The 53934-nt window shown below is 59.0% G+C and carries 63 protein-coding genes and 1 pseudogene; 47 read left to right on the top strand and 17 right to left on the bottom strand.

Going from position 1 to position 53934, the window contains the following annotated elements:
• The 28 genes and pseudogenes from tuf to rplQ form a co-directional block, all read left to right on the top strand.
• Positions 1 to 216: pseudogene (gene tuf / locus FB593_RS00005) on the top strand (elongation factor Tu); the annotation flags it as partial.
• 313 nt (positions 217 to 529) lie between these two features.
• Complete coding sequence (gene rpsJ, locus FB593_RS00010) at positions 530 to 838, top strand: 30S ribosomal protein S10 (protein WP_003507767.1); 309 nt, start codon at positions 530 to 532, stop codon at positions 836 to 838.
• Positions 839 to 1004: 166 nt separating this feature from the next.
• Positions 1005 to 1646: a 50S ribosomal protein L3 gene (gene rplC, locus FB593_RS00015; RefSeq protein ID WP_003516149.1), complete on the top strand. Its 642-nt coding sequence runs from the start codon at positions 1005 to 1007 to the stop codon at positions 1644 to 1646.
• Positions 1647 to 1658: 12 nt separating this feature from the next.
• A complete protein-coding gene (gene rplD / locus FB593_RS00020) occupies positions 1659 to 2279 on the top strand; it encodes a 50S ribosomal protein L4 (protein WP_003516147.1) in 621 nt (206 codons plus the stop codon).
• Positions 2276 to 2569: a 50S ribosomal protein L23 gene (locus FB593_RS00025; protein WP_003495178.1), complete on the top strand. Its 294-nt coding sequence runs from the start codon at positions 2276 to 2278 to the stop codon at positions 2567 to 2569. The genes rplD and FB593_RS00025 overlap by 4 nt, the downstream gene beginning before the upstream one ends.
• Before the next feature lie 43 nt (positions 2570 to 2612).
• Positions 2613 to 3449 carry a 50S ribosomal protein L2 gene (rplB, locus tag FB593_RS00030; RefSeq protein ID WP_003516146.1) on the top strand — a complete coding sequence of 279 codons (837 nt, stop codon included), beginning with the start codon at positions 2613 to 2615 and terminating at the stop codon, positions 3447 to 3449.
• 15 nt (positions 3450 to 3464) lie between these two features.
• Positions 3465 to 3743 carry a 30S ribosomal protein S19 gene (gene rpsS, locus FB593_RS00035; RefSeq protein ID WP_003507772.1) on the top strand — a complete coding sequence of 93 codons (279 nt, stop codon included), beginning with the start codon at positions 3465 to 3467 and terminating at the stop codon, positions 3741 to 3743.
• 2 nt (positions 3744 to 3745) lie between these two features.
• Positions 3746 to 4135, top strand: coding sequence for a 50S ribosomal protein L22 (rplV, locus tag FB593_RS00040; RefSeq protein ID WP_003495184.1), 390 nt, complete (start codon positions 3746 to 3748; stop codon positions 4133 to 4135).
• Complete coding sequence (gene rpsC, locus FB593_RS00045) at positions 4135 to 4866, top strand: 30S ribosomal protein S3 (protein ID WP_003516138.1); 732 nt, start codon at positions 4135 to 4137, stop codon at positions 4864 to 4866. The genes rplV and rpsC overlap by 1 nt, the downstream gene beginning before the upstream one ends.
• Positions 4867 to 4904: 38 nt before the next feature.
• Complete coding sequence (gene rplP / locus FB593_RS00050) at positions 4905 to 5318, top strand: 50S ribosomal protein L16 (protein WP_003516136.1); 414 nt, start codon at positions 4905 to 4907, stop codon at positions 5316 to 5318.
• A 12-nt stretch (positions 5319 to 5330) separates the two neighbouring features.
• Entirely contained in the window at positions 5331 to 5531 is a 201-nt protein-coding gene (gene rpmC, locus FB593_RS00055) for a 50S ribosomal protein L29 (RefSeq protein ID WP_003495193.1), read from the top strand.
• Positions 5532 to 5542: 11 nt separating this feature from the next.
• Entirely contained in the window at positions 5543 to 5779 is a 237-nt protein-coding gene (rpsQ, locus tag FB593_RS00060; RefSeq protein ID WP_003495195.1) for a 30S ribosomal protein S17, read from the top strand.
• 234 nt (positions 5780 to 6013) lie between these two features.
• Entirely contained in the window at positions 6014 to 6382 is a 369-nt protein-coding gene (rplN, locus tag FB593_RS00065) for a 50S ribosomal protein L14 (protein ID WP_003495199.1), read from the top strand.
• 12 nt (positions 6383 to 6394) lie between these two features.
• Positions 6395 to 6703, top strand: coding sequence for a 50S ribosomal protein L24 (gene rplX / locus FB593_RS00070; protein ID WP_003516133.1), 309 nt, complete (start codon positions 6395 to 6397; stop codon positions 6701 to 6703).
• On the top strand, positions 6696 to 7250 hold the full coding sequence (gene rplE, locus FB593_RS00075; RefSeq protein ID WP_003495201.1) for a 50S ribosomal protein L5: 555 nt from the start codon (positions 6696 to 6698) through the stop codon (positions 7248 to 7250). Before rplX ends, rplE begins: the two co-directional genes overlap by 8 nt.
• Positions 7251 to 7283: 33 nt before the next feature.
• Complete coding sequence (gene rpsN, locus FB593_RS00080) at positions 7284 to 7589, top strand: 30S ribosomal protein S14 (RefSeq protein ID WP_003495202.1); 306 nt, start codon at positions 7284 to 7286, stop codon at positions 7587 to 7589.
• 12 nt (positions 7590 to 7601) lie between these two features.
• Entirely contained in the window at positions 7602 to 8000 is a 399-nt protein-coding gene (gene rpsH / locus FB593_RS00085; protein ID WP_003516131.1) for a 30S ribosomal protein S8, read from the top strand.
• Between the two features lie 43 nt (positions 8001 to 8043).
• Positions 8044 to 8577, top strand: a complete 534-nt coding sequence (gene rplF / locus FB593_RS00090) for a 50S ribosomal protein L6 (protein ID WP_003516129.1) — start codon at positions 8044 to 8046, stop codon at positions 8575 to 8577.
• Positions 8578 to 8589: 12 nt separating this feature from the next.
• On the top strand, positions 8590 to 8952 hold the full coding sequence (rplR, locus tag FB593_RS00095) for a 50S ribosomal protein L18 (protein WP_003516127.1): 363 nt from the start codon (positions 8590 to 8592) through the stop codon (positions 8950 to 8952).
• A gap of 218 nt (positions 8953 to 9170) precedes the next feature.
• Positions 9171 to 9740: a 30S ribosomal protein S5 gene (gene rpsE, locus FB593_RS00100; RefSeq protein WP_003516126.1), complete on the top strand. Its 570-nt coding sequence runs from the start codon at positions 9171 to 9173 to the stop codon at positions 9738 to 9740.
• Between the two features lie 11 nt (positions 9741 to 9751).
• Positions 9752 to 9958, top strand: coding sequence for a 50S ribosomal protein L30 (rpmD, locus tag FB593_RS00105; protein WP_003495212.1), 207 nt, complete (start codon positions 9752 to 9754; stop codon positions 9956 to 9958).
• A 16-nt stretch (positions 9959 to 9974) separates the two neighbouring features.
• Positions 9975 to 10454 (top strand): 50S ribosomal protein L15, encoded by a 480-nt coding sequence (rplO, locus tag FB593_RS00110; protein WP_003516125.1) that lies wholly within the window; start codon positions 9975 to 9977, stop codon positions 10452 to 10454.
• Between the two features lie 333 nt (positions 10455 to 10787).
• The gene (gene secY, locus FB593_RS00115) at positions 10788 to 12128 is read left to right on the top strand and encodes a preprotein translocase subunit SecY (protein ID WP_003516124.1); all 1341 of its coding nucleotides are present in this window, start codon (positions 10788 to 10790) and stop codon (positions 12126 to 12128) included.
• Positions 12125 to 12715 (top strand): adenylate kinase, encoded by a 591-nt coding sequence (locus tag FB593_RS00120; RefSeq protein ID WP_003516123.1) that lies wholly within the window; start codon positions 12125 to 12127, stop codon positions 12713 to 12715. The genes secY and FB593_RS00120 overlap by 4 nt, the downstream gene beginning before the upstream one ends.
• 307 nt (positions 12716 to 13022) lie before the next feature.
• Entirely contained in the window at positions 13023 to 13391 is a 369-nt protein-coding gene (gene rpsM / locus FB593_RS00125; protein ID WP_003516122.1) for a 30S ribosomal protein S13, read from the top strand.
• A gap of 138 nt (positions 13392 to 13529) precedes the next feature.
• The gene (gene rpsK / locus FB593_RS00130; RefSeq protein WP_003495225.1) at positions 13530 to 13919 is read left to right on the top strand and encodes a 30S ribosomal protein S11; all 390 of its coding nucleotides are present in this window, start codon (positions 13530 to 13532) and stop codon (positions 13917 to 13919) included.
• Positions 13920 to 14114: 195 nt separating this feature from the next.
• Complete coding sequence (locus tag FB593_RS00135; RefSeq protein WP_003516121.1) at positions 14115 to 15125, top strand: DNA-directed RNA polymerase subunit alpha; 1011 nt, start codon at positions 14115 to 14117, stop codon at positions 15123 to 15125.
• 118 nt (positions 15126 to 15243) lie between these two features.
• Positions 15244 to 15669, top strand: a complete 426-nt coding sequence (rplQ, locus tag FB593_RS00140) for a 50S ribosomal protein L17 (protein ID WP_003495230.1) — start codon at positions 15244 to 15246, stop codon at positions 15667 to 15669.
• Between the two features lie 79 nt (positions 15670 to 15748).
• On the opposite strand, the gene FB593_RS00145 is transcribed toward rplQ, so the two are convergent.
• On the bottom strand, positions 15749 to 16072 hold the full coding sequence (locus tag FB593_RS00145; RefSeq protein ID WP_003516119.1) for a hypothetical protein: 324 nt from the start codon (positions 16070 to 16072) through the stop codon (positions 15749 to 15751).
• Between the two features lie 219 nt (positions 16073 to 16291).
• A complete protein-coding gene (locus FB593_RS00150) occupies positions 16292 to 17164 on the bottom strand; it encodes a DUF817 domain-containing protein (protein WP_025593944.1) in 873 nt (290 codons plus the stop codon).
• Between the two features lie 57 nt (positions 17165 to 17221).
• Here FB593_RS00150 and FB593_RS00155 point away from each other — a divergent pair, with 57 nt between their 5' ends.
• Positions 17222 to 17650, top strand: a complete 429-nt coding sequence (locus tag FB593_RS00155; protein ID WP_112292263.1) for a DUF2809 domain-containing protein — start codon at positions 17222 to 17224, stop codon at positions 17648 to 17650.
• Here the strand turns inward: FB593_RS00155 and msrQ are convergent.
• Both msrQ and msrP read right to left on the bottom strand, forming a co-directional pair.
• The gene (gene msrQ, locus FB593_RS00160; protein WP_080798280.1) at positions 17604 to 18251 is read right to left on the bottom strand and encodes a protein-methionine-sulfoxide reductase heme-binding subunit MsrQ; all 648 of its coding nucleotides are present in this window, start codon (positions 18249 to 18251) and stop codon (positions 17604 to 17606) included. The genes FB593_RS00155 and msrQ overlap by 47 nt on opposite strands.
• 2 nt (positions 18252 to 18253) lie before the next feature.
• Complete coding sequence (gene msrP, locus FB593_RS00165; protein ID WP_112292262.1) at positions 18254 to 19195, bottom strand: protein-methionine-sulfoxide reductase catalytic subunit MsrP; 942 nt, start codon at positions 19193 to 19195, stop codon at positions 18254 to 18256.
• A 312-nt stretch (positions 19196 to 19507) separates the two neighbouring features.
• Between msrP and ilvD the strand changes: the two genes are divergently transcribed.
• Both ilvD and FB593_RS00175 read left to right on the top strand, forming a co-directional pair.
• On the top strand, positions 19508 to 21343 hold the full coding sequence (gene ilvD / locus FB593_RS00170) for a dihydroxy-acid dehydratase (protein ID WP_112292282.1): 1836 nt from the start codon (positions 19508 to 19510) through the stop codon (positions 21341 to 21343).
• Between the two features lie 264 nt (positions 21344 to 21607).
• On the top strand, positions 21608 to 22609 hold the full coding sequence (locus tag FB593_RS00175) for a serine hydrolase domain-containing protein (RefSeq protein ID WP_112292261.1): 1002 nt from the start codon (positions 21608 to 21610) through the stop codon (positions 22607 to 22609).
• Between the two features lie 3 nt (positions 22610 to 22612).
• Here the strand turns inward: FB593_RS00175 and FB593_RS00180 are convergent, their stop codons facing one another.
• Positions 22613 to 22966 carry a lysozyme inhibitor LprI family protein gene (locus tag FB593_RS00180; RefSeq protein ID WP_019567060.1) on the bottom strand — a complete coding sequence of 118 codons (354 nt, stop codon included), beginning with the start codon at positions 22964 to 22966 and terminating at the stop codon, positions 22613 to 22615.
• A gap of 174 nt (positions 22967 to 23140) precedes the next feature.
• Between FB593_RS00180 and FB593_RS00185 the strand changes: the two genes are divergently transcribed.
• The gene (locus FB593_RS00185; RefSeq protein ID WP_065702398.1) at positions 23141 to 24547 is read left to right on the top strand and encodes a DegQ family serine endoprotease; all 1407 of its coding nucleotides are present in this window, start codon (positions 23141 to 23143) and stop codon (positions 24545 to 24547) included.
• Positions 24544 to 25860, top strand: a complete 1317-nt coding sequence (locus FB593_RS00190; protein ID WP_145166235.1) for a replication-associated recombination protein A — start codon at positions 24544 to 24546, stop codon at positions 25858 to 25860. The genes FB593_RS00185 and FB593_RS00190 overlap by 4 nt, the downstream gene beginning before the upstream one ends.
• An 81-nt stretch (positions 25861 to 25941) precedes the next feature.
• On the opposite strand, the gene FB593_RS00195 is transcribed toward FB593_RS00190, so the two are convergent.
• A complete protein-coding gene (locus tag FB593_RS00195; RefSeq protein ID WP_013636426.1) occupies positions 25942 to 26256 on the bottom strand; it encodes a DUF1883 domain-containing protein in 315 nt (104 codons plus the stop codon).
• Positions 26257 to 26507: 251 nt separating this feature from the next.
• Here FB593_RS00195 and FB593_RS00200 point away from each other — a divergent pair, with 251 nt between their 5' ends.
• The 5 genes from FB593_RS00200 (at position 26508) to FB593_RS00225 (ending at position 32907) form a co-directional block, all read left to right on the top strand.
• The gene (locus FB593_RS00200) at positions 26508 to 28322 is read left to right on the top strand and encodes a methyl-accepting chemotaxis protein (RefSeq protein ID WP_112391618.1); all 1815 of its coding nucleotides are present in this window, start codon (positions 26508 to 26510) and stop codon (positions 28320 to 28322) included.
• 304 nt (positions 28323 to 28626) lie between these two features.
• The gene (locus FB593_RS00205; RefSeq protein WP_112292258.1) at positions 28627 to 29895 is read left to right on the top strand and encodes an extensin family protein; all 1269 of its coding nucleotides are present in this window, start codon (positions 28627 to 28629) and stop codon (positions 29893 to 29895) included.
• A gap of 401 nt (positions 29896 to 30296) precedes the next feature.
• The gene (locus FB593_RS00215; protein WP_013636424.1) at positions 30297 to 31118 is read left to right on the top strand and encodes a sulfite exporter TauE/SafE family protein; all 822 of its coding nucleotides are present in this window, start codon (positions 30297 to 30299) and stop codon (positions 31116 to 31118) included.
• A gap of 104 nt (positions 31119 to 31222) precedes the next feature.
• Complete coding sequence (locus tag FB593_RS00220) at positions 31223 to 32149, top strand: ABC transporter ATP-binding protein (RefSeq protein WP_019567066.1); 927 nt, start codon at positions 31223 to 31225, stop codon at positions 32147 to 32149.
• Positions 32146 to 32907, top strand: coding sequence for an ABC transporter permease (locus tag FB593_RS00225; RefSeq protein ID WP_145166236.1), 762 nt, complete (start codon positions 32146 to 32148; stop codon positions 32905 to 32907). Before FB593_RS00220 ends, FB593_RS00225 begins: the two co-directional genes overlap by 4 nt.
• Positions 32908 to 33022: 115 nt before the next feature.
• On the opposite strand, the gene FB593_RS00230 is transcribed toward FB593_RS00225, so the two are convergent.
• Genes FB593_RS00230 through FB593_RS00240 form a run of 3 tightly spaced genes read right to left on the bottom strand, consistent with a single transcriptional unit; the run spans position 33023 to position 34726 of the window.
• On the bottom strand, positions 33023 to 33730 hold the full coding sequence (locus FB593_RS00230) for a TIGR02281 family clan AA aspartic protease (RefSeq protein ID WP_003516092.1): 708 nt from the start codon (positions 33728 to 33730) through the stop codon (positions 33023 to 33025).
• Positions 33727 to 33921, bottom strand: a complete 195-nt coding sequence (locus tag FB593_RS00235; RefSeq protein ID WP_003516090.1) for a DUF1289 domain-containing protein — start codon at positions 33919 to 33921, stop codon at positions 33727 to 33729. The genes FB593_RS00230 and FB593_RS00235 overlap by 4 nt, the downstream gene beginning before the upstream one ends.
• Positions 33922 to 33940: 19 nt before the next feature.
• Complete coding sequence (locus FB593_RS00240; RefSeq protein ID WP_112154598.1) at positions 33941 to 34726, bottom strand: adenosylcobinamide-GDP ribazoletransferase; 786 nt, start codon at positions 34724 to 34726, stop codon at positions 33941 to 33943.
• A gap of 131 nt (positions 34727 to 34857) precedes the next feature.
• On the opposite strand from FB593_RS00240, the gene cobT reads away from it, so the two are divergent.
• A complete protein-coding gene (cobT, locus tag FB593_RS00245) occupies positions 34858 to 35892 on the top strand; it encodes a nicotinate-nucleotide--dimethylbenzimidazole phosphoribosyltransferase (protein ID WP_003516086.1) in 1035 nt (344 codons plus the stop codon).
• Between the two features lie 8 nt (positions 35893 to 35900).
• Positions 35901 to 36305, top strand: a complete 405-nt coding sequence (locus tag FB593_RS00250; RefSeq protein WP_013636420.1) for a diacylglycerol kinase — start codon at positions 35901 to 35903, stop codon at positions 36303 to 36305.
• A gap of 16 nt (positions 36306 to 36321) precedes the next feature.
• On the opposite strand, the gene pdhS2 is transcribed toward FB593_RS00250, so the two are convergent.
• Positions 36322 to 37857, bottom strand: a complete 1536-nt coding sequence (gene pdhS2, locus FB593_RS00255) for a two-component system sensor histidine kinase PdhS2 (RefSeq protein WP_065660789.1) — start codon at positions 37855 to 37857, stop codon at positions 36322 to 36324.
• A 108-nt stretch (positions 37858 to 37965) separates the two neighbouring features.
• Here pdhS2 and FB593_RS00260 point away from each other — a divergent pair, with 108 nt between their 5' ends.
• The 4 genes from FB593_RS00260 to FB593_RS00275 all read left to right on the top strand — a co-directional run bounded on the left by FB593_RS00260 (position 37966) and on the right by FB593_RS00275 (position 41012).
• Positions 37966 to 38559 (top strand): thermonuclease family protein, encoded by a 594-nt coding sequence (locus FB593_RS00260; protein ID WP_145166237.1) that lies wholly within the window; start codon positions 37966 to 37968, stop codon positions 38557 to 38559.
• Positions 38552 to 39196, top strand: coding sequence for a uracil-DNA glycosylase family protein (locus FB593_RS00265; protein WP_186447871.1), 645 nt, complete (start codon positions 38552 to 38554; stop codon positions 39194 to 39196). Before FB593_RS00260 ends, FB593_RS00265 begins: the two co-directional genes overlap by 8 nt.
• 70 nt (positions 39197 to 39266) lie before the next feature.
• Entirely contained in the window at positions 39267 to 39755 is a 489-nt protein-coding gene (locus tag FB593_RS00270; protein ID WP_003507846.1) for an Lrp/AsnC family transcriptional regulator, read from the top strand.
• Between the two features lie 291 nt (positions 39756 to 40046).
• The gene (locus tag FB593_RS00275; protein WP_003516074.1) at positions 40047 to 41012 is read left to right on the top strand and encodes an aliphatic sulfonate ABC transporter substrate-binding protein; all 966 of its coding nucleotides are present in this window, start codon (positions 40047 to 40049) and stop codon (positions 41010 to 41012) included.
• Positions 41013 to 41107: 95 nt separating this feature from the next.
• Here FB593_RS00275 and FB593_RS00280 read toward each other — a convergent pair whose 3' ends face one another.
• The 5 genes from FB593_RS00280 to FB593_RS00300 form a co-directional block, all read right to left on the bottom strand.
• A complete protein-coding gene (locus FB593_RS00280; RefSeq protein ID WP_025593927.1) occupies positions 41108 to 41932 on the bottom strand; it encodes a class I SAM-dependent DNA methyltransferase in 825 nt (274 codons plus the stop codon).
• 84 nt (positions 41933 to 42016) lie between these two features.
• A complete protein-coding gene (locus FB593_RS00285; RefSeq protein WP_003516070.1) occupies positions 42017 to 42283 on the bottom strand; it encodes an usg protein in 267 nt (88 codons plus the stop codon).
• 168 nt (positions 42284 to 42451) lie between these two features.
• Complete coding sequence (locus FB593_RS00290) at positions 42452 to 43282, bottom strand: ABC transporter permease (RefSeq protein WP_025593926.1); 831 nt, start codon at positions 43280 to 43282, stop codon at positions 42452 to 42454.
• A complete protein-coding gene (locus FB593_RS00295; protein WP_003516067.1) occupies positions 43279 to 44082 on the bottom strand; it encodes an ABC transporter permease in 804 nt (267 codons plus the stop codon). The genes FB593_RS00290 and FB593_RS00295 overlap by 4 nt, the downstream gene beginning before the upstream one ends.
• A 113-nt stretch (positions 44083 to 44195) precedes the next feature.
• Positions 44196 to 44969, bottom strand: coding sequence for an ABC transporter substrate-binding protein (locus tag FB593_RS00300; RefSeq protein ID WP_065687228.1), 774 nt, complete (start codon positions 44967 to 44969; stop codon positions 44196 to 44198).
• Between the two features lie 341 nt (positions 44970 to 45310).
• Between FB593_RS00300 and FB593_RS00310 the strand changes: the two genes are divergently transcribed.
• A complete protein-coding gene (locus FB593_RS00310) occupies positions 45311 to 47539 on the top strand; it encodes an OmpA family protein (RefSeq protein WP_112154600.1) in 2229 nt (742 codons plus the stop codon).
• A 202-nt stretch (positions 47540 to 47741) separates the two neighbouring features.
• On the opposite strand, the gene FB593_RS00315 is transcribed toward FB593_RS00310, so the two are convergent.
• Both FB593_RS00315 and FB593_RS00320 read right to left on the bottom strand, forming a co-directional pair.
• Positions 47742 to 48665 (bottom strand): pseudouridine-5'-phosphate glycosidase, encoded by a 924-nt coding sequence (locus FB593_RS00315; RefSeq protein ID WP_003516064.1) that lies wholly within the window; start codon positions 48663 to 48665, stop codon positions 47742 to 47744.
• 31 nt (positions 48666 to 48696) lie between these two features.
• Positions 48697 to 49638 (bottom strand): carbohydrate kinase family protein, encoded by a 942-nt coding sequence (locus FB593_RS00320; protein ID WP_145166238.1) that lies wholly within the window; start codon positions 49636 to 49638, stop codon positions 48697 to 48699.
• Between the two features lie 246 nt (positions 49639 to 49884).
• Between FB593_RS00320 and recA the strand changes: the two genes are divergently transcribed.
• Both recA and alaS read left to right on the top strand, forming a co-directional pair.
• A complete protein-coding gene (gene recA, locus FB593_RS00325; protein WP_003516062.1) occupies positions 49885 to 50976 on the top strand; it encodes a recombinase RecA in 1092 nt (363 codons plus the stop codon).
• Between the two features lie 231 nt (positions 50977 to 51207).
• The gene (gene alaS / locus FB593_RS00330) at positions 51208 to 53871 is read left to right on the top strand and encodes an alanine--tRNA ligase (RefSeq protein ID WP_003516058.1); all 2664 of its coding nucleotides are present in this window, start codon (positions 51208 to 51210) and stop codon (positions 53869 to 53871) included.
• Positions 53872 to 53934 lie beyond the last annotated feature (63 nt).

Genomic DNA, 53934 nt, shown 5'->3' on the forward strand with positions numbered 1-53934 from the left:
TTCACGAACTACCGTCCGCAGTTCTACTTCCGTACGACTGACGTTACCGGTATCGTTTCGCTTCCAGAAGGCACGGAAATGGTTATGCCTGGCGATAACGTCACTGTTGAAGTCGAGCTGATCGTTCCGATCGCGATGGAAGAAAAGCTGCGCTTCGCTATCCGCGAAGGCGGCCGTACCGTCGGCGCCGGCATCGTCGCTTCTATCGTCGAGTAATTTCACGACGTTGAAATTCAGACCGGCGGCGGTGTTACCCACACCGCCGCCGGGCTTTTAGTAAAAAAGCCTGGCGGCGTTGCATTTTTAGTGCTTGAAAAATTCGGTGAAAGCGCGTAAACGCGCATTCACACTCACCCGCTGGATTCGCAAGCAATTGCGGAGCGCGGTGTTTTAGCAATACAGACTACTGAAATGATTGGGGTGCGACGCGCATCCCTCTCGATTTTTGAAAATCTGCGGCGCCACGATCAATAGAAGTTCATGTGTTTCCGCGTGCGGAAACGAATAACAAAGAACAAGGACAAGACGAATGAACGGCCAGAATATCCGTATCCGCCTCAAGGCGTTCGATCACCGGATCCTCGATGCCTCTACCCGTGAAATCGTGTCGACCGCAAAGCGCACCGGCGCCAGCGTTCGCGGCCCGGTTCCGCTCCCCACCCGCATCGAAAAGTTTACCGTCAACCGCTCTCCTCACGTTGATAAGAAGAGCCGTGAACAGTTCGAAATGCGGACGCACAAGCGTCTTCTCGATATCGTTGACCCCACCCCGCAGACCGTCGATGCTCTGATGAAGCTCGACCTGGCTGCCGGCGTTGACGTGGAAATCAAGCTCTAAGACTGGCCTGACCTCATCCAAGTGAGGGCCATATAACAAGGAAGGTACGTGGAGAAATCCAACGGCTTCCAATCCGGAGACCGGAAACATCGTGAGATGTCGAAGGGCACTCCTTAACAAAGGCCAAAAAGGGTTTTCCCTTCAAGGCTCGCAAGAGGATGAACCAATGCGTTCAGGTGTGATTGCACAGAAAGTGGGTATGACCCGCGTCTACAACGACGCTGGTGAACATATTCCAGTAACAGTATTGCGGATGGATAACGTACAAGTCGTTTCCCAGCGCACGGAAGACAAGAATGGCTACACCGCAGTTCAGCTCGGTGCCGGCCAGTCCAAGGTCAAAAACACGACGAAGGCGCTTCGCGGTCATTTTGCCGCTGCCAATGTCGAACCGAAAGCAAAGCTCGTCGAGTTCCGGGTTTCCCCCGAGAACCTGATCGATATCGGTGCAACACTGACCGCAACTCATTTTCAGGCCGGCCAGCTGGTCGACGTAACGGGAACCACGATCGGTAAGGGTTTTGCCGGTGCTATGAAGCGTCACAACTTCGGTGGTGGTCGCGCTTCGCACGGTAACTCCGTATCGCACCGTGCGCACGGTTCGACTGGTAACAACCAGGATCCGGGCCGCGTGTGGAAGGGCAAGCGCATGGCTGGTCATATGGGCCAGACGCGCGTTACGACCCAGAACCTCGAAGTCGTTTCGACCGATGAAGACCGTGGCCTGATCCTCGTTAAGGGTGCAGTTCCCGGTTCCAAGGGCGCCTGGATCATCGTCCGCGACGCCGTCAAGTCGGCCGCGAAGTAAGGGAGCCTTATCATGGAATTGAACGTCAAGACCCTCGAGGGAAAAGACGCCGGCAAGGTTTCTCTGTCGGACGAGATTTTCGGCCTCGATCCCCGTCAGGATATCCTGGCCCGTATGGTTCGCTGGCAGCTTGCAAAGAAGCAGCAGGGAACGCACAAGACCAAGACCCGTGCGGAAGTTTCCCGTACTGGTGCGAAGATGTACAAGCAGAAGGGTACGGGCCGCGCTCGTCACCATTCGGCTCGCGCACCGCAGTTCCGCGGCGGCGGCAAGGCCCACGGCCCGGTCGTTCGCAGCCACGCACACGACCTTCCCAAGAAGGTTCGCGCGCTTGCTCTGCGTCACGCCCTGTCTGCAAAGCTGAAGGCTGAAGATCTGATCATCGTCGATCAGCTCGTCGCGTCCGAAGCAAAGACCAAGGCTCTGCTGGGCAGCTTCGCTTCGCTTGGCCTGACCAACGCTCTCGTTATCGGTGGCGCAGAACTTGATGGCAACTTCAAGCTCGCAGCTCAGAACATCCCGAATGTGGACGTTCTGCCGGTTCAGGGCATCAATGTTTACGACATCCTGCGTCGTGGTAAGCTCGTGCTTTCCAAGGCTGCTGTAGAGGCTCTGGAGGAGCGGTTCAAATGACGGATCTTCGCCACTACGATGTGATCGTATCTCCTTCGATCACGGAAAAGTCGACGCTGGTATCCGAACAGAACCAGGTCGTATTCAACGTCGCCAAAAGCGCTTCCAAGCCTGAAATCAAGGCTGCCGTGGAAGCTCTCTTCGGCGTCAAAGTCACGGCTGTGAACACGCTTATCCGCAAGGGTAAGACCCGTCGTTTCCGTGGGTTCGCCGGTAAGCTGAAAGACGTCAAGAAAGCCGTCGTTACGCTCGCCGAAGGTCAATCCATCGACGTGTCCACCGGACTCTAAAGGTTAGGCCCAAGCGGGCAAAGACCCAAAAGGGAACAAGAATATGGCATTGAAAAGTTTCAATCCGACCACGCCAAGCCAGCGTCAGCTGGTTATCGTGGACCGCGCTTCGCTCTACAAGGGCAAGCCGGTAAAGGCTCTCACCCAGGGCCTCAGCTCCAAGGGTGGCCGCAACAACCAGGGCCGGATCACCGTCCGGTTCCAGGGTGGTGGTCACAAGCGGACCTACCGTCTGGTGGACTTCAAGCGTCGCAAGTTCGACGTTGAAGGCACCGTTGAACGTTTGGAATACGACCCCAACCGCACCGCGTTCATCGCGCTGGTTACGTATACCGACGGCGAACAGGCTTACATTCTCGCGCCACAGCGTCTCGCTGCCGGTGACAAGGTGATCGCCTCCGACAAGGCAGTGGACGTGAAGCCCGGCAACACCATGCCGCTTCAGTACATTCCGGTCGGTTCGATCATCCACAACGTCGAGATGAAGCCAGGTAAAGGCGGTCAGATTGCCCGCTCCGCCGGTACGTACGTCCAGCTCGTCGGCCGCGATGCCGGTATGGCTATCCTGCGTCTCAACTCGGGCGAACAGCGTCTGGTGCACGGCTCCTGCCTCGCATCGATCGGCGCAGTTTCGAACTCCGATCACGGCAACACTAACGACGGCAAGGCCGGTCGTTCGCGTTGGCGTGGCAAGCGTCCGCACGTTCGCGGCGTCGTCATGAACCCGGTCGACCACCCGCACGGTGGTGGTGAAGGTCGCACGTCGGGTGGTCGTCACCCGGTTACTCCGTGGGGTAAACCCACGAAGGGCAAGCGCACCCGTTCGAACAAGTCGACCGACAAGTTCATCATGCGTTCGCGCCATCAGCGCAAGAAGTAAGAGGAGAAGTCTCAAGTGGCTCGTTCAGTTTGGAAAGGTCCGTTTGTTGACGGCTATCTTCTCACTAAGGCTGAGAAGGTGCGCGAAAGCGGACGCAATGAAGTAATCAAGATCTGGAGCCGTCGCTCCACGATCCTGCCGCAGTTCGTCGGATTGACGTTTGGCGTCTACAACGGCAGCAAGCATGTGCCCGTCTCTGTCAATGAAGACATGGTCGGACACAAGTTCGGTGAATTCTCTCCGACCCGTACCTATTACGGTCACGGCGCGGACAAGAAGGCAAAGAGGAAGTAATCATGGCGAAGGCTAAGACCGAACGCCGGCTGAAGGACAATGAGGCTCAGGCCATTGCCCGTACGCTCCGCGTCAGCCCCCAGAAACTGAACCTGGTTGCCGCTCTTATCCGTGGCAAGAAGGTTGATCGCGCTCTCGCCGAGCTCGAATTCTCCCGCAAGCGCATCGCAGGGACCGTCAAGAAGACGCTCGAATCTGCGATTGCCAATGCGGAAAACAACCATGACCTCGACGTCGACGCTCTCGTCGTCGCCGAGGCCTATGTTGGCAAGTCCATCACCATGAAGCGTTTCCACGCTCGTGGCCGTGGTCGTGCATCCCGCATTGAAAAGCCGTTCTCTCACCTCACGATCGTTGTTCGTGAAGTTGAGGAAAAAGGGGAGGCCGCATAATGGGTCAGAAAATCAATCCGATCGGCTTCCGCCTCGGCATCAACCGTACCTGGGATAGCCGCTGGTACGCTGACACCGCTGAATACGGCAAGCTGCTGCATGAAGACCTGAAGATCCGGGCTTACCTGATCAAGGAACTCAAGCAGGCCGGTATCGCCAAGGTGGTCATCGAGCGTCCGCACAAGAAGTGCCGCGTTACGATCCATTCTGCTCGTCCGGGTCTCATCATCGGCAAGAAGGGCGCGGACATCGAGAAGCTTCGTAAGAAGCTTTCCGAGATGACCAACTCCGAAACGCACCTCAACATCGTTGAAGTGCGCAAGCCGGAAATCGACGCGACTCTCGTCGCTCAGTCGATCGCCCAGCAGCTCGAGCGCCGCGTGGCTTTCCGCCGTGCGATGAAGCGTTCGGTTCAGTCCGCAATGCGTCTTGGCGCCGAAGGCATCAAGATCACCTGCGGTGGCCGTCTCGGTGGCGCCGAAATCGCTCGTACCGAATGGTACCGTGAAGGACGCGTTCCGCTGCACACGCTGCGTGCGGACATCGACTACGGCACAGCTGAAGCGGAAACCGCATTCGGCATCTGCGGCATCAAGGTCTGGATCTTCAAGGGCGAAATCCTTGAGCACGATCCGATGGCTTCTGAACGTCGTGGTCTCGAAGGCGATGCTCAGGGCCCTGCAAGCCGTGAGCGTGGCGATCGTCCCGATCGTCGTCGCGAAAACGCTTGATTGACGCTGGCGAAAGATAAGCTCGGAGAAGTAAGAAAATGTTGCAGCCAAAGCGTACTAAGTACCGCAAGCAGTTCAAGGGACGCATCAAGGGCGTCGCCAAGGGCGGCTTTGACCTGGCATTCGGTGAATTCGGCTTGAAGTCGCAGGAACCGAACCGCGTGAACGCACGCGAGATCGAAGCGGCCCGCCGCGCGATCACGCGTTACATGAAGCGCGCAGGTCGTGTGTGGATCCGCGTATTCCCTGACGTTCCGGTAACGGCAAAGCCGACCGAAGTTCGTATGGGTAAGGGCAAGGGTTCGGTCGAATACTGGGCATGCAAGGTCAAGCCCGGTCGTATGATGTTCGAGATCGACGGTGTGTCCGAGGAGATCGCCCGCGAGGCGCTTCGTCTCGGCGCTGCCAAGCTCTCGGTCAAGACGCGCTTCGTACAGCGCATCGCAGAGTAAGGAGCAAGGCACATGAAAGCCGATGAAGTTCGCGGCCTCAGCGCCGACCAGCTCAAGGACAAGCTCGCCGATCTGAAGAAGGAGCAGTTCAACCTGCGCTTCCAGAAGGCGACTGGCCAGCTGGAGAAGTCCTCGCGCATCAACGAAGTCCGCAAGGACATCGCCCGCGTTAAAACCATTGCCCGCCAGAAGGCGGCAGAAGCCAAGGCCTAAGGAAAAATAATATGCCGAAACGCATTCTGCAGGGCGTCGTAGTGTCCGACAAGAACGAGAAGACTGTTGTAGTCCGGGTTGAGCGCCGATTCGCTCACCCGCTGCTCCAGAAGACCGTTCGCCGTTCGAAGAAGTACAAGGCACACGACGAAAACAATCAGTATAAGGTCGGCGATGTCGTTTCCATCGAGGAATGCGCACCGATCTCCAAGGACAAGCGCTGGACGGTCGTTTCCGCCCAGGCTTAATTTCATCAGAATCGCGCCAGGTCTCTTGTACTTGGCGCGAAATACTGTATGAAGCACCGCAAGGACGCTCGTGAATCGAGCGTCTTTTGCTTTGATGCGCACGGAAGGTCCTTCGGGAAACCACCCTGTCACGACATTTCCGCGCAAAAAAAGAGACATTCATAAGCTGGGGCAGGGGGCTCACTCGGGAGAGTTTGCCCAACCGTTCCGGTAACAACAAGAAGGCGACCTGACATGATTCAGATGCAAACAAACCTCGACGTGGCGGATAATTCCGGCGCACGTCGTGTCATGTGCATCAAGGTGCTGGGCGGCTCGAAGCGCAAATATGCTTCTGTTGGCGACATTATTGTCGTTTCCATCAAGGAAGCTATTCCGCGCGGCCGCGTCAAGAAGGGCGATGTGATGAAGGCGGTTGTCGTTCGCACCGCCAAGGACATCCGTCGCGCTGACGGCAGCGTCATCCGTTTCGATAACAACGCAGCCGTTCTTATCGACAACAAGAAAGAGCCCATCGGCACCCGTATCTTCGGACCGGTTCCGCGCGAACTTCGCGCCAAGAACCACATGAAGATCATCTCGCTGGCTCCGGAAGTACTGTAAGGAGCGTATGCGATGCAGAAAATTCGTAAAGGCGACAACGTTGTCGTATTGACCGGTAAGGACAAGGGCCGTACCGGCGAAGTAATCCAGGTTTTGCCGAAGGAAGATCGGGCCGTTGTGCGTGGCGTTAACATGGTGAAGCGTCACCAGCGCCAGACCCAGGCTCAGGAAGCTGGCATCATCAACAAGGAAGCGTCCTTGCACATCTCCAACATTGCCATCGTCGATAAGGATGGCAAGCCGACCCGCGTTGGCTTTACTGTTGTAGACGGCAAGAAGGTCCGCGTGGCCAAGCGTTCGGGAGAAGTGATCGATGGCTGATAAGTACGAGCCGCGTCTCAAGACGGAGTACGTTTCCCGTATCCGTGGCGCCATGCAGGAGAAGTTCTCCTACGCCAACGTGATGATGATCCCGAAACTTGAAAAGATCGTGATCAACATGGGTGTTGGCGAGGCAACTGCCGACTCCAAGAAGCCAACCATTGCTGCCGGTGACCTGGCTGCGATTGCCGGCCAGAAGCCGGTTGTTACCCGCGCTCGCAACTCGATCGCTGGTTTCAAGGTTCGCGAAGGCATGCCGATCGGTGCGAAGGTTACCCTTCGTGGCGCCCGCATGTATGAATTCCTTGATCGCCTGGTCAACATCGCGCTGCCGCGCGTTCGCGACTTCCGGGGTCTGAACCCGAAGAGCTTTGACGGCCGTGGCAACTTCGCCATGGGCATCAAGGAACACATTGTGTTCCCTGAGATCAACTACGATAAGGTTGATCAGATGTGGGGCATGGACATCATCGTTTGCACGACGGCGACGTCGGACGACGAAGCACGGGCTCTGCTTACAGAGTTCAACTTCCCGTTCCGTCACTAACCGTAACGACGAGCGTAGAAAAGGAACTCCGATATGGCGAAAACAAGCGCAGTTGAAAAGAACAAGCGCCGCCGCAAGTCGGTCGCCCAGCAGGCCACCAAGCGGGCTGCACTGAAGGCGATCGTGATGAACCAGTCCCTTCCTATCGAAGACCGGTTCAAGGCCACTCTGAAGCTCGCTTCGCTGCCGCGTGACGGCTCGAAGACGCGTATCCGCAACCGCTGCGAAGTAACGGGCCGTCCGCGCGCGTTCTATCGCAAACTCAAGATGTCGCGTATCGCGCTTCGTGAGCTGGGCAATTCCGGCAAGGTGCCGGGCATTGTCAAGTCGAGCTGGTAAGGAGACGGGCACATGACCATGACTGATCCTTTGGGTGATATGCTCACCCGCATCCGCAATGGTGCTGCTCGCCGTAAGTCTTCGGTAAGCACGCCCGCTTCCAGCCTCCGCGCACGCGTTCTCGACGTGCTGCAGGCTGAAGGCTACATTCGCGGTTATTCCAAGGTCGATTTCGAAAACGGCAAGGCCGAATTCACGATCGAACTGAAGTACTACGAAGGCGCGTCCGTGATCCGTGAGATCGGCCGCGTTTCCAAGCCGGGCCGCCGAGTTTATGTCTCGGTTAAGTCCATTCCGCAGGTCGCGAACGGCCTCGGCATCACCATCCTTTCGACCCCGAAGGGCGTGATGGCCGATCACCAAGCTCGCGAACAGAACGTTGGTGGCGAGGTTCTTTGCTCGGTCTTCTAAGACCCGAGCACGGATCTCCATAACGAACAGACAGGATTGAACAATGTCTCGTATCGGTAAAAAGCCCGTTCAGGTTCCAGCAGGTGTTACGGCCAATGTCGACGGCCAGAAGGTCACTGCTAAGGGCCCGAAGGGTGAACTGTTTTTCGTCGCTAATGACGACATCCAGCTGAAACTCGAAGATAATGGCGTTTCCGTAACGCCGGCCAACAACACCAAGGAAGCTCGTTCCAAGTGGGGCATGTCCCGCACGATGATCGAGAACATCTTCAAGGGTGTTAAGGACGGCTACGAACGCAAGCTCGAAATCAACGGCGTCGGTTACCGTGCCGCCCTGCAGGGCAAGAACCTGCAGCTGGCTCTCGGTTTCAGCCACGATGTTGTTTACGAGCCTCCGGTCGGCATCACCATTGCCGTTCCGAAGCCGACGGAAATCATCGTTTCCGGCATCAACAAGCAGCAGGTTGGCCAGGTTGCCGCGGAAATCCGCGAATACCGTGGTCCCGAGCCCTACAAGGGCAAGGGCGTGAAGTACGCTGAAGAGCGTATCGTCCGCAAAGAAGGCAAGAAGAAGTAAGGATCACGCGAAATGGCTAGCAGGAAAGAAGCACTTGCACGTCGCGCGAGCCGTGTGCGCCGCCAGATCAAGGCGGTTGCCAATGGCCGCCCGCGCCTGTCGGTTCATCGCTCGTCGAAGAACATCTACGCTCAGATCATCGATGACGTTGCTGGCAAGACGCTTGCGTCTGCCTCCACGCTCGAAGCCGATCTGCGCGGCTCGCTCAAGACCGGCGCCGACGTTGCAGCAGCAGCTGTCGTAGGCAAGCTGGTTGCAGAGCGTGGCGTCAAGGCTGGCGTCAAGGATGTCGTATTCGACCGTGGCGCATTCATCTATCACGGCCGTATCAAGGCTGTGGCAGAAGCTGCCCGCGAAGGCGGTCTGAACTTCTGAGTGCTTGACCCTTTCGATTGTTCGCAATCGGAAGAAAGGATCACGCACCACTCAAGATCCTGCAGCGTCCTTTGCGTGTCGGTTTCGACACGCGGCGCTGCAGTTTCCGCCCTGACAACGATCCGGGCGGAATTTCACCGGGCCATGCGGGTCTCTTCATCGAGGCCGGTGGTCTTTTCGTTTGCCGTTCCACCCGTAAAAGAAAAAGGACAAGGACAATGGCACAGGAAAAAAGAGGTTCTCGCGACGACCGCCAGAACCGTGAAGAACGCGATAGCGAATTCGTCGACAAGCTGGTCGCGATCAACCGCGTTGCAAAGGTTGTTAAGGGTGGCCGTCGCTTTGGCTTCGCCGCTCTCGTCGTCGTCGGCGACCAGAAGGGCCGCGTTGGCTTCGGTCACGGCAAGGCTCGCGAAGTTCCGGAAGCCATCCGTAAGGCAACCGAGAGCGCAAAGCGCGATTTGATCTTCGTTCCGCTGCGCGATGGCCGCACGCTGCATCACGACGTCAATGGCCGTCACGGCGCAGGCAAGGTTCTGCTGCGTTCGGCCAAGGCCGGTACCGGTATCATCGCCGGTGGTCCGATGCGCGCTGTTTTCGAAACGCTGGGCGTTCATGACGTTGTTGCGAAGTCGACCGGTTCTTCGAACCCGTACAACATGGTTCGCGCAACGTTCGACGCTCTGAAGCATCAGGTTCATCCTAAGGACATCGCTGCACAGCGTGGTCTCAAGTATGCGACCCTTCAGTCTCGTCGTGCCGCTTCCGGCAACGCTTCTGAAGAATAAGGAGCTGGATCATGGCCAAGAAGACTACTGAAGCCAAAAAGACTGTTACGGTCGAACAGATCGGCAGCCCTATCCGCCGCCCGGCAATCCAGCGTCAGACGCTGGTCGGTCTGGGTCTCAACAAGATGCACCGTCAGCGCACCCTGGAAGATACTCCTGCGGTTCGCGGCATGATCCGTGCGGTCCAGCATCTCGTTCGCGTCGTTGACGAGAAGTGAGACGGAGTAACCTATCATGAAACTCAATGAAATCAGAGACAACGAAGGCTCCACCAAGGACCGTATCCGCGTAGGTCGCGGTATCGGTTCCGGCAAGGGCAAGACCGGTGGTCGCGGTGTGAAGGGTCAGAAGGCTCGTTCGGGCGTCGCCATCAACGGTTTTGAAGGCGGTCAGATGCCAATCTACCGTCGTCTTCCGAAGCGCGGTTTCAACAACATTTTCGCTTCCGAATTTGCTGTTGTATCGCTCGGCCGCATTCAGACCGCCATCGACGCCAAGAAGCTCGACGCTTCCGCAACGATCGATGCTGCTGCTCTCAAGGCTGCTGGCGTTATCCGTCGCACCAAGGACGGCGTTCGCATTCTCGCTGACGGCGAACTGACGAGCAAGGTTGCTTTTGAAGTTGCCGGCGCTTCCAAGCCTGCACTCGAAAAGATTGAGAAGGCTGGCAGCTCTATCAAGCTTCTCGCAGTTGCAGCTGAAGCCTCCGAGTAATATATAGACTTCAGACGCCCGGGGCATAGTCGCTCCGGGCGTTTGCGCTCCCTGGCTTATGGTGCTCTCGATTTAAATCGATTTATTGTGGCATCACGGCAAACTCTTCGCGGTGCAGCTGTTATGCGCGCCACATGCGGCATAAAGTGCCGCAGGGAGAGCCTCACAGTTCTTGAACTTCCTTGAGGGAGGGGATAGGACATAAAAAAACAGGGTGAGGCATGATGGCGGCGCAACGCCGTGTTCGTCCGAAGCCCGTTTTTGAACCGGTATTTTTAGACCTTTCCGCATTGGCCGGTTTCGCTGGCCGGCAAGGGTCATTCGGAGAAATTTATGGCTTCAGCAGCGGAACAACTGGCTTCGAACCTGAATTTTTCGACCTTCGCTAAGGCGGAGGATCTGAAAAAGCGTCTCTGGTTTACTCTTGCCGCACTTCTCGTCTACCGTCTTGGTACCCACATTCCGCTTCCGGGTCTGAACCCAGAAGCCTATGCGCAGGCCTTCCGTGGCCAGGCCAACGGTATTCTCGGTCTTTTCAACATGTTTGCGGGTGGCGCAGTCGAGCGTATGGCGATCTTCGCCCTCGGCATCATGCCTTACATCTCCGCTTCGATCATCGTGCAGCTCATGACCTCCGTCGTGCCTTCGCTCGAAGCGTTGAAGAAGGAAGGCGAAGCCGGACGCAAGATCATCAACCAGTACACGCGCTACGGCACTGTACTGCTTGGCACCCTGCAGGCCTACGGCATCGCTGTCGGCCTTGAGAGCGGCAACGGCCTCGTGGTCGATCCTGGCCTGTTCTTCCGTATTTCCACCGTCATCACGCTGCTCGGCGGCACGATGTTCCTGATGTGGCTTGGCGAACAGATTACCTCGCGCGGCATCGGCAACGGTATTTCGCTCATCATCTTTGCCGGTATTGCCGCAGGTCTGCCCAAGGCGCTTGCCGGCACGCTGGAACTCGGCCGCACCGGTGCGCTGTCGACGACGCTCATCCTCATGGTCGTTATCGTGGCAATCGGCGTCATCGCGCTGATCGTTTTCGTGGAGCGCGCCCAGCGCCGTCTGCTGATACAATATCCGAAACGCCAGGTCGGCAACCGGATGTTCCAGGGCGATACCTCGCATCTGCCGCTGAAGCTCAACACGGCTGGCGTTATTCCCGCGATCTTCGCATCCTCGCTGCTGCTTCTGCCTGCGACGGCTGCCGGTTTTGCCGGAAACACCAACCTGCCGGGCTGGGCAACCTCGATCATCGCGTCGTTGCAGCATGGACAGCCGCTGTTCATGGCGCTCTACGGCCTGCTCATCGCGTTCTTTGCATTTTTCTACACGGCTATCGTCTTCAATCCGAAGGACACGGCCGATAACCTCAAGAAGCACGGCGGCTTCATTCCGGGCATTCGTCCGGGCGAGCGCACCGCGGAATACATTGATTACGTTCTGACCCGTATCACGGTTGTCGGCGCTGTTTATCTTGTCTTCGTGTGTATCCTTCCTGAGACACTTATCGCACGTACGGGCATTCCATTAGCCCTTGGTGGTACTTCGCTTTTGATCGTTGTCAGTGTAACTCTGGACACGGTTGCGCAAATTCAGGGACACCTGATCGCGCAGCAGTATGAAGGACTGATCAAGAAGTCGAAGTTGCGTGGAGGAAAGAGGGGACGATGAGACTGATATTTTTAGGTCCGCCGGGTGCGGGCAAGGGAACCCAGGCCAAACGCCTGACTGACAAGTACGGGATCCCGCAGCTTTCCACCGGTGACATGCTTCGCGCTGCGGTTAGCGCGGGCACGGAAATAGGCAAGCGGGCCAAGGCCGTCATGGACGCCGGCGGGCTGGTTTCCGACGATATCGTCAATCAGATCGTTTCCGAACGCATCGAAGCTCCGGACTGTGCCAAGGGTTTCATTCTCGATGGCTATCCGCGCACCGTTCCGCAGGCCAAGGCGCTTGCCGAGAACATGCACAAGAAGAATGTCGCCCTCGATGCCGTCATCGAACTGAAGGTGGACGAGGAGGCGCTGATTCGCCGAATCGAAAATCGCGTTGCAGAGACCATCGCTGCCGGTGGCACGGTTCGTTCAGACGACAATCCGGAAGCCTTCCGCAAGCGGTTGACGGAGTATCGCGAGAAGACTGCGCCGCTGTCGCAATATTACAGCGAGCAGGGCGAACTTGTGACACTGGATGGCATGGCTGATGTCGATGCCGTCACCGCGGCCATCGAACGGGTTCTGGAAAAGGCCTCGGCCTGATGGTTGGAGCGGGATGGTGAAAACCGCAGGCGGTTTTCCCGGCAAATCTTGTGCTCCTGATACGGCGTATCCTTTGGATCGCAAAAGAATCTTGGCGGAGCCGGTTGCTTTTTAGCGCTGATTCCGTTAAACACCGCGCCAACTCGCGACATCCCAAGCGACTGGCGCGGATTTCCCTTAAGGGAGGGAAATCCGGGTTCGGTCGTTTTGACTTGTCACGGACATCAATTTTGAACTGGCGGTCGTGTCGGCCGCTCGAATGGAATCACCACTTGCCGGATGGCAACTGGAACCAAGGAGAAAAGACGTGGCACGTATCGCTGGCGTCAACATCCCGACTGCAAAGCGCGTTGTTATTGCGCTGACGTATATTCATGGGATTGGTCCGAAATTCGCGCAGGAAATCATGGACAAGGTCGGTCTTCCGGCTGACAAGCGCGTTCATCAGCTTACGGATGCTGAAGTTCTTCAGATCCGCGAAGCCATCGACCGCGACTATCAGGTCGAAGGCGATCTTCGTCGCGAGACCTCGATGAACATCAAGCGTCTGATGGACCTCGGCTGCTACCGCGGCCTGCGTCACCGTCGTGGCCTTCCGGTCCGCGGTCAGCGCACGCACACCAACGCCCGCACCCGTAAGGGTCCGGCGAAGGCTATCGCTGGTAAGAAGAAGTAATTTTCCGGTTCTCCGGAAAGGAGAGGCTGGTGCGGTCTGCACCAGCCTTTCTGAGTTTGGCGTGAAGCTCGGAAACGGGTCGATCGCCGGTGTAGCCGCTGGTGTTACGGCGGTGAAGAGATCAATGAAAGGTATAAAATGGCCAAGGAAGCCGCACGCGTTCGCCGTCGCGAACGTAAAAATATCACGTCGGGCGTCGCGCATGTCAACTCGACCTTCAACAACACGATGATCACCATCACCGACGCACAGGGCAATGCTATTGCCTGGTCGTCCGCTGGTGCCAAGGGCTTCAAGGGTTCGCGCAAGTCGACCCCGTTTGCTGCCCAGATCGCTGCTGAAGATTGCGCGAAGAAGGCTCAGGAACACGGCATGAAGTCGCTTGAAGTTGAAGTTTGCGGTCCGGGTTCCGGCCGTGAATCGGCACTTCGCGCTCTGCAGGCTGCCGGTTTCATGATCACTTCCATTCGCGACGTGACGCCGATCCCGCACAACGGTTGCCGTCCGCGCAAGAAGCGCCGCGTCTGACGCGACCGTGGTTCGGAAATTCCGCCTTTCCTTCGGTCTGGCGGAATTTTCGTGTATCTGGCGTGTGCGCGTCGATTTCGATCGACGGACTTGCGCTCAAGAACCCACTGATGAACCGCGGAATTAGGTTCCTCTCAGTGTTTTCATGCTCGGTCCGTCACGATTGGATGGTGGCGGCGAACGGAAGGTTTAAAGATGATTCAGAAGAACTGGCAGGAACTTATCAAGCCGAACAAGGTCGAGTTCACCTCGTCCAGCCGCACCAAGGCAACGCTCGTTGCCGAGCCGCTGGAGCGTGGTTTCGGTCTTACTCTCGGCAACGCGCTGCGTCGCGTTCTGTTGTCTTCTCTGCGTGGTGCCGCTGTTACGGCCGTGCAGATCGACGGTGTCCTGCACGAATTCTCCTCCATCCCCGGCGTTCGGGAAGATGTGACGGATATCGTGCTCAACATCAAGGAAATCGCCATCAAGATGGATGGTGACGATTCCAAGCGCATGGTCGTGCGCAAGCAGGGTCCGGGTTCGGTAACCGCTGGTGACATCCAGACGGTTGGCGACATCGAGATCCTGAACCCCGACCACGTGATCTGCACGCTGGACGAAGGCGCTGAAATCCGCATGGAATTCACCGTCAACAACGGCAAGGGTTACGTACCGGCTGAGCGCAACCGCGCGGAAGATGCCCCGATTGGCCTCATTCCGGTGGACAGCCTGTATTCTCCGGTCAAGAAAGTGTCCTACAAGGTGGAAAACACCCGTGAAGGTCAGGTTCTCGACTATGACAAGCTGATCATGACGATCGAGACCAACGGTTCGGTTTCCGGCGAAGACGCCGTTGCCTTCGCCGCTCGCATTCTTCAGGACCAGCTCGGCGTCTTCGTCAACTTCGACGAGCCGCAGAAGGAAGCAGAAGAAGAATCGGTTACCGAACTCGCGTTCAACCCGGCGCTTCTCAAGAAGGTCGACGAGCTGGAACTGTCCGTTCGTTCGGCAAACTGCCTGAAGAACGACAACATCGTCTATATCGGCGACCTGATCCAGAAGACCGAAGCCGAAATGCTTCGCACGCCGAATTTTGGTCGCAAGTCGCTGAACGAAATCAAGGAAGTTCTCGCTTCCATGGGTCTGCACCTCGGTATGGAAGTACCGGCATGGCCGCCTGAGAACATCGAAGATCTCGCCAAGCGTTACGAAGACCAATACTAACAAACAAGAAGGCAGACCTTAAAGACTGCCTTTCCCCGTCAAACAGCAGATAAGTCATCTGCATGTGCCAGGAAACGGCAGGCCTTAGAGAAGGCACCTGCGTAGAAGGAGAATAGCAATGCGCCACGGTAATTCAGGCCGCAAGCTCAATAGAACCGCCAGCCACCGCAAGGCAATGTTTGCCAACATGGCTGCTTCGCTCATCACCCATGAGCAGATCGTCACCACCCTTCCTAAGGCGAAGGAAATCCGTCCGATCGTCGAGCGTCTCGTGACGCTTGGCAAGCGCGGCGACCTGCACGCTCGTCGTCAGGCGATCTCGCAGATCAAGGATCAGGACGCTGTTCGCAAGCTGTTCGACGCAATCGCTTCGCGTTACGCAACCCGCAACGGCGGCTACCTGCGCATCATGAAGGCTGGCTTCCGCCAGGGCGACAACGCGGCTCTGGCCGTTGTTGAATTCGTCGAGCGTGACGTTGACGCCAAGGGCGCAGCCGACAAGGCTCGCGTTGCTGCGGAAGCTGCTGCTGCCGAAGCTGCGTAAGGTCTGACGCCGTTCAGGCGTCGTGAATTAAAAAGCCGGGTGAGAAATCACCCGGCTTTTTTATTTTCCAAAAGAATAGTCATGAACGACGCAGATAGTAACCGTCAGTGCCGTCGTCACCTTCGATCAACTCGACGGTCCGGTTGAGAAGCCATCTAATTCCCTTACCTTCGGCACCAAATTCAGCATTGGATGTGTTCCAAAGATCTCCAATCAAGCTATCTGAAACATCAGAGCGCAACAGCGATGCAAGGAATGTATTGAGCTCATTTCGCTCCTTTTTAGTTAAGTGATACAAACCTAGAAGTAAGACGCCATCCAAGCTTTCGAACATTTCGAAGTCTTGGATCATATAGCCTGTAAATTTCAGGAATACGGGCGCGGGTGTAATGGTCTTTTTCACAATATCGGCGTTCCGATGGTAAGCTGTATCAACATAGAAGCCATTAGGGCGGCTGGCGTCGTGAACAATAAATACGCCAACTTCGGTATTTTCGCTTGTCTTGTATATCGCCCGGTAGATTTTTTGGCAGGATTTACTTAATGATATCTAAGTTATTGCTCTCTATCGGCTCGATGTCCTGCAATCGTCGTTTTTAACGATGCTTGGAAAGCGCTCGCTTCACTCCGGAACGTGGATGCGGGCCTTGATGTGCTTGAGTTGCGCGACAATCGTAAACGTCATGATGACCAGCAGCGACCACGAACTCCACTTGCCGATATGCACCACGGACCAGGCGCCGATCTGATCGGGATATTTCCAGATACCGAAGAATGTGGAGATGTTTTCCGCCAGCCAGACGAAAAACCCTATCAGGACGAAGGAGAGAAGCAGCGGCATCTTTCGATCCCGATCATAGGGACGGTAGACCACTGTTGCGCGGGAATAGAGGCCGATGGCGCAGGCGGCGATGTACCAGCGGTAGTCACCGATAAAGTGGTGGGTGAAGAAGTTGGCGTAGATGGCGATGCCGATCAGCGTTGCCATCCAATAGGTGGGATAATTGCGAATGCGCACATCCAGCAGGCGCCACGCCTGGATGATGTAGCTGCCGACGGCGGCGTACATGAAGCCGGAAAAGAGCGGCACGCCGAGGACCTTGCTATAGGCGAAGTCGGGGTAGGACCAGGACTGGATAGCGCTTGACGTCTTGAACACCTCAAGCGCGAAGCCGACGATATGGAACAGCAGGATGGCCTTGGCCTCGTCAAGCGTTTCCAGCCTGCTCCAGATCATGAAGAACTGGATGCCGAGCGCGACGATCAGCAGCACGTCATAACGCGGAATGCCAAATACCCCACCATGCGGCACCACGAAGATGGAAATGAAGAACAATCCCGCAAACAGGCAGGCACGGGCTTCCTTGATGCCGAAATAGAGAAATTCGATGACAAAGCGCCTGATGCCCTTGAGTTCGCCCCAAGGATAGGTATCGCACAGAAGATTGTCCAAAACCGAGAGGCGGGTTGCGGCTGGGCCTGTTGCTGTGCTCATGTTCGCGCCTCGATTTGTATCCGTTAAATTTTCATACGAAAACCGGAAGGAACTCGCATGGGTCCGTCACGCCTTTCCCCGCCTTATTTTGCCCGCATCCGGCTTTTGGCGGCGGCCATGATGGTGATCATTGGCGGTCTTTGCTTGCGGGCGTTCGGCTACGAGGTGGGATTGCCGTTCGTGGCGGTAAAATATGGCGGATCCGTGCTCTGGGGGGCGATGGTCTATCTGCTGCTGGCGGCCATCCTTCCGTCCCGCTGGTACGGTTACGAGGTTCACATCGCCGTCATCGCCGTCGTCGTCGTGGAATTGATTCGGCTCGTTCATTTCCCGGCGCTGGATGCGTTTCGCGCAACGGCGGCCGGAGCTTTGCTGCTCGGCCGCGTTTTCTCGGTGTGGAATATCGTCTGTTATGTCGGCGGGATCGCGGTGGCGTCCTTTACGTCCGGACGGGGCTTGCGCGCCTTGCCCTCTTCGCCGCCATGATCGAGGGCCGCACCAGCCGATACCCGAGCAACACCACCATCGTACTGATATAAAACACCGGCTCGAGCGTGATCGATTTTCGCGCCAACACGAAATGCAGTACGCCGACGATGAGCACGAGATAGACGAGCTTGTGCAGCGTGTTCCAGCGGCTGCCGAGCTTGCGGATCGACCAGCGGTTGGAGGTGAGCGCGAGCGGCAGCAGCATGACGAGCCCCGCCATGCCGAACATGATATAGGGCCGCTTGAGAATATCAGCGGCGATGGAGCTGAAGACCAGGCCGCGGTCCAGAACCAGATAGACGCTGAAATGTGCCAGCACGTAATAGAAGGCGATCAGTCCCAGCGCCCGGCGATAGGCGATGAGGTTGACGTTGAAGAGATCGCGCAGCGGCGTCACCAGCAAGCCGAGGCACAGAAAACGCAGCGCCCAGATGCCGAGCAGGTGCTCGAAATCCTTGACTGGGTTGAAGCCGAGGCCGCCGGTTGCGGCGAGGTAAAAATACCAGAGGCCGGGACAGAGGCCGATGACATAAAGCGACCAGATGGCTGCCGGCTGGTAACGCTTCGGCAGTGAGGGAAGCGAAAAGGCGAGGGCCATGATCAGTAATTCGCCTTTAGATCGAGGCCGGTATAGAGGCTTGCCACCTCGTCATAGCCGTTGAACATCAGGGTAGGGCGGTTCTGGGTGCCGAAAAAGCCGCCTTCGCCGATGCGCTGTTCCGTTGCCTGGCTCCAGCGCGGATGGTCCACATGCGGATTGACGTTGGAATAGAAGCCGTATTCGCGGGCGTTGGAGTTTTTCCACGTCGTTTCCGGCTGTTTCTCGACAAGCGAAATACGGACGATGGATTTGATGCCCTTGAAGCCGTATTTCCAGGGAACGACGAGGCGAATGGGCGCGCCATTCTGGTTCGGCAGGGTTTCGCCGTATAGTCCGACGGCAAGAATGGTCAGAGGCTGGCGGGCCTCATCTAGGCGCAGACCCTCGACATAGGGCCAGGACAGAGGCTGGAACAGGCCGCTCTGGCCCGGCATTTCCTCCGGCCGCACCACGGTTTCGAAGGACACGTATTTCGCGCTGCCGAGTGGCTCCACCTTGTCGAGAAGTGCGGCGAGAGGGAAACCGATCCACGGAATGACCATCGACCAGCCCTCGACGCAGCGCATGCGATAGGTGCGCTCCTCTAGCTGATATTTCATCAGCTCTTCGATGCCGAATTCCTGCGGTTTGGAGACAAGGCCATCCACTTTTACCGTCCAGGGGGTGGGCTTGAACTTGCCGGAATTTTCCTTCGGGTCGGATTTGCCCACTCCGAACTCATAGAAATTATTGTAGCTGGTGACGGCATCGAGCGGGGTGAGCTTCTCATCCAGCTTGTAGGCGCCTGCTTTGGCAGCAAGCGGAGTGGCGACAGCCTCGCGGCCGGAAAGCCCGATTGCCGCAAGCCCCGCCGCGGTGCCCAGGAAGCCGCGTCTCGAGAGGTAGATATTCTTCGGCGTGATTTCTCGTGCCGGGATGAGGGGCGGACGATAGGCGGGCATTTCAACCTCCACAAAAGCCGGGTGCATCGGCGATAAATCGATTATGATAGGCTATACGGCCGCTGCACAGATATGTTTCAGCACTCTGCGCAAAAACAGCGGCCGGGCGGCAAAAATCGCGCATTTGTGATGACAGGCCGCGAGAATTGCAACATTCAAACCGGGCGTACCGTACCGAACCGTACTGTTTTGCCCGAAGGTGACAGTGACAGGGCTTACGGTTTGCGCTAGAAAAACCGCAAAATAGGGCGAGGGCATTTTGACCGCGGTGCGGGAATGCGCTCTTCTGCCCAAGAGATCGAGGAAAACACCATGCCAGTCTATCGCTCCAGAACGACAACCCACGGCCGCAACATGGCGGGCGCGCGCGGCCTATGGCGCGCCACCGGCATGAAGGACAGCGATTTCGGCAAGCCCATCATCGCGGTGGTCAATTCCTTCACGCAGTTTGTGCCGGGCCATGTGCATCTGAAGGATCTCGGCCAGCTCGTTGCGCGTGAAATCGAAGCGGCCGGTGGCGTTGCCAAGGAATTCAACACCATCGCTGTTGATGACGGCATCGCCATGGGCCATGACGGCATGCTTTATTCTCTGCCGTCGCGCGAAATCATCGCTGACTCGGTCGAATACATGGTCAATGCCCATTGCGCCGACGCGATGGTGTGCATCTCCAACTGCGACAAGATCACCCCCGGCATGCTGAATGCGGCGATGCGCCTCAACATTCCCGCCGTATTCGTTTCCGGTGGTCCGATGGAAGCGGGCAAGGTCGTTCTGCATGGCAAGACGGTCGCGCTCGATCTGGTTGACGCCATGGTCGCAGCTGCCGATGACAAGATTTCCGATGAGGACGTCAAGATCATCGAGCGTTCCGCTTGCCCGACCTGCGGTTCTTGTTCCGGTATGTTCACTGCCAATTCCATGAACTGTCTGACCGAGGCGCTAGGCCTGTCATTGCCCGGCAATGGTTCGACGCTTGCCACCCATTCGGACCGCAAACGCCTGTTCGTCGAGGCCGGTCACCTGATCGTCGATCTGGCGCGCCGTTATTACGAGCAGGACGACGAGACCGTTCTGCCGCGCACCATTGCCAACAAGGCTGCGTTTGAAAACGCCATGTCGCTGGATATCGCCATGGGCGGTTCCACCAACACGGTGCTGCATATTCTTGCGGCAGCGCATGAGGGCGGTGTCGATTTCGGCATGGAAGACATCGACCGTCTTTCCCGCATGGTTCCCTGCCTTTCCAAGGTCGCGCCTGCCAAGCAGGACGTGCACATGGAAGACGTTCACCGCGCCGGCGGCATCATGCGCATTCTCGGTGAGCTGGATCGCGGCGGTCTCCTCAATCGCGATACCTACACGGTGCACGAGGCGACGCTGGGCGACGCCATCGACCGTTGGGACATCACCCGCACCAACAGCGAAACCGTGCGGCAGTTCTTCAAGGCTGCCCCTGGCGGCGTGCCGACGCAGGTGGCCTTCAGCCAGTCGTCGCGCTGGGACGATCTGGATACGGACGGTGAAAACGGCGTTATCCGCTCGGTTGAAAAGCCTTTCTCCAAGGATGGCGGTCTGGCCGTGCTTTATGGCAACATCGCTCTTGATGGCTGCATCGTGAAGACGGCGGGTGTCGACGAATCCATCCTGAAATTCAGCGGTCCGGCGGTTGTTTACGAAAGCCAGGACGCGGCGGTGAAGGGCATTCTTTCCAACGAGGTCAAGGCAGGTGATGTCGTCGTCATTCGTTACGAAGGACCGAAGGGCGGCCCCGGAATGCAGGAAATGCTCTATCCGACCAGCTATCTCAAGTCCAAGGGCCTCGGCAAAGCCTGCGCGCTGATCACCGACGGACGTTTTTCGGGCGGCACATCCGGCCTGTCCATCGGCCATGCCTCGCCGGAAGCGGCGCAGGGCGGTGCTATCGGCCTCGTGCGTCAGGGCGACTTGATCGAGATCGATATTCCCAACCGCACGATCAACCTCAAAGTTACGGATGCGGAACTGGCAGCCCGCCGCGCCGAGCAGGATCAGCTCGGCTGGAAGCCTGCGGAGTTCCGCAAGCGCAACGTCACGACAGCGCTGAAGGCCTATGCGGCTTTTGCGTCCAGTGCCGACAAGGGTGCTGTTCGGATTTTGCCGGAGTAATCTGGCGGGCAGGGTCCTACATTGCAGGCAGCCTGAGCCGCTCTTCTGAGCGGCTTTTTCTTGTTCTGACCCAGATTACGCGCGTCGTTAAGAAACAGATTCAATTGCCTCAGAGCTTGATTCTCCAAGCTCGCGCAACACGCTGTTTCTGCACCGCAAATTCTAAACCATCCGGCCGTCCACCCTCCATGCCAGCAGTCACATTGGAGTGATGTTCCGTCACTTGCCCTTTTCCAACGCGCCGCGATGCCTAACTTCAGCACCATGAAAAGACGAACCGCACTCGGCCTTATCGCATCCCTGCCTTTCGCCCGCCTTGCCCACGGGCAAACACCCGGCAATGGCGCCCGCTTCAGTCCATTGCTCAACGAGGCGGATGGGCTTTCGAGCCTGAAAGCCGTCATCGTCAGTATTGACGGCCAGGAGGTGGCCAGCCGTGCCTATCACGGCGCCAGCCTTATGGGTTCCACCAACATCAAGTCGGCCTCGAAATCCGTGATTTCCGCGCTGGTCGGCATGGCGATCGACCGCAAGATATTGGCCGGGGCGGATCAGCCGATTGCCACGATCCTGCGCAGCGATTTTCCGCCGAACCCCGATGCGCGTCTGGAAAGGGTAACCATCGGCAACCTGCTTTCCATGCAATCCGGTCTGGAACGAATGTCCGGCCCGAACTACGGCCGCTGGGTCGCCAGCCGCAACTGGGTGCGAATGGCGCTGGGGTCGGGTTTTGCCGGAGAGCCGGGCGGTGGCATGCTTTACTCCACCGGTTCCACGCATCTGCTTTCGGCGATTTTGACCAAGGCATCCGGCCGTTCGACGCTGTCGCTGGCGCGCGACTGGTTCCGGCCGCTGGAGGGCTTCTCAATCGGCGGCTGGGAGCGCGACCCGCAGGGCATCTATCTCGGCGGCAACCAGATGGCGATGACGGCGCGGTCGCTGCTGGCTTTCGGCGAGCTTTACCGGCTGGGCGGGGTAACGCCAGGCGGCGAGCGTTTGATTTCGCAGAGCTGGATCGATCAATCCTGGCAACAACGCACCAATTCCGTCTTCAACGGCGATGGTTACGGCTATTGCTGGTTCATCAAGGAGATGGCGGGCGAGACGGTTTATTATGCCTGGGGCTATGGCGGGCAGATGCTCTATATCGTCCCCGCCAAACGGCTTTCGGTGGTTATGACGTCCCGTGAGGATGCGCCTTCGGCGAGAACCGGTTATCGCGACCAATTGCATGGGCTGATGGAGAATATCATTCGCGTTGCGTGAAAATCAGAGCGGTCTGTTTATGCTCTGGAAAGCTTCCCCGAGCCGCTTCATGCGCTCCTCATAGGCACTTGTAATGCAGGCGACATCCGCATTGCATTCCTGGCGCTTTTTCAACCATTGGCTCTGTTCTTCGCGCAAGGTATCGCGTGCGCCCATCGCCATGAGTTGTGTCAGGATGTCGAAGGTGGTGACCATCTTCACGTCCTGATCGTTGAGGGCTCGGTTGTCGCAGATCGCCTTTTCATCCGCGGCCAGATCCGGCTTCGTGCAATCGAAGCTGGCGGCGTTGGCGGGCGAACCCAGTGAAGCGCAGGCGAGGAGGATGCCGGAGGCAAGGATTGTCTGTTTCATGTGCATGGGTCGTCTCATTTTGAGGACAGGCTCGTGTGGGTGAAACCGAAATGGGGTGCTGTTGGTTCCACCTGCACAAGCCGGTCATCGCATGAAAAAGATCGGCCATCATCTTGCCGCGCTTTGCTTTATAGGCTTTCGCGTTATAACTCCATCATACTGATGAGGATGAGGAATCACATGCAGAGCGTGCTGAAGTATCTGTCCACCGGCTTTCTTGCGGCGCTGCTTCTCGTTCCGGTCGGAGCGCAGGCGCAGGACAACAAGACCGTGCCCGCAAGCCACATGGAAATGCAGCTTTCCTTCGCGCCGCTGGTCAAGCGTACCGCGGGCGCTGTGGTGAATGTCTATGCCGAACGCATCGTGCAGCGGCGCTCGTCGCCCTTTGCCGGCGACCCGTTCTTCGAACAGTTCTTCGGCCAGCAGATGCCGAACCGCACGGAGAAACAGTCCTCGCTCGGATCGGGTGTGATCGTGACGGCCGGCGGCCTCGTGGTGACCAACAATCACGTCATCGATGGCGCCGACGACATCAAAGTGGCGCTGGCGGATGGGCGTGAATTCTCCTCCAAGGTGCTGCTGAAGGACGACCGGGTCGATCTTGCCATTCTGCAGATCGACGCGAAGGAACAGTTTCCGGTGCTTTCGCTTGGCAATTCGGATGCCATTGAAGTCGGCGATCTCGTGCTTGCCATCGGCAACCCCTTCGGTGTCGGCCAGACGGTAACAAGCGGCATCGTCTCGGGGCTGGCGCGCAACCAGGTGACGCAGGGCGATTTCGGCTTCTTCATCCAGACCGACGCCTCCATCAACCCCGGCAATTCCGGCGGTGCGCTGATGAACATGGCGGGTGAGTTGATCGGCATCAATACTGCCATCTTCTCCAAGGGCGGCGGGTCGAACGGCATCGGTTTTGCCATTCCCGCCAATCTCGTCCGCGTTTTCGTTGCCGCCGCCGAGCGTGGCGACGCCAACTTCCAGCGGCCCTATATCGGCGCGACCTTCGATCCTGTCACCTCCGATGTCGCCGAGGCGCTTGGCCTGCACCGCGCGCGCGGTGCGCTCGTCGTCAGCGTCGTCAAGGGCGGCCCGGCGGAGAAGGCCGGCATCGAGCCGGGCCAAGTCGTAACGGCGGTCAACGGTTTGGAGGTGGAGCATCCCGATGCACTCGGTTATCGCCTCACGACTGCTGGCATCGGCAAGTCTGCCGAATTGACGCTGGTGGAGAAGGGTAAAGAGAAGAAGGTGACCATTGCGCTCGACACGGCGCCGGAAACCGCGCCGCGTGACGAACGGCTGCTGGAGGGACGCAATCCCTTGGCGGGCGCGACTGTCGCCAATCTCTCGCCGAAGCTTGCGGATGAACTGCGCATGCCTTCGCAGGTGACCGGCGTCGTCGTCACCGATGTGAAGCGCGGTTCGCCGGCCTATCGGGTCGGTTTCCAGCCGAAGGACGTCATCCTGTCGCTGAACGGCTCGGATATCGGCTCCACGGCTGCGGTCGAAAAGGCGCTGGATGACAATCCCGGCTTCTGGCGGGTGGAAATCCTGCGTGACGGTCAACGCATCCGGCAGTTCCTGCGATGAGCGATGACCTCTTTGCCCCACAGGTGCCTGTCGAGGTCGCCAACCGGCGGCCTCTTGCCGACCGCCTGCGTCCGAAGACGCTGACGGAGGTGACCGGGCAGCCGCATCTGACGGGTGAAGAGGGCGTGCTGCGCCGTATGATCGATAGCGGCTCACTCGGATCGATGATCTTCTGGGGACCGCCCGGTACCGGCAAGACGACGGTCGCGCGTCTGCTTTCGGGCGAGGCCGGGCTGGCTTTCGAGCAGATTTCGGCGATTTTTTCCGGTGTTGCCGATCTCAAGAAGGTTTTCGAGGCAGCACGCACACGCCGGATGAACGGCCGGCAGACGCTGCTTTTTGTTGACGAGATCCATCGTTTCAACCGTGCCCAGCAGGACAGCTTCCTGCCGGTCATGGAAGACGGCACCATTATTCTTGTGGGTGCAACCACCGAAAACCCGTCCTTTGAACTGAATGCCGCTCTTTTGTCGCGGGCGCGTGTCCTCACGTTCGGTTCCCATGACGAGGAGAGTCTGGGCGAGCTTTTGAAGCGCGCCGAAGAGGCGGAGGGCAAGCCTCTGCCGCTGACCGAGGAGGGGCGTGTCAGCCTGATCCGGATGGCCGATGGCGATGGCCGCGCCGTGCTGACGCTTGCCGAAGAGGTCTGGCGTGCGGCGCGCAAGGACGAGACTTTCGATACCGAAGGGCTGACGCGCATCGTGCAGCGGCGCGCGCCGGTTTACGACAAGGGACAGGACGGCCACTACAATCTGATTTCCGCGCTGCATAAATCGGTGCGCGGTTCGGACCCGGATGCGGCGCTTTATTATCTCTGCCGCATGTTCGATGCCGGCGAAGACCCGCTCTTTATCGGGAGGCGGCTGGTGCGCATGGCGGTGGAGGATATCGGCCTTGCCGATCCGCAGGCGCTTGCCGTCTGCAATGCCGCCAAGGACGCCTATGATTATCTGGGATCACCGGAAGGCGAACTGGCGCTGGCGCAGGCCTGCGTCTATCTCGCCACCGCGCCGAAATCGAATGCCGTTTATACAGCCTTCAAATCGGCGATGCGGGCGGCCAAGGAAAACGGCTCGCTGGTGCCACCAAAACATATTCTGAACGCGCCCACAAAGCTGATGAAGGGCGAGGGTTACGGTGACGGTTACCGTTACGACCATGACGAGCCGGATGCCTTTTCGGGACAGGACTATTTTCCGGAAAAAATGGGTCGCAAGACGTTTTACGATCCGCCCGACAGGGGTTTCGAGCGGGACATCCGCAAGCGTCTCGACTGGTGGGCGAAGCTGCGCCGCGAGCGCGGTTCGCGTTAAAAAGCTTTCTTCACAAAAAGAATCAGGCGCTTGCCAAAGTGAGTCGTAAAACCGCGCCATCCAACTGTTTCCAAAGGGAAATCAGGATGCCTTCCGGTGTTGTATGACCTGCGACGGCGCAGGCAGCATCTTGACCGAGGATTCCGCCAGACCGCTATGCCCTTCCGCATCGATCACCAGATGCCAGTGCAAGGTCTCGGGAATGCTGATGCGGATCGGCGATTTTTTCGCGACGCCGCCGAGATATTTGAAATCGAGCAATTCTGTGAAACGCTGGAAATTTGCGCCTGTCATCAGCCGTACATTGTTGACGGCCGACAGGGACACCTCAATGGTCGTCCCAGCCCGCAATTCCTTCAGGTCATAGTGTGTAAAGCGGAAATTCGGCCGTGACATTGCGCGTCTCCCTGTACCTGTATTTTGGCAAAAGAGGATAGGACGTCAGGGTTAACGAGCTCTTTAAAACGGCAGCACCCTGTAGAATTTCGGGTCGCTGCGCCGGCTTTTAAGGGCCGTGGAGAGTATTGGCGGGTTGGGAGGAGGAGGTCTGGAATAATACTAACGTATAATAAGCGTATTCAGTTATAATAAATTTTTTAACTCTAACATACGCTGGTCGAAGTGCCGTCAGCGGCGTTGGGGGGAATATGAAAAACGTCACGATATCTATGCGCCTTTATGCGCTCGTTGCATTGTTTCTGGCAATATTGACTGCGGCACTTACATTCAGCCTGTTCGAGACCTTTCATGAGATGGAACGCGAGCGTAAAGCGGGGCTCGCATCCATGAACGAAACGGCTGTCGCCATTCTTGAGCAATATTACCGGCTGGAGCAGGGTGGCACCCTGACGCGTGAGGCTGCGCAGCAACAAGCCAAGACCACGATTGCGGCGATGCGCTATGGCAACGGCAGCGGCTATTTTTGGATCAACGACATGCATCCCAAGATGGTGATGCATCCGATCAAGCCCGAGATGAACGGCAGCGATCTCACTGCCAACAAGGATCCGAACGGCAAGGCGCTGTTCGTCGAATTCGTCAATACGGTGAAGGCGGGCGGCCAGGGCTTTGTCGATTATTATTGGCCCAAGCCCGGCGCGCCGGACCCAGTCGAGAAATTTTCCCATGTCGCCGGTTTCGCGCCCTGGGGATGGATTGTCGGCACTGGCGTCTATGTCGACGATCTTGAGGCGGTTTTCTGGAGCAATGCCTATTTCAACATCGCAGTGTGTGTTCTGTCCGGCGTTCTGGTGATCGGCGTGGCTGCAGCCGTCGTGCGCAGCGTGACACGGCCTATCGATCGCATCCGGCAGAGTATGAAGCGGATCGCTGATGGTGACGGCGAGGCGGAAATTGAATTCGCCGACCGTCGCAACGAAATCGGCGCCATTGCCAAGACGTTGCTGGTGCTGCGTGACAGCGTCAACGAGCGCAGCGCCTTGCAGGCCCGCGAGGCGGGGCAGCAGCGGGCGCTGGAGGAGGCGCGGCATGGCAACGAGATGGCGTTGCGCTCCGCATCCGAGCGTCAGGCTCACGCCATGAACGAGCTCGGCAGTTCGCTGGAAGCACTCGCCAATGGCGATCTGACCGTCGAGCTTGCCGATATCGGCGGCGAATATGAAAAGCTGCGCATGGATTTCAACCGCGCCGTCGGCGCGCTGCATGGGGCGATCGAGGCGATCGCCAGAACCGGCCATGTCGTCAACGATAGCGCATCTGATATCAGCGGTGCGACCGGCAATCTTTCGCGCCGGACAGAGCAGCAGGCAGCGGCGCTGGAGGAGACGGCGGCGGCTCTTGACGAAATCACCGCGACGGTGCGCACCGCTTCCGAACGGGCGAACGAGGCCCGACAAATGGTGCAGGATACAAAAACGAGCGCAGGCCGCTCGGGCGAGATCGTGCGCAATGCCGTCGATGCGATGGGCCGTATTGAGGAATCTTCGCGGCGCATCGGACAGATCATTTCCGTCATCGACGAAATCGCGTTCCAGACCAACCTTCTGGCGCTGAATGCCGGTGTCGAGGCCGCAAGGGCAGGCGAAGCGGGACGCGGTTTTGCCGTGGTGGCGCAGGAGGTTCGCGAACTCGCGCAACGCTCTGCCAATGCCGCCAAGGAGATCAAGACCCTTATCAATCGTTCCGCGGAAGAGGTCGGCGGCGGTGTCGCACTCGTTCGCTCCACGGGCGATGCGCTGGATGAGATCGTGACGCTGGTCAACCGGGTCGACGGCCATGTCAATTCCATCGCCACGGCGGCACGCGAACAGGCCACCGGCCTGCAGGAGATCAACACCTCCGTCAACCACATGGACCAGATGACCCAGCAGAACGCCGCCATGGTGGAAGAGACGACGGCGGCCAGCCAGACGCTGGCCGAAGAAAGCCGGCAGCTCCGCGCGCTGCTGTCCCGTTTCGAACTCGGGCATGGGGCAGGGCGCGAGGTTTCGCGGGCGGCTTGATTTTTATCCGCTTGAGATAGTTTACAGGGCGCGGCTTTGGCTGCGCCCTTTCTGTTTCGAGGAAGTGCGACAAGCTCTCCTCCGTCGTGCCGGACCCGTGGTGTGTCTGCATCGTGAGAGGCGTTGGTTTGCAGAGCTTTGCTCACACCTTTGGTATGATTTCGGTCGAGGCTTCCGCATTTCCCGCTTCACGGAACAGGCCGGTTCGTTATTTCCCCCGACCAATAAGGATTCGTTTACCCCGTTTCTTTAAAATTTACCTGTATTGCCGCGGGTAGCGGCCGCTGAAGGTACAGGTTCTCGTATGGCGTATGTTTCCCTTCCGCGTCGTCTTGTGACGTTGTTGATGATTTCCACGGTCATGGTGTCGTGTTCGGCGGAGGGCCTTGTGCCGCCGGCCGAGGTTGACGGCACGACACGTGTCGGCGCCATCCGGTCGTCGCGGCAGCAAGGCTACAGCGCGCCGCCGGGTGCGGTCTATCAGGCCGAGAGGACCGGGCAGGCCACCAATTATCCCGCAGCCGTGTCGCAACCGATGCCGGAGCCTTATGCATCGCAGGATCCCCTGCTGCAATCGCCACAGGGCGGCCAGGGCTATTCCACGCTGGATGGCCAGCATCAGGCGCGGATGGCCGCGAACGGCCAAAGCATGGCCTCCCCAGCCATGCCTAACCAGCAGAGCGCCGCAAATCAGATCGCCGAAGGCGAGGGCGGGGTGAACATGGATTCCATGCTGGGCGTGGAGCCGGTTCGCGGACTTGCGGAAGAGCAGGACGCCGATATTGCCGAAGGCGCTTCCGCCCAGCCGGTGGTGGACGGCATCGGCACCGACAATCCGGTTGCCGTTTCTCCGGCTCGCCGGCAACAAAGTGCGGGTCAGTCGCGGTTGATACCGCCACCGCCGCCGGGGTCTTCTTCCCGCCGCCAGCCGGTGGAGGAGGTCGCCATGCTGATGCCCAATGATCCGATGGCCCGCGACGGACTGCAAAGCAACCGCTCGGCCATGCCGCCCGGCGTCATGCCATCTTCGGAAGTGGCCTGTCGCTCCGAGCTGCGCCGTCTCGGCGTCGCCTTCCGCGATGTTGCGCGCATTGCAGATGGACCGACCTGCGGTATCGACTATCCGATCGAACTCAGCGGGCTTGCCAGCGGCGTTGCCATCCGCCCGGCAGTGAAGCTCAATTGCCAGGTCACGCTTGCCTTCGCCAAATGGGTAAAGTTCGAACTCGTGCCGTCCTCCCGCTTCCGTTACCTCTCAGGCGTCGGACGCATCACGCCCATGGGCGGTTATTCCTGCCGCAAGATGAATTCGCGCTCCAGCAATCCGTGGTCCGAACATGCGCGTGGCAACGCCATCGATATCGGCACCATAACGCTGAACAACGGCAAGGAGATTGACGTTCGCAGCAAGAACTTCTTCGCCTTCCGGGAAAAGGCGCTGCTGAAGGCAGTGAGGTCCGATAGCTGCAAATATTTCTCCACGGTTCTCGGGCCAGGCAGCGATCCCAACCACTGGAACCATTTCCACTTCGACCTGCGCACCCGCAAGTCCGGTTACAGGCATTGCGATTAGGGGGCGACGAGACGACACCGTGGTGCATGACGAGAGGCGTGAGGCATTAGTTGTGGTGCGTCATATCGACCCGTAACTTCCCGTCCGTCCCGGTGCTACCCGGAATGACGGAGTGGGGGATGTGGCCACTTTACAATTTGGGCCTGTTGGGTTTGGTGCTAGCCGCCCAAAAAAAGACCGGCCCTAAGGCCGGTTGAAGAAGACTGCCTAAATCGGGGGATATCGGCGTCTTTGCAAGGGCATGCAATGGGAAGAAATCCCATAAAACGGTCCATCCGGTGCGGATATCCGGCAAAAAACATCGCGCCGTACTGACCTGCGGCCAACATGGCTTGCCGCCCTTTTCTGATACGCTATGTGCGTCACATGTTTGTGACAACGGCCCGCTGGAGCCTGCTTTCATGCCCCCTGTTTCAGAGATACTGATCTTTGCTTCGGCGCTTGCGGCCGCGGGCGTGGTCGCTGGACTTCTGGCGGGGCTGTTCGGCATTGGCGGCGGTGCTGTGCTGGTGCCGGTGTTCTACCATGTGTTCGGGCTTCTGGATGTGCCAGAGGCGGTGCGCATGCATCTGTCGCTTGGCACTTCGCTTGCCATCATCGTGCCGACCTCCATTCGTTCCTTCCTGACGCACCGACAGAAAGGTGCCGTTGATATCGATCTCCTGAAGGGCTGGATCGTCGCCGTGCCGCTCGGCACCATCCTCGCATCTGTGGTGGCTGCGCATGCCTCGAGCGTCGCCCTGCGGCTGATCTTCGCTTTCATTGCGCTTGCGCTCGCCTTCCGGATGATCTTCAACCGGGCGAGCTGGCATCTCGGTTCAGACCTGCCGAAAAACCCGGTCCGCTTTCTGGTCGGCACCGGCATCGGCCTTCTGTCTGGCCTGATGGGTGTGGGCGGTGGGGTGATGAACAATACTTTCATGACGCTTTACGGACGCACCATCCATCAGGCGGTTGCCACATCCTCCGGTGTCGGAGTGCTTATTTCGCTGCCGGGTCTCCTCGGCTATATCTGGGCCGGCTGGGGTGATGCAGGTCTGCCGCCTTTTTCCACCGGCTTCATCAACTGGATCGCCGTCGCGCTGCTGATCCCCATCACGCTTGTCGTCGCGCCCTATGGCGCGCGGCTGGCCCATGCACTCAGCAAGAAGCAGCTGGAGCGGGCCTTCGGGGTGTTTCTGGTCTTCGTCGCGGCCCAGTTTTTCTACAGCGTCTACAGCTGATTTTCCCTCCCCGCCGAATGCAGTGTTCAGGCCGTTGGGCTGGCAATTGCGGGTTGTACGGCCTATATGGCGTGCATCTTACTCGTTTTTTCGAAAGATTCGCGATGAATGCCATTGTTTCGATACGGAATCTGACCAAATCCTACTCAAATGGCTTTCAGGCGCTCAAAGGTGTCAGCCTCGATATCAGAGAGGGGGAAATCCTTGCTCTTCTCGGGCCTAACGGAGCCGGCAAGACGACGCTGATCTCGATCATCTGCGGGCTTGTCAATCCGGGTGAAGGCTCGGTTCTCGTTGGCGGATATGATGTGGTGAAGGATTTTCGCCAGACGCGTGCCCTGATCGGCCTTGTTCCACAGGAACTGACGACAGACCAGTTCGAGACCGTGTGGAACACGGTCAGCTTCTCGCGCGGTCTGCATGGGCAGAAGAAGAACCCGGAACTGATCGAGCGGGTCCTGAAATCGCTGTCGCTCTGGGACAAGAAGGACAATATGCTGCGGGAGCTTTCCGGCGGCATGAAGCGACGCGTGCTGATCGCCAAGGCGCTTGCGCACGAACCGAAGGTCCTCTTCCTCGACGAGCCGACGGCGGGTGTGGATGTTACCTTGCGCCGCGACATGTGGAATGTCGTTTCCGAGCTGCGCTCCAAGGGCGTCACAATCATTTTGACCACGCATTACATCGAGGAGGCGGAAGAGATCGCCGATCGAGTGGGCGTTATCAATGGCGGCCAATTGTTGCTGGTGGAAGAAAAGACCGCGCTGATGAAGAAGCTCGGCCGCAAGCAGCTTTTCCTTGAACTTTCGCAGCCGGTGGAGGCGTTGCCGGATAGTCTCTCATCCTTCGGCCTTTCGCTCTCGGATGACCGCAACACCATCACCTACGAGATCGAGGACAACGGCGAGCAGGGGCGCATTGCCGATCTGCTGACTGCGCTTTCCGGTGCCAACATCCATTTCAAGGATATTTCGACACGTCAAAGCTCTCTTGAGGATATTTTCGTCTCGCTGGTAGGAGACCAGAAATGAATTTCGAAGCTGTCAAGTCCATCTACCTGTTCGAAATGGCGCGCACCCGCCGCACCCTGTTGCAGAGTGTCGTGTCGCCGGTCATTTCCACCTCTCTCTATTTCATCGTTTTCGGAACGGCGATCGGTTCAAGGATTCAGGAGGTTGGCGGGGTTTCCTATGGCGCGTTCATAACGCCCGGCCTGATCATGCTGACGCTTTTGACGCAATGCATCAGCAACGGCTCTTTCGGCATCTATTTTCCGAAATTCACCGGCACGGTCTACGAGATATTGTCTGCGCCAGTGGCGATGACGGAAATTGTTGCCGGTTATGTCGGGGCGGCGGCGACCAAGGGGCTGATGATCGGCACGATCATCCTGATAACGGCCTCCTTCTTCGTGGATATCACCATCGCCCATCCGTTCATGATGATCCTGTTCTTTGTGCTGACGGCGGTGAGCTTCAGCCTGTTCGGCTTCATCATCGGCATCTGGGCCACGAATTTCGAGCAGTTGAACCTCATCCCGATGCTGGTGGTGCCGCCTCTGACATTCCTTGGCGGCAGCTTCTACTCCATCGACATGCTGCCGCCCTTCTGGCAGACGGTCAGTCATTTCAACCCGGTGCTCTACCTCATCAGCGGTTTCCGCTGGAGCTTCTACGAGATCGCCGACGTTAATCCCGTCATCAGCCTGGCGATGATCACGCTGTTCCTTGCGCTCTGCCTCGGCGTCGTCGGCTGGATATTCAAGACCGGTTACCGGCTGCGCAACTGACCGGAAAGAGGTTTGCCGTGAATATGATACGCCCGGTTTGCACCGGGCGTTTTCGTATTCGGATAGCGAGACGTTATTTTTTGATCTCGAGCAGGAACTGTCTGCCCGGCAGGTTTCACCTGTCTCGCAATCTCAACTCATCGGTCTGCATCTGCATCGAACCAAGCGTCGACAGGAAGCTCATGCCGAGCAGGCTCTGGCCCAGTTGGCCATCCTGCGCGACGAGGGCGGGGATGTTGCTCCGCGCGATCGGGCCGATGCCGATCTCGGACAGGGTGACGGGCGCTGCCGCCGTGCGGCCGTTCGCGGTCATCACCGGCACGGTGTAGCGCAGTTTCGTGGTGTCGATGCCGATGGCGGCGGCATCGGCATTGGCCAGCACCACGGAGCTCGCGCCGGTATCGACCAGCATGTGGATGGTTTTGCCTTCAATGCTGACATTCGCCTCGAAATGGCCGCTCATCGATTTGTGCAGTATGATCTCCTGTTCGCCGCCAGCGGTCGTCACCACCACCGCGCGGCCGGGCATCAGGCCACCCAGCAGCCGGTCGGCGAAGGATTGCAGGTCGTAGCGATAGAGATAGACGGATACGAGGCCGAGGATAATCACGAGCCAGATGGCGAGTTGCCGGACAACGCTTGCGAAGCTGCCGCGGCTTCCCGCCAGAATGCCGACTGATAGCAAGCCCGCAATCGGCAGGAGATAGACGATCTGCCCGAATTTCTCGTTGTCGATGCCGAAGGTGCGGCCGCTGTCGTGATTGACGAGAAGCAGGCCGAGACCCACGGCCAGCAAAAGGAGAACGAAAGTCAGCCTGTTCATGCGGTGTGCGTCTCCCTGGAGGTGTCCTTGCCTGTTTTTGCCAGTCTTTCGGGAAGCGCCTGCATGATCATGCGGCGCTTTTCGTCGCTATAGGTTGCCCAGCCGCCGATCTCGTCCAGCGTGCGTCCGCAACCGATACAGAGGGTGTTTGTGGCGTCGAGGGAGCAGATATGAATGCAGGGTGTTTCCATGGGGATCTATATCAGTCTGTCACGTCGCAAGGGCAAGAGCGACGAGAGTAAAGATCTCCGTGATCTGCTGGCTGGCGCCGATGGTGTCGCCGGTATGGCCGCCGATCTTGCTGACACAGAGCCTGCCGAACAGCATCGTCGCGAGGCAGGCAGCCGCCAGAACGACTACGATAGACACAAAGGGCAGGGCATGCAGCGTGAAAAGCACGAGCAGCAGCAACCCTGTTGCGAGCGAGATGTTGCGCTCGCTTTCCCCGGGTTGGCCGGCGCCGGCGGCGATGCCGGAGGTTTTGGCGGCGGGCAGTGACTGCCAGTGCCATACCATCAGGGCGCGGCTCACCACCAGCGCGGCAATCAGGCAGGCGGCGGCGGTCTTGGCAGGCAGGGTTTCTATAAGCGATGCGAGTGCCGTGGCGCGCAGTGCAAAGGACAGGACCATGGCGATCGTGCCATAGCTGCCGATGCGACTGTCCTTCATGATCTCAAGCGTTTTCGGCTTGTCCTTGCCGCTGCCGAAGCCATCGGCCATATCCGCCAAGCCGTCTTCGTGCAACGCACCTGTTATGAGCGCGGTGACGGCGATGGCAAGCCAGCCGGTGAGCTGCGGTGAGGCGTCGAACTTCGCTAATGCCACCACGAGGACAGCAGCGGGCAGGGCGATCAGGAGGCCTGCTGCGGGAAAAGCGCGTGCTGTCCGGCGCATCGATGGACCGTCACCTTCACCGAAGAAGCGCGATGGGACCGGCAGGCGGCTGAGAAAGGCAACGGAATGCATGACATCTGTTATAAAATCCCCGGCCTTCATGCTCTCTCCGCTGCTGTACTTGCATTTCCGGTTGTTCCGCGGCGCGTCCGCGATTATGAGAGGCGCAACAAAGACCGATTTGCCGGAAAACACAAGTTTCCGCCAACCCGACGACGAGAAAGACAGATACCATGAGCATGAGCGGATTGCCCTTCGACGATTTCCGCGCGCTGCTGCGCGAGCTTCCCGGCCCGGATACGCATGCGCTGGTCGCGGCCAAGGAGCGCAATGCGCAACTGACGAAACCGGCCGGTTCGCTCGGTCGGCTGGAAGAAATCGCCATGTGGCTTGCCGCATGGTCGGGCCGCTCGCCCGCCGTCACCCGTCCGCTGGTGGCGATTTTCGCCGGTAATCATGGCGTCACCCGGCACGGCATCACGCCCTATCCGACATCCGTGACGCAGCAGATGGTGGAGAATTTTGCGGCAGGCGGTGCGGCGATCAACCAGATTTGCGTCACCAACGATCTCGGTCTGAAGATTTTCGATCTGGCACTTGACTACCCGACCGGCGACATCACCTGCGAGCCTGCCCTTTCCGAGCGCGATTGCGCCGCCACCATGGCCTTCGGCATGGAGGCGATTGCTGGCGGTACCGACCTTCTCTGCGTTGGCGAAATGGGCATCGGCAACACCACCATCGCAGCCGCGATCAACCTAGCGCTCTATGGCGGCACGGCGGAAGAGTGGACCGGTCCCGGTACCGGCTCTGAAGGCGAGGTCATGGCCCGCAAGATCGCGGCGGTGAAGGCTGCCGTCGAGTTCCACAAGGACCATCTGTCCGATCCGCTCGAAATCATGCGCCGTCTCGGTGGCCGTGAGATTGCGGCGATTGCCGGCGCCATCCTTGCCGCGCGCGTGCAGCGCATTCCCGTGCTGATCGACGGTTATGTGGCGACTGCCGCTGCAGCACTTCTGAAGGCTGCCAATCCTTCGGCGCTTGACCATTGCCTGATCGGCCATGTCTCCGGTGAACCGGGCCATCTGGCTGCCGTCGAGAAACTTGGCAAGACGCCGCTGCTGGCGCTGGGCATGCGGCTTGGCGAGGGCACGGGTGCCGCTTTGGCCGCCGGCATCGTCAAGGCTGCCGCCGCCTGCCATTCCGGCATGGCGACTTTCGAAGCTGCCGGTGTCGATACTGGTACCCATTCCCACACTGAGCATTGAGGCCGAAGATGGACGCAACGCCGCAGAAGAAGCAACCGGAACCTGCCTTTCGCAAGGAAAAGGGATGGCGGCATCTTTTTGCTGCTGCCCGCTATTCCTTGCAGGGGCTTGGACGGCTGTGGCAGGAAGCGGCGTTCCGGCACGAGGTTCTCGCCTTCGGCGTCGGCCTTGCCCTGCTTCTGGTCGCCGGCGCGCCGTTTGCGCATCTTCTCGTCTTTACGGTGCTGATGCTGCTTTTGTTCGCCGTCGAGGCGCTCAATACCGCGATTGAGGAGTTGGTGGATCGCATCTCGCCGGAAATCTCTTCCGTCGGGCGGCACGCCAAGGATCTCGGTTCTTTCGCCGTCTTCTGCCTTTTGACGGCAAACGGATTTTTCGTGCTTTATTCGCTGGTGACGACGCTGTTCTTCTGAACGGCAGATTTGACGCTTAGGCGAAGGACCGGCGGCGTGGCTGGATGGCGTGGGTTTCCTCCACGGCTGGCAGGCTTTGCAGCACGCGTTTTGCCGGCAGGATGGCGATGCCTTCGGTGCCTTCGCGCAATTTCGATTTCAGGATGAACTGGCCGTCATGCTTGGCAAGGATGGCCTGAACGATGGGCAGGCCGAGCCCGGTTCCCTGTTCGGCGCTCTTGATCGCGATCGATCCCTGACCGAAGGCCGACAGCACCACGGGGATCTCTTCCTCCGGAATGCCGGGGCCGTTGTCCTTGATCGACACATATTGCCCGCCACCCGCCGTCCAGCCTGCCTTCACGAGGATTTCACCGCCCTGCGGGGTGAATTTCACGGCATTGGAGAGCAGGTTGAGGATGACCTGGCGGATCGATTTTTCATCCGCCCAGACCTGCGGCAGGCTGCTCTCGAACTGCTGCGAAATCCTGATGGTCTTGGCGCGGGCGCGAAGCTGGATCATGCCGATGCAATCTTCGGCGATCTCAAGCATCGAGACCGCTTCCTCATTGAGGTCGTAGCGGCCGGCCTCGATACGCGACAGGTCGAGGATTTCGTTGATGAGGTCGAGCAGATGCTGGCCGGAACGGTGGATGTCGCCGGAATATTCCTTGTAGAGCGGATTGTTGAGCGGACCGAGCACCTCCGCTGACATGACCTCGGAGAAGCCGAGAATGGCGTTGAGCGGGGTTCGCAGCTCATGCGACATGGAGGCGAGAAAGCGCGATTTCGCCAGATTGGCCTCTTCCGCACGCCGCCGCGCCTCATCCGACATCGAGTTGGCGACTTCGAGTTCGGCGATCAGATCATCTTTTTCAGTTTGTGACGACAGCAGCTTGATGCTGGTCTGGTAAAGTCTGCTGGTGATGCGATGACAGAAAAGAATCGCCATGCCGAACATCAGGGCGAGGCCAACATCGAAGGGATCGCGGGAGACGGCGGAGGTGACGCACAGCGCCGCCAGCACCGGCAGGAAGGTCATGAAGGTGGCCCGCCGCAACATGAAATTGGCCATGGCGGTAAGCGAAAGCGCGATCAGCAGCGTCGCGCCCTTGAAGAAAAGAACGAGTGTCGGGTTGTTGCGCACCGGTTCGGCCAAGGCGAACATTGCCCAGGCGCAACCGATGAGGATCTGCATGGCAAGGAAGAGATTGCGCCACTTCGGCAGATTTTCGGCCGTGATCCCCTGTTTGGCGGCTCTTTTGGCCAGCACCAGAGACATGGCATGGAAACTCAGCGCAATGAGCGACCAGATGATCAGCCCTATGTCACCCGTGATATACAAACCGATGATAGAGGCTAATACGATGAAAAGCGGCATGATCATCGCGCCCTGAAGGGCTTCCGCGATGTGCATCGTCAGCATTTCACGTTCATAGGCTTCGCTGCCGCCAGCGCCTTGCTGCAAGCGTTCACGCGTCGTCTTCACCGTGTCGAAAACAGCCTTGTTACGGTGCTTTCGTGAACGGTCGACGATGATCTTATCGGTGGACGTGCTGACGCTTTTACTCATTGTTACAACGCAGGTGACATGAACCCTTTGCAGGCTACGCACAAAATCTTAAGAAGATGCTGCCGTGAAAGGATTTGTTTCCCATTTCTGACAAGGGTTTGTTGTGACATGAGACGAAATGGAGGCAGGCGCGGCTTTTTCTCGACGTTTCGCGACGGCGGGCTTTTCCTTGCCACCGTTTTTCTCGGCATTCTGATTGCCGCCAAGCTCGATCAGATCAATAGCGAGACCTATACCGGCCGTTTCTTTGTGATCGATGGCGATACGCTTTCAAAGGGCGAGGACCGGTTCCGGCTGCTCGGCATCGATGCGCCGGAGCTTTCGCAGACGTGCCGACGCGGCAGTGAAACCTGGCCATGCGGCGCGGAGGCGCGACGCGTTCTGCAACAGATGATCGAAGGCACGACCTTTTCCTGTTCCGGCAGTTCCAGGGACCGTTACGGACGGCTGCTGGTCTATTGCTCGGCGGGAGACCGGGATGTGTCCTCGGAAATGGTGGCGTCGGGTTTTGCCATCGCTTCAGGTTATTTCCAGTTCTCCGGCGAACAGGCGCTGGCGCGCAAAGAAGCTCGCGGCATATGGGCCGGAGAATTCGAAAAACCGGCGGAGTGGCGGCGCGGACATCGCGCAGCGGATTTGCAAACGCCCGCCGCGGGTTTCCTCACCATCATCCGTCATCTTCTGGGATGGAATCATGGCTGAGGCGGATCGAGCCCTGCCGATGAATGACGACGGGTTGGACGGGCTGAGGGGCGCGATTGCCCTCTGTCGCATCTGTCGCGACACCCCAACCTACGGACGCCTGCCGCACGAACCCCGACCGGTCGTGGTGATGTCGACCAAGGCGCGTATCCTGATTGCAGGGCAGGCGCCCGGGCTTCGCGTGCATGAAACGGGTGTGCCTTTCAACGATGCCTCCGGCGACAGGCTGCGCCAATGGCTGAATGTTGATCGTGAGACATTCTACGATCCGGACCGCTTCGCCATCGTGCCCATGGGGTTCTGTTTCCCCGGCTATGACGACAAGGGCAGTGACCTGCCGCCTCGACGCGAATGTGCGCCGCAGTGGCGGGAGAAGGTGCTGGCGGCGATGCCGCAGGTAGAGTTGGTCCTTGCCATCGGTCAATATGCCCAGGCCTTTCATCTCGGCGAAAGACGGCGGAAAACCATGACCGAGACCGTGTACGACTGGCGCAGCTACTTTCATTCAAATTCGGGACCGGCCATTTTGCCGCTGCCTCATCCGAGCTGGCGCAACACCGGCTGGCTGAAGAAGAATCCGTGGTTTACCGAGGAGCTGCTTCCTGTTCTGCGAGAACATGTGGAAATGCGACTTTAGTGAAACAATTTTCTGTTTTTCTCTAAAAATTAGTGTATTGAAAGGAAATTAATTCAGGAGGGTAGACGCATTGGATCGCCTAGACCGTAAGATTTTGCGCATTCTGCAAGAGGATTCCACGCTGGCTGTCGCTGATCTGGCGAAAAAGGTCGGCCTTTCCACGACGCCCTGTTGGCGGCGTATCCAGAAGATGGAAGAGGACGGTGTCATCCGCCGGCGCGTGGCGCTGCTGGATCCGGTCAAGGTCAACACCAAGGTCACCGTTTTCGTCTCCATCCGCACTGCCTCCCATTCCATCGAATGGCTGAAGCGGTTTTCCGAGGTGGTGTCCGAGTTCCCCGAAGTCGTCGAGTTTTACCGCATGAGCGGCGATGTCGATTATCTGCTGCGCGTTGTCGTGCCTGACATCGCGGCCTATGACGCCTTCTACAAGAGGATGATCGCCAAGATCGAAATTCGTGACGTGTCGTCTGCCTTTGCGATGGAACAGATCAAATATACGACGGAACTGCCGCTCGATTACATGCTGCTGGATAATCCCAAATCCGGCGAGGAATGATCCCGGCTGATCAGGCTTTTTGAACAATGCCCTTTCCGGCTGCCGGGGAGGGCATTTTTCGTTGGGCAGTTTGCTTTTCCGCAAGCACTCAAGTCGGCCATCCGGCGGTTGTCCGGGGAATGCACACTCCTGGCGTGCCGAGGCGGCCAGGCAATCTTATTCCGCCTGCGACGGCAAATTCGCACATTCAATTCTCTTTGCACTCGCGCCGCGCAAAGTGGGATTTTGATAAAATCACTCGAATATCTACGCTTTGTATATCTGATGATGGCAACAGCGAAGGATATCCACATGCTCACACGACGCGGAACATTGGGACTGATTGCGGGTGCAACGGGGGCGGCGTTCCTGCCGCATATCCGGCGGGCTGGAGCCGCGACCACCACATTACGGATCGGCTGGCAGAAGAATGGCGTCATCGCGTTGGCAAAGAGCCAGGGCGCGCTTGAAGCGCTGTTGAAGGATCGCGGCATTGAGGTCAAATGGTCGGAGTTTTCCTCCGGGCCGCCGCTTCTTGAAGCGCTGGGCGCAGGTGCGCTGGATATCGGACCGACGGGCGATGTGCCGCCGCTTTTCGCGCAGGCTGCCGGTGGCAATCTGCGCTATGTGGGAACTTACAAGGGCGCCGCCGGCGGATCGGCAATCCTTGTGCAGAAGGATTCGCCGCTGAAGACGCTGGCCGACCTCAAGGGCAAGAAGGTGGCTTTCAAGCGCGGCTCCAGCGCCCATAACGTTACTGTCAAAGCATTGCGAAAGGCCGGTCTGACGCTGAACGACATAACATCCATCGACCTTGCCCCGCCGGATGCGGCGGCCGCTTTCCGCAGCGGCAGCATCGATGCCTGGTCGATCTGGGATCCTTATTTTGCCGTGGCGGAAAAGGAGCCGACGACACGAGTTCTCGCGACTGCCGAAGGTATTGTTGATCCCTGGAGCTATTTCCTCGCCAATGGCGACTTCGTGGAAAGCAATCCCGACCTCGTGCCGCTGCTCCTCAAGGAACTCGCAAGCGTCGGCGCAAAGGCTCAGGCCAATATCGATGAGACTGCAAAATTGCTGGCGGCGATAACCGGCGTCCCGCAGGATGTCACCAAGGTGTCGCTGACGCGTCCGGGAGCGGATCTGGGGCGTGTCTCGCTGGTTTCGGATGAGGCCATCAGCTATCAGCAGGCGCTGGCCGACGAGTTCTACGATCTGAAAATCGTGCCGAAGAAACTCAAGGTTACCGATATCGTCTGGCGTCCGAAAGCGAGTTGAGCCGGGCGAAAGCTGAGTCTCTTCAATCGTCTGGCTGTTGTTGCTGAGAGATTGATTCAGGCAAGCGCTCCATGTCAGGAGCGCTTGCCTCTGCCTCAGCCCTTGAGCCTGGCAATCACCAGATGGCCGGGTGTGGGGTTGCCGTCCTGCATGCGCACGTTAATGTCGGTGACTTCGACTATGTCGAAACCGGTCGCTGCCAGTCTTTCCCGAACATAGGTTTCGGCGTGGGCGAAACGCTGGTGCGGGCCGACCATATAGGGGCGTCCGGCCATGGTTGCCTCGGGCAGCGTTTCCGACGAGAAGATCAGCAGGCCACCTGGGACGAGGTTTTCAGCGGCGCCGAAAAACAGCGGTTCCAGCGCGCCGAGATAGGGCAGCACATCGGTTGCGGTGATGATGTCGAAGGGCTCGTCGTCATTGTCTTCGAGAAAGTCCTCGGCTTCGGCGACATAGAGCGTCTCGTAGAGGTCCTTCTCGTGGGCGATCTCGACCATGTTTTCGGAAATGTCGATGCCGGTGATGTCATCAGCCATGTCGCGCAGCGCTTCGCCGGTGAGGCCGGTGCCGCAGCCGAGATCGAGCAGGCGCTTGAAGGGGCCGAGATCGAGCGTTTGCAGGCGCTGGCGCACCATCATCGGCACTGCATAACCGAGCTGTTCGACAAGAATATCCTCGAAGGCTTCGGCGTGCTGGTCGAACAGGGTTTCGACATAGGCGTCGGGCGCTTTGGAAGGCGGTTCGCCGCGGCCCATGGCGGCGATGCGAACGGCTGCGCCGCCATGATCGTCCGGGTCGATGGCCAGAACCTCTTCATAGGCCTTCACCGCCGCGTCAACATCGCCGGCTTTTTCAAGCGCGAGCGCGCGGTTATAGGCTTCGGCAAGCGCCTCTTCGTCAATTTTCTGGTTCTTCGTCATCGTGCGGTATCCGTCAGCATCTTCAGTTGAAGTCTGCTGTAAGCCGCAAGACGGACGGGCGCAATGCTTATGTGGCGATGGGCCTCAGTGGAGAATGAACTCTCCTTTCAGTGCGCGCCATTCCTGCGCCGAGATCACCTGCCGGTGCACATAGCGGACCGAGTGCAACGGACCGTCTAGCTTTTCCTGCCAGAATTTGAGGAAACCGTGCATTTCGGGGAAATCCGGGGCGAGATCATAGTCCTGCCAGACATAGGTCTGGAGAACCAGCGGATGGTCCGGCATGCGATAAAAAATCTGGGCGGTGGTGAGGCCGTAGCCCCTCAGCATCATTTCCATTTCCTTGTTCATGTCGGCTGTTCCCGTTCTCATGATTGCCGATCACAGCGTTGTCGCTGTATCTGATATGGGAACACGACAGGGTTAACCCAACCTTGCCAAAGGTCTGGGTTGTCACAAAATAGTTATATTTTTCAGAATGTTGGCAGTCTTCTCTGTTGAGTGCTGCCAACCGTGTCCCTAGCGCTTGAGATGGCGTGTCAGGCGGGCTTCGAGCCATGCCCAGACATGCCGGAGCGTCTCGACGATCGTCAGGTAGAAGATCGCCGCCCAGAGATAGGCCTGATAATCGAATGTGCGGGAGAACGCATAGCGCGTCTGTCCCATCAGGTCGAAGACCGTGACGATGGAGACCACTGCCGAACCCTTGATCATCAGGATGATCTCGTTGCCGTAGGGGCGCAGAGCCACGATGAGGGCCTGCGGCAGAATGACCTTGCGGAAGGTGATGAATTTCGACAGGCCGAGCGAGGCCGCACCTTCAATCTGGCCGCGTGGCACGCTTCGGATCGCGCCCCTCAGAATTTCGGCCTGATAGGCGGCGGTGTTGAGGGTGAGCGACAAGAGGCCGCAATACCAGGCCTCGCGGAAGAACCACCACAGGCCAACGGTTTCCAGCCCCTGACGGAAACTGCCGAGACCGTAATAGATCAGGAAAAGCTGCGCCAGCAGCGGGGTGCTGCGAAAGACGTAGACATAGGCATAGGCCAGCGCGCTGATGACGCGATTTTCCGACATGCGGGCGAAGGCGATCGGCACCGAGAGAATTGCGCCGAGGATGATCGAACTGCCGACCAGCGTAATGGTGGTGATGAGGCCATCGATATAACGCGGCCCGTAACGTTCGAATTTCGCCCAGTCCCAGCCTTCGATCATCGCAAAGATCAGCCCGGCGGCCAGCAGCAGCCAGAGCGTTATGACGGCGATGCCGACGACGCGCGATATGTTGAGGGGCTTGTCTGTGGCGACCGGCGCGGGGCGCGGCGGAATGAGTTCCTGAACATGGCTCATCGGCTTGCCTCCGACTTGCGCGACCAGCGATCGATGAAGCCGATGCCGATGGAGGAGAGCAGAGCGAGGATGAGGTAGAGCAGGCAGGCGATGCCGTAGAAGAAGAAGGCTTCCTTGCTGACGCGGGCAGCGATGCCGGTCTGGCGCACGATATCGGCAAGGCCGATGATCGAGACGTAAGAGGTATCCTTGAGCAGGATGACCCAAAGGTTGGTCATGCCGGGCAGGGCGATCCTTACCAGCTGCGGAATGATGACAAGCACCATGGTGTGGCCGCGCGAGAGGCCGAGTGCATGTCCAGCCTCATATTGGCCCTTTGGGATGGCCTTGAAGGCGGATAGCAACACTTCCGAGGAATAGGACGAAAACACCACTGACAGCGCGACCATGCCCGCCACGAAGGCGTTGATCTCTACCGGGCCGGTTATCCCGACATAACCGGCGGCCGATTGCAGCAGCATCTGTATGCCGTAATAGACGATGAACAGCGTCAGGAGTTCCGGCAGGCCACGGAAGATGGTGGTATAAACACCGGCCGCCAGCCGCAGCGATTTTTCCTCCGATTGCGCGGCGAGCGCAATGAGGAAACCGATCACAAGCCCGACGGGCAGGGTGGCGAGCGCCAGCGAGATCGTGACCTTGACGCCGAAGGCGATTTCGTCGCCCCAGCCGGCATCGCCACACGTGACGAGGGTGCCGTTTCCGAAAAGCGTGAAGAGACCGACCGGCCCACAGAAAGGGTCGAGAAGTGTCGAGACATAGGTCCAGAACGCACCTATGGCGGAAAATGCTCCGCTCATGCCAGTTTTCCCCCGCGGTCTTAAGCCGCCGTGATTGTTATGGTTACGTTTTCAAACAAAAATGGCGGAAGGGCAAGCCTTCCGCCACCAGATTTCAACAGGCGACGCGCCGCTTACTGGCCGTAAACGTCGAAATCGAAGTATTTCTTGTTGATTTCCTGGTACTTGCCGTTGGCGCGGATACCGGCGATGGCAGCCGTGAACTTGTCGGCGAGCGCCGTATCGCCCTTGCGAACGGCTACGCCTGCACCATTGCCGTTGATCTCGACATCCACCGGAAGCGGCGTCAGGATCTTGCAGCACTTGCCTGCATCCGACTTCAGCCACTCCGACAGGACGACGATATCGTCGATGACGGCGTCGATGCGGCCGTTGGCGATGTCGAGCTTATATTCGTCGGCGGTCGGGTACATTTTCAGGTCGGAACCCGGGAAGTGCTTTTCGGCATAGTTGGAGTGGGTCGTGGAACCCTGCGCGCCGAGCGACTTGCCCTTCAGGTCGTCGACGGACTTGATCGGCGAATCCTTCGGTACGGCGATTGCCGGCGGGGTGTTGTAATATTTCTTGGAGAAATCGACCTTCTGGAGACGCTCGGGCGTGATCGACATGGACGCGATGATGGCGTCGAACTTCTTTGCCTGCAGGGCGGGGATGATGCCGTCCCAGTCATTGGTGACGAAGGTGCATTCAGCCTTCATTTCGACGCACAGCGCCTTGGCGATGTCGATGTCGAAGCCGGTCAACGTACCGTCGGCTTCCAGATTGTTGAAGGGCGGGTAGGCGCCTTCCGTGCCGATGACGATCTTGTCCTGCGCGAGGGCCGCGCCGGAAAACAGGGAGATGGCGGCAATCGATGCGGCTGCGAGCAGACGGGTGGAAATAGGCATTTCGATCCTCTCTTTTGGTCGTTCATCCGCAGTCTGTTGTTGTTTTCAGTGCGGACGTCGTGAGCGCAGGCGCAACAGAACGGGTTGCCATTCGTGGCCTTCAGCGCGCGGCAATTATTCGTCCGGTTGGTCAAAAAATGCAACTGCAATATTAGCGCCCTCTTTTTCGTCGCGGAGCTTTCACGAAATGGCCTTGATCTGTTCATTTCCGGTACAGAACGCTTTGGTCATCATGGGAACCGAAGCGTATGCAAGGCGTTGACCAGCGCCTGCACGCGCGGCCGGATTCACAATGTCGCGGCATAAGCGGCGTACAACGATTGGCAGATGAGGAAGCACCGATGCTGAAGAAGAACACATTGCTGACGGGGGTGGTTTTCCCCCTCATGTCGCTGGCGATCGCGGTGGAGCCGGCCGCCGCCGGTTATGCCGGCGCCGCACGGACGCAAACGCAAATGCCCCAGGCACAGGCCCCGGTGATATTGGCGCAGGCGCAGCCGCAGGCGGAGGAGCAGAACCCGGAAGAGCTGCTGCGCAAGCAACGCCAGCAAGCAGAAGAGGCGCAGCCGAAGCCAGAGCCAGAGCCGAAAAAGCAGGAGCAGGCTCCGGAACCGCAGCGCGAACAGCCGAAGGCTGAAGCCGCACCGGCCGAACCGCGTCCTGAACCCAAGCGTGAAGCTCAGCCCGAGCCGCAACGCGAGCCTCAGCCAGAACCGAAACGGCAGCAGCAGCAGCGCGAAGCCCAACCGGAACCGGCGCCAGCTGAACAGCCACCCGCCCGCAAGCAGCGCCCGCAGCCTGAGCCCGAAGCCGCACCTGCACCCGCCGAGCAGCAGCCGCAGGAACGGCCGCGCAAACCGGCTAGAGCCGAGCAGCCGGCAGGCGAGGGCGAGCAACGCCCCGCACGTCCGCGCAAGCCGGAGCCGGCGGCCGAACAGCCAGCCGCACGCCCTGAAAATACCGAGCAGCCGGCGAAACAGCGCGAGCCCGCCGCCGAGAAAAAGCCGGTAGAGGAAAAGGCGCCCGCTCCAGCACCGGAACCGAAATCGGAACCCGCCGAAAAGGCCGTTCCGGAGAAAAAGCCAGCGGCTCCTGAGCCAGCTGTAAAGGAGGCTCCTGTTCCAACGGAAGCGCCGACACCGGCACGGCCACCGGCTCCGGAAGCTCAGCCCAATCCTGCGCCCGGCCAGCAGCCTTCTGAAAAGCAGCCGGTAGAAGGCCAGGGCAAGACGGAGCCTGCAGCGCCGCTGCCGGGTACTCCGACACCTCCGCCGCCAAGCGGCGCCACGACAGGACAGGCGCCTGCCGGCGAAGCCGTTCCTAATCAGGTCGCCATTCCGCAGACGGAAGCGCCTCCGACGACGAAGCAGGAACTGGACAAGGCCAAGGCTATCGCCAAGGACCCGTCCAAGACTGCCGACACCGTCATTCTGCCCGTCGACAAGGGTGCCGCCGTTCTCGACAGCGACAAGGAAGTGGAGCGCTCCGGTAACAACCAGGCACGCGAGCAACGCCGCCGCGAGCGTGAGCAGGCCGGTGACGTGAAGGTGCCGACTTCCGACGCCGAAGCGCAGCGCGCCGGTGCTGCCGGAGGCAAGGCTCCGCCGCCCGTGAAGATGGAGGCGATTACCTCTCAGCAGGGTGAGCGTGTCGACCGCCGTCCGCAATATGACCGGCCGGAAGGTGCGCGGGAATGGCAGCCGCGCGAAGGTGGCCGGCGCGATCAGGATCGCGATGCGCCGATCATCCTGCAATTCGGTGACCGCGTGGTTGTGCGCGGCGACGACAATCAGCGCTTCATCCGCGATGGCGGCGAGCCCTATTACGAGCGCCTACCCGGCGGACGTGTCCGCGAGACCGTCGAGCGTCGCGACGGCACGCAGGTGGTGACGATCCGCAACCGCTATGGCGACGTCATCCAGCGTTCGCGCATCGATGACCGTGGCCGGGAATATGTTCTGTTCTATGCACCGGAACTGATGGACGAACCGGACCGTGAATATGTCTATCGCGATCCCGGCCTCGACCTGCCGCCGATGCGTCTGCGCATTCCGGTTCGTGACTACATCATCGACACGTCGAGCGATCCGGACCGCGATTACTACCGCTTCCTGGAGCAGCCGCCGGTCGAGCCGGTGGAGCGTGTCTACTCGCTGGATGAAGTGCGTTATTCGGCCCGTATCCGCGACAAGGTGCGCCGTATCGACCTCGATACGATCACATTTGCCACTGGAAGCGCTGACATTCCGATGGCGCAGGCCCGTTCGCTGCGGAAGGTAGCGGATGCGATCAACAAGGCGCTGGCAAAAAACCCGGCGGAAACCTTCCTGATCGAAGGCCACACCGACGCCGTTGGTTCGGATGAAAGCAACCTTGTTCTTTCCGACGAGCGTGCCGCTTCCGTCGCCAATGTCCTGACCGATGTTTACGGCATTCCGCCGGAAAACCTGGCGACGCAAGGCTACGGCGAGCGTTACCTGAAGGTTCAGACACTCGGCCCGGAACAGCAGAACCGCCGCGTCACCATCCGCCGCGTGACACCGCTGGTAAGACCGGTCGCCCAGAACTGATAAGGTTCAGGAACTGAAAAATGAAAGCCCGGAAAGCGCAAAGCTTTCCGGGCTTTTTTATTGGTAGCAAAGTTCCCAGGCCGACACATTATCCGTAACTCCGGACCAGATCCGGGGTCCGGCGTGATCAAATCCGGCATGACTGGGATGCTTCTCACCCTGCCATCATCCTCAAATTTGAGGATAATCCAGCCTCTAACGCTTAGTTAAGCGCCACAGCAATCTCTGCTGCGAGCTGGGCATTGTTGCGTACCAGCGCGATATTGGTCGCGAGGCTGCGGCCGTCGGTCAGGCGGAAGATATCGCCGAGCAGGAAGGGCGTGACGGCCTTGCCGGTGATGTCCTCGCGCTCGGCGTGGGAAATGGCGCGATTGATGTAGATTTCCATCTCCTCGCGCGGAATTTCGTCCTCTTCCGGCACGGGATTGGCAATCAGCATACCGCCATCGATGCCGAGCTGTTCGCGGGTCGTCTGGAAATTGGCGATGGCTGCAGGGCTGTTGAGCGACAGCGGGCTGGGAAGGCCCGAAGAACGCGACCAGAAAGCCGGGAACTCTTCCGAACCGAAAGTCACGACAGGCACGCCGTTGGTTTCGAGAACTTCCAGCGTCTTCGGGATGTCGAGAATGGCCTTGGCGCCGGCGCAGACGACGATCACGCCGGTTTTGGCAAGCTCGGTCAGATCGGCGGAAATATCGAAGGTCTCCTCCGCGCCCTTGTGTACACCGCCGATGCCGCCGGTGGCGAAAACGCGGATGCCGGCGCGGGCAGCGGCAATCATGGTGGCTGCCACTGTCGTGGCACCGGTGCGGCGCTCGGCAATCGCAAAGGCAATATCTGCGCGCGAGACCTTCATGGCGTCGGTGGTCTGGGCAAGCGCTTCGAGCTGCTCCTTCTCGAGGCCGATATGCAGCGTGCCGTGAATGACGGCGATGGTTGCCGGAACGGCTCCCTGATCGCGGATGATCTGTTCGACGCCTTCAGCCATCTCGATATTGCCGGGATAGGGCATGCCGTGGGTGATGATGGTCGATTCCAGCGCGACGATCGGCGCGCCGCGCTGTTTGGCAGCGGCAACCTCTTGCGAATAGACGATGGGCAGGAGCGGGGAGATGGGGCGGGTCATTCTGTTTGTTCCAGACTATAAAAAAACGGGTTCATGCCAGCATTTCGGCCTTGGGGACAAGCCCCAACATGGTCTCGACACTGTCTTTTGACAGGTCTTGGGCGGTGGCGAAAGGCGATTGCACGGTGATGGCGGCCGCCGCGGCACCCAGTCGCAGGGCCTCAGTGATGGTTTTGCCCTCCGCAATCGCCGCGAGATAACCGGACGCCATGGCGTCTCCGGCCCCGGTTACGTCTTTCACCTCGCGGATGATGGGTGGGTGGAGGCTTGCGGTTTGCGTCGCGTTGAAGGCTACCACTTCGCTTGCGCCACGGGTGATGACGCCGCCGGCAAGGCCTGCCCTGCGGAGAATGCCCGGCCAGTCGCGAACATTGTCTGCCGTCTGTCCCGTCAGCGCGCGCGCCTCTGCCTCGTTCATGAAGAGAATGTCGATATTGGCGAGCATGTCCTTCAGCTTCACCGCCTTGGCGGGCGAAATGGCGATGGCAGCAAGCGGCTTTTGGCAGGCGCGGGCAATGAGACCGAGCGCCTTCAACGTATCCTCCGGCAGATTGGCATCGCAAAGCAGAAGGTCGCTCGCGGTAATCGCTTCACGCACCGCGCGAACTTTGAGGCGGCGCGGCGAAAACAGCTTGTAAAGGTCCATATCCGCAAGTGCGATGACAAGATTGCCGTCGCGCTCCAGAATGGCGGTGTAGCTTGGCGTGCGGCGATCGAGGAAAACGAAGGGCGTATCTTCCACGCCCGCCTGCCTTGCTGCCTCCGCCACCGCTTCGCCGGTCACGTCGCCGCCGCGCGGTGCGATGATACGGACGGCAAAGCCGAGCCGCGAAAGATTGCGCGCCGCATTGAAACCGCCGCCGCCAGCCTCTTCCATCCATGAGCCAGGATTGCTGGCGCCGGGCGCCGTTTCAGTCTCGATCATGCCGCGCCTGTCTATATGCGCGCCGCCCAGAACGAGTATTTTCTTCACGCTTGTGTTTCCCTCTTTCGCGGATGGAAAAGGTGGACGATTCGTCCCAATCTTCTGTTTGTTCCCCTTCACATCCGGTCAGCAGCGATAGGCCGGACACGGAAAAACGAAAGCAGAACAAACGACTTATCGCTATTTGTTTTCAATATGCTGGCTGCGCCTTGCGATATGAGAACAAATAGAGTACATCCTATTTCCATACTGCTTCATTGCCTGTGCGGCTTCAATAACCTAAAGGTGGATCGGATGGCACAAAATTCTTTGCGTCTCGTAGAGGATAAATCGGTGGATAAAAGCAAGGCACTGGAAGCGGCGCTCTCCCAGATCGAACGGTCGTTCGGCAAGGGATCGATCATGAAGCTCGGTTCCAATGAAAACGTGGTTGAAGTAGAGACCATTTCGACGGGTTCTCTCAGCCTGGATATAGCGCTCGGTATCGGCGGTTTGCCGAAGGGGCGTATCGTTGAGATTTACGGCCCGGAAAGCTCCGGTAAGACGACGCTTGCGTTGCAGACGATCGCGGAAGCCCAGAAAAAGGGCGGCATCTGCGCCTTCGTGGATGCCGAGCACGCGCTCGATCCGGTCTATGCCCGCAAGCTCGGTGTGGATTTGCAGAACCTTCTGATCTCGCAGCCGGATACGGGCGAGCAGGCGCTTGAAATCACCGATACGCTGGTGCGCTCCGGTGCCGTCGACATTCTGGTGGTGGACTCGGTTGCGGCGCTGACGCCGCGTGCCGAAATCGAAGGCGAGATGGGCGACAGCCTGCCAGGCCTTCAGGCACGTCTGATGAGCCAGGCGCTGCGCAAGCTGACCGCCTCGATCTCCAAGTCGAAGTGCATGGTGATCTTCATCAACCAGATCCGCATGAAGATCGGCGTCATGTTCGGTTCGCCGGAAACGACGACGGGCGGTAATGCGCTTAAATTCTACGCCTCGGTGCGTCTCGACATTCGCCGTATCGGCGCCGTCAAGGAGCGTGAAGAGGTTGTCGGCAACCAGACCCGCGTCAAGGTCGTCAAGAACAAGATGGCACCGCCTTTCAAGCAGGTGGAATTCGACATCATGTATGGCGAAGGCGTTTCCAAGACCGGCGAGCTTGTCGATCTCGGCGTGAAAGCCGGTATCGTCGAGAAATCCGGTGCATGGTTCTCCTATAACAGCCAGCGTTTGGGGCAGGGGCGTGAAAATGCCAAGACCTTCCTGCGCGACAATCCGGAAATGGCAAGCGAGATCGAACTGGCGCTGCGCCAGAACGCCGGTCTGATCGCCGATCGGTTCCTGCAGAATGGCGGCCCGGAAGCCGGCGAAAGCGATGACGGTCCCGACGAGGGCTGATGCATTCGGAGGTCCGGGCGTTCGCGTCCGGTGGCTTTGCCGGGATGAGCCGGTATGGATCAAAAGGGTCGTGCGATTTTCCTCGCGTGGCCCTTTTTCTTTGCCTAGACGCCTTGGTGCGCCTCCATGGCTGGACAGGGCAGGATGCGGACGATAAAAGCCTTTGATTTTGCAAGATAGCCATCATTCGGGATGGCGGTGATGGACTCCAGCTGTGAGCGGTGTGTGGGCATGAGCGGTGTGAATGAAATTCGGTCGACCTTTCTCGACTACTTCAAGAAGAACGGACACGAGATTGTGCCCTCCAGCCCGCTGGTGCCGCGCAACGATCCGACGCTGATGTTCACCAATGCTGGCATGGTGCAGTTCAAGAACGTCTTCACAGGTCTCGAAAGCCGTCCTTATTCCACCGCCGCCTCGGCGCAGAAATGCGTGCGCGCCGGTGGCAAGCATAACGACCTCGACAATGTCGGTTATACGGCCCGTCACCATACGTTCTTCGAAATGCTCGGCAATTTCTCCTTTGGCGACTATTTCAAGGAAGAGGCGATTACCCATGCCTGGAACCTGATCACCAAGGAATTCGGCATCGATCGCAACCGTCTGCTGGTCACGGTCTATCACACCGACGACGAGGCTTTTAATCTCTGGAAGAAGATCGCCGGTTTCTCTGACGATCGCATCATCCGTATTCCGACCAGCGATAATTTCTGGGCCATGGGCGATACCGGTCCGTGCGGTCCCTGCTCGGAAATCTTCTATGACCACGGCGATCATATCTGGGGCGGACCGCCCGGCTCGCCGGAAGAGGATGGCGACCGTTTCATCGAGATCTGGAACCTCGTCTTCATGCAATATGAGCAGCTGACGAAGGAAGAGCGCATCGATCTGCCGCGCCCGTCTATCGACACCGGCATGGGTCTCGAGCGCATTTCGGCGTTGTTGCAGGGCAAACACGACAATTACGACACCGATCTGTTCCGGGCGCTGATTTCGGCCTCTGTCGAAGCGACCGGCGTTCCGGCAGAGGGCGAGAAGCGCGCCAGCCACCGCGTCATTGCTGATCATCTGCGCTCCTCCGCTTTCCTGATCGCCGATGGCGTCCTGCCGTCGAATGAGGGCCGTGGTTACGTTCTGCGCCGCATCATGCGCCGCGCCATGCGCCATGCCGAGCTTCTCGGTTCGCGCGAGCCGCTGATCTACAAGCTGCTGCCGGCGCTGATACAGCAGATGGGCCGGGCCTATCCGGAACTGGTTCGCGCCGAGGCGCTGATCTCCGAGACGCTGAAGCTTGAGGAAACCCGTTTCCGCAAGACGCTGGAACGCGGACTGTCGCTGCTGTCCGACGCGACTTCGACCCTGCACAAGGGCGACATGCTGGACGGCGAAACCGCCTTCAAGCTTTACGATACCTATGGCTTCCCGCTCGATCTGACGCAGGATGCGCTGCGCGCCCGCGAAATCGGCGTCGATATTTCCGGCTTCACCGATGCCATGCAGCGCCAGAAGGCGGAAGCACGCTCGCACTGGGCTGGTTCCGGCGATAAGGCGACCGAAACGGTGTGGTTCGAACTGAAGGAAAAGCTCGGCGCGACCGAATTCCTTGGTTACGACACTGAAACCGCCGAAGGCGTTATTCAGGCGATCGTCAAGGACGGCAAGTCGGTGGATAGTGCTGCCGAGGGCGAGACGGTGCAGATTGTCGTCAACCAGACGCCATTTTATGGCGAGTCCGGCGGTCAGATGGGCGATACTGGCGTAATCTCTGGCGATAACGGCACCTTTACCGTTTCAGAAACACAGAAGAAGGGCGAGGGCCTCTTCGTGCATTCCGGCACGGTGTCCAAGGGTGGATTGAAGCTCGATGACGCCGTGCAGCTGACGGTCGATCACGACCGCCGCTCGCGTCTGCGCGCCAACCACTCCGCCACCCACCTGCTGCATGAGGCGCTGCGCGAGGTTCTTGGCACGCACGTTGCTCAGAAGGGTTCGCTGGTCGCCCCCGAGCGTCTGCGCTTTGACGTTTCGCATCCGAAGCCGATGTCGGCCGAGGAGCTGAAGGTCGTCGAGGAAATGGCAAACGAGATCGTCTTGCAGAACTCGCCTGTCGTGACGCGTCTGATGAGCGTTGACGACGCCATCGCCGAGGGTGCTATGGCACTGTTTGGCGAAAAATACGGCGATGAAGTCCGCGTTGTGTCCATGGGCACCGGTGTTCACGGTGCGAAGGCCAACCGTCCGTACTCGGTCGAGCTTTGCGGCGGCACCCATGTTGCCGCAACCGGCCAGATCGGCCTTATCCGCATTCTCGGCGAAAGTGCCGTCGGTGCGGGCGTGCGCCGTCTTGAGGCCGTAACGGGTCAGGGCGCGCTTGCCTATCTCTCCGAGCAGGATGAGCGCGTAAAGGCACTGGCCTCGTCGCTGAAGGTTCAGCCGGGCGATGTGCTGTCGCGTGTCGAGGGACTTCTCGACGAGCGCAAGAAGCTGGAGCGCGAGCTTGCGGATGCCCGCAAGAAACTCGCAATGGGCGGCGGCTCGTCGGATGCCGGCGCAAACGACGTACAGCAGGTTGCGGGCGTCAATTTCCTCGCAAAATCCCTGTCCGGCATCGATGCCAAGGACCTCAAGGGTCTTGCAGATGAAGCCAAGGCCAATATCGGCTCCGGCGTCGTGCTGCTGATCGCCGTGTCCGAAGACGGCAAGGCAAGTGCTGTTGCTGCCGTGACCGAGGATCTAACTGGCCGTTTCAGCGCCGTCGATATCGTCCGCACGGCCTCTGCGGCCCTCGGCGGCAAGGGCGGCGGTGGACGCCCGGATATGGCGCAGGCCGGCGGCCCCGATGGCGCCAAGGCACAGGACGCCATCAACGCGGTGGCAGCGGCCCTGGCGGCCTGATCTGGATGAATTGAAAAAAGGCGGGGTTCTACCCCGCCTTTTTGATTCTGGATGTTGAAATCC

This window comes from Rhizobium sp. SJZ105 (genome assembly GCF_007828365.1).
GTDB lineage: Bacteria > Pseudomonadota > Alphaproteobacteria > Rhizobiales > Rhizobiaceae > Agrobacterium > Agrobacterium tumefaciens.

Excerpts from the sequence above, each read along its gene's own strand:
- rpsJ (WP_003507767.1), top strand. The coding sequence starts at position 530 with ATGAACGGCCAGAATATCCGTATCCGCCTCAAGGCGTTCGATCACCGG.
- rplC (WP_003516149.1), top strand. The coding sequence starts at position 1,005 with ATGCGTTCAGGTGTGATTGCACAGAAAGTGGGTATGACCCGCGTCTAC.
- rplD (WP_003516147.1), top strand. The coding sequence starts at position 1,659 with ATGGAATTGAACGTCAAGACCCTCGAGGGAAAAGACGCCGGCAAGGTT.
- FB593_RS00025 (WP_003495178.1), top strand. The coding sequence starts at position 2,276 with ATGACGGATCTTCGCCACTACGATGTGATCGTATCTCCTTCGATCACG.
- rplB (WP_003516146.1), top strand. The coding sequence starts at position 2,613 with ATGGCATTGAAAAGTTTCAATCCGACCACGCCAAGCCAGCGTCAGCTG.
- rplV (WP_003495184.1), top strand. The coding sequence starts at position 3,746 with ATGGCGAAGGCTAAGACCGAACGCCGGCTGAAGGACAATGAGGCTCAG.
- rpsC (WP_003516138.1), top strand. The coding sequence starts at position 4,135 with ATGGGTCAGAAAATCAATCCGATCGGCTTCCGCCTCGGCATCAACCGT.
- rplP (WP_003516136.1), top strand. The coding sequence starts at position 4,905 with ATGTTGCAGCCAAAGCGTACTAAGTACCGCAAGCAGTTCAAGGGACGC.
- rpmC (WP_003495193.1), top strand. The coding sequence starts at position 5,331 with ATGAAAGCCGATGAAGTTCGCGGCCTCAGCGCCGACCAGCTCAAGGAC.
- rpsQ (WP_003495195.1), top strand. The coding sequence starts at position 5,543 with ATGCCGAAACGCATTCTGCAGGGCGTCGTAGTGTCCGACAAGAACGAG.
- rplN (WP_003495199.1), top strand. The coding sequence starts at position 6,014 with ATGATTCAGATGCAAACAAACCTCGACGTGGCGGATAATTCCGGCGCA.
- rplX (WP_003516133.1), top strand. The coding sequence starts at position 6,395 with ATGCAGAAAATTCGTAAAGGCGACAACGTTGTCGTATTGACCGGTAAG.
- rplE (WP_003495201.1), top strand. The coding sequence starts at position 6,696 with ATGGCTGATAAGTACGAGCCGCGTCTCAAGACGGAGTACGTTTCCCGT.
- rpsN (WP_003495202.1), top strand. The coding sequence starts at position 7,284 with ATGGCGAAAACAAGCGCAGTTGAAAAGAACAAGCGCCGCCGCAAGTCG.
- rpsH (WP_003516131.1), top strand. The coding sequence starts at position 7,602 with ATGACCATGACTGATCCTTTGGGTGATATGCTCACCCGCATCCGCAAT.
- rplF (WP_003516129.1), top strand. The coding sequence starts at position 8,044 with ATGTCTCGTATCGGTAAAAAGCCCGTTCAGGTTCCAGCAGGTGTTACG.
- rplR (WP_003516127.1), top strand. The coding sequence starts at position 8,590 with ATGGCTAGCAGGAAAGAAGCACTTGCACGTCGCGCGAGCCGTGTGCGC.
- rpsE (WP_003516126.1), top strand. The coding sequence starts at position 9,171 with ATGGCACAGGAAAAAAGAGGTTCTCGCGACGACCGCCAGAACCGTGAA.
- rpmD (WP_003495212.1), top strand. The coding sequence starts at position 9,752 with ATGGCCAAGAAGACTACTGAAGCCAAAAAGACTGTTACGGTCGAACAG.
- rplO (WP_003516125.1), top strand. The coding sequence starts at position 9,975 with ATGAAACTCAATGAAATCAGAGACAACGAAGGCTCCACCAAGGACCGT.
- secY (WP_003516124.1), top strand. The coding sequence starts at position 10,788 with ATGGCTTCAGCAGCGGAACAACTGGCTTCGAACCTGAATTTTTCGACC.
- FB593_RS00120 (WP_003516123.1), top strand. The coding sequence starts at position 12,125 with ATGAGACTGATATTTTTAGGTCCGCCGGGTGCGGGCAAGGGAACCCAG.
- rpsK (WP_003495225.1), top strand. The coding sequence starts at position 13,530 with ATGGCCAAGGAAGCCGCACGCGTTCGCCGTCGCGAACGTAAAAATATC.
- FB593_RS00135 (WP_003516121.1), top strand. The coding sequence starts at position 14,115 with ATGATTCAGAAGAACTGGCAGGAACTTATCAAGCCGAACAAGGTCGAG.
- rplQ (WP_003495230.1), top strand. The coding sequence starts at position 15,244 with ATGCGCCACGGTAATTCAGGCCGCAAGCTCAATAGAACCGCCAGCCAC.
- FB593_RS00150 (WP_025593944.1), bottom strand. The coding sequence starts at position 17,164 with ATGAGCACAGCAACAGGCCCAGCCGCAACCCGCCTCTCGGTTTTGGAC.
- FB593_RS00155 (WP_112292263.1), top strand. The coding sequence starts at position 17,222 with ATGGGTCCGTCACGCCTTTCCCCGCCTTATTTTGCCCGCATCCGGCTT.
- msrQ (WP_080798280.1), bottom strand. The coding sequence starts at position 18,251 with ATGGCCCTCGCCTTTTCGCTTCCCTCACTGCCGAAGCGTTACCAGCCG.
- msrP (WP_112292262.1), bottom strand. The coding sequence starts at position 19,195 with ATGCCCGCCTATCGTCCGCCCCTCATCCCGGCACGAGAAATCACGCCG.
- ilvD (WP_112292282.1), top strand. The coding sequence starts at position 19,508 with ATGCCAGTCTATCGCTCCAGAACGACAACCCACGGCCGCAACATGGCG.
- FB593_RS00175 (WP_112292261.1), top strand. The coding sequence starts at position 21,608 with ATGAAAAGACGAACCGCACTCGGCCTTATCGCATCCCTGCCTTTCGCC.
- FB593_RS00180 (WP_019567060.1), bottom strand. The coding sequence starts at position 22,966 with ATGCACATGAAACAGACAATCCTTGCCTCCGGCATCCTCCTCGCCTGC.
- FB593_RS00185 (WP_065702398.1), top strand. The coding sequence starts at position 23,141 with ATGCAGAGCGTGCTGAAGTATCTGTCCACCGGCTTTCTTGCGGCGCTG.
- FB593_RS00190 (WP_145166235.1), top strand. The coding sequence starts at position 24,544 with ATGAGCGATGACCTCTTTGCCCCACAGGTGCCTGTCGAGGTCGCCAAC.
- FB593_RS00195 (WP_013636426.1), bottom strand. The coding sequence starts at position 26,256 with ATGTCACGGCCGAATTTCCGCTTTACACACTATGACCTGAAGGAATTG.
- FB593_RS00200 (WP_112391618.1), top strand. The coding sequence starts at position 26,508 with ATGAAAAACGTCACGATATCTATGCGCCTTTATGCGCTCGTTGCATTG.
- FB593_RS00205 (WP_112292258.1), top strand. The coding sequence starts at position 28,627 with ATGGCGTATGTTTCCCTTCCGCGTCGTCTTGTGACGTTGTTGATGATT.
- FB593_RS00215 (WP_013636424.1), top strand. The coding sequence starts at position 30,297 with ATGCCCCCTGTTTCAGAGATACTGATCTTTGCTTCGGCGCTTGCGGCC.
- FB593_RS00220 (WP_019567066.1), top strand. The coding sequence starts at position 31,223 with ATGAATGCCATTGTTTCGATACGGAATCTGACCAAATCCTACTCAAAT.
- FB593_RS00225 (WP_145166236.1), top strand. The coding sequence starts at position 32,146 with ATGAATTTCGAAGCTGTCAAGTCCATCTACCTGTTCGAAATGGCGCGC.
- FB593_RS00230 (WP_003516092.1), bottom strand. The coding sequence starts at position 33,730 with ATGAACAGGCTGACTTTCGTTCTCCTTTTGCTGGCCGTGGGTCTCGGC.
- FB593_RS00235 (WP_003516090.1), bottom strand. The coding sequence starts at position 33,921 with ATGGAAACACCCTGCATTCATATCTGCTCCCTCGACGCCACAAACACC.
- FB593_RS00240 (WP_112154598.1), bottom strand. The coding sequence starts at position 34,726 with ATGAAGGCCGGGGATTTTATAACAGATGTCATGCATTCCGTTGCCTTT.
- cobT (WP_003516086.1), top strand. The coding sequence starts at position 34,858 with ATGAGCATGAGCGGATTGCCCTTCGACGATTTCCGCGCGCTGCTGCGC.
- FB593_RS00250 (WP_013636420.1), top strand. The coding sequence starts at position 35,901 with ATGGACGCAACGCCGCAGAAGAAGCAACCGGAACCTGCCTTTCGCAAG.
- pdhS2 (WP_065660789.1), bottom strand. The coding sequence starts at position 37,857 with ATGAGTAAAAGCGTCAGCACGTCCACCGATAAGATCATCGTCGACCGT.
- FB593_RS00260 (WP_145166237.1), top strand. The coding sequence starts at position 37,966 with ATGAGACGAAATGGAGGCAGGCGCGGCTTTTTCTCGACGTTTCGCGAC.
- FB593_RS00265 (WP_186447871.1), top strand. The coding sequence starts at position 38,552 with ATGGCTGAGGCGGATCGAGCCCTGCCGATGAATGACGACGGGTTGGAC.
- FB593_RS00275 (WP_003516074.1), top strand. The coding sequence starts at position 40,047 with ATGCTCACACGACGCGGAACATTGGGACTGATTGCGGGTGCAACGGGG.
- FB593_RS00280 (WP_025593927.1), bottom strand. The coding sequence starts at position 41,932 with ATGACGAAGAACCAGAAAATTGACGAAGAGGCGCTTGCCGAAGCCTAT.
- FB593_RS00285 (WP_003516070.1), bottom strand. The coding sequence starts at position 42,283 with ATGAACAAGGAAATGGAAATGATGCTGAGGGGCTACGGCCTCACCACC.
- FB593_RS00290 (WP_025593926.1), bottom strand. The coding sequence starts at position 43,282 with ATGAGCCATGTTCAGGAACTCATTCCGCCGCGCCCCGCGCCGGTCGCC.
- FB593_RS00295 (WP_003516067.1), bottom strand. The coding sequence starts at position 44,082 with ATGAGCGGAGCATTTTCCGCCATAGGTGCGTTCTGGACCTATGTCTCG.
- FB593_RS00300 (WP_065687228.1), bottom strand. The coding sequence starts at position 44,969 with ATGCCTATTTCCACCCGTCTGCTCGCAGCCGCATCGATTGCCGCCATC.
- FB593_RS00310 (WP_112154600.1), top strand. The coding sequence starts at position 45,311 with ATGCTGAAGAAGAACACATTGCTGACGGGGGTGGTTTTCCCCCTCATG.
- FB593_RS00315 (WP_003516064.1), bottom strand. The coding sequence starts at position 48,665 with ATGACCCGCCCCATCTCCCCGCTCCTGCCCATCGTCTATTCGCAAGAG.
- recA (WP_003516062.1), top strand. The coding sequence starts at position 49,885 with ATGGCACAAAATTCTTTGCGTCTCGTAGAGGATAAATCGGTGGATAAA.
- alaS (WP_003516058.1), top strand. The coding sequence starts at position 51,208 with ATGAGCGGTGTGAATGAAATTCGGTCGACCTTTCTCGACTACTTCAAG.